The 57,671-nt window shown below is 40.9% G+C and carries 53 protein-coding genes, 4 pseudogenes and 1 other annotated feature (1 of these 58 running past the window's edge); of the genes and pseudogenes, 6 read left to right on the top strand and 51 right to left on the bottom strand.

All coding sequences use genetic code 11. The features are described 5' to 3' along the window. From mtaB to gpr, 17 genes and pseudogenes are all read right to left on the bottom strand, one after another. Positions 1-1,091, bottom strand: partial view of a tRNA (N(6)-L-threonylcarbamoyladenosine(37)-C(2))-methylthiotransferase MtaB gene (gene mtaB, locus AC1D69_RS00285; protein WP_495454165.1) — the 5' portion only. Its footprint begins 253 nt before the window's first position; only the first 1,091 of its 1,344 coding nucleotides appear in the window; the start codon lies at positions 1,089-1,091; its stop codon lies off the left edge, out of view. Between the two features lie 3 nt (positions 1,092-1,094). Further along, the gene (locus AC1D69_RS00280) at positions 1,095-1,859 is read right to left on the bottom strand and encodes an RsmE family RNA methyltransferase (protein WP_495454164.1); all 765 of its coding nucleotides are present in this window, start codon (positions 1,857-1,859) and stop codon (positions 1,095-1,097) included. A gap of 29 nt (positions 1,860-1,888) precedes the next feature. Next, positions 1,889-2,572, bottom strand: a complete 684-nt coding sequence (locus tag AC1D69_RS00275) for a site-2 protease family protein (protein WP_495454163.1) — start codon at positions 2,570-2,572, stop codon at positions 1,889-1,891. A 2-nt stretch (positions 2,573-2,574) separates the two neighbouring features. Beyond that, positions 2,575-3,546, bottom strand: a complete 972-nt coding sequence (gene prmA, locus AC1D69_RS00270) for a 50S ribosomal protein L11 methyltransferase (protein ID WP_495454162.1) — start codon at positions 3,544-3,546, stop codon at positions 2,575-2,577. A 188-nt stretch (positions 3,547-3,734) separates the two neighbouring features. Continuing rightward, positions 3,735-3,923 carry a YfhD family protein gene (locus tag AC1D69_RS00265; protein WP_495454161.1) on the bottom strand — a complete coding sequence of 63 codons (189 nt, stop codon included), beginning with the start codon at positions 3,921-3,923 and terminating at the stop codon, positions 3,735-3,737. Between the two features lie 35 nt (positions 3,924-3,958). Next, on the bottom strand, positions 3,959-4,228 hold the full coding sequence (locus AC1D69_RS00260) for a hypothetical protein (protein ID WP_495454160.1): 270 nt from the start codon (positions 4,226-4,228) through the stop codon (positions 3,959-3,961). 174 nt (positions 4,229-4,402) lie between these two features. Beyond that, positions 4,403-5,527, bottom strand: coding sequence for a molecular chaperone DnaJ (gene dnaJ / locus AC1D69_RS00255; protein ID WP_495454159.1), 1,125 nt, complete (start codon positions 5,525-5,527; stop codon positions 4,403-4,405). Between the two features lie 141 nt (positions 5,528-5,668). Beyond that, positions 5,669-7,507, bottom strand: a complete 1,839-nt coding sequence (dnaK, locus tag AC1D69_RS00250) for a molecular chaperone DnaK (protein ID WP_495454158.1) — start codon at positions 7,505-7,507, stop codon at positions 5,669-5,671. 83 nt (positions 7,508-7,590) lie between these two features. Continuing rightward, complete coding sequence (gene grpE / locus AC1D69_RS00245) at positions 7,591-8,154, bottom strand: nucleotide exchange factor GrpE (RefSeq protein WP_495454157.1); 564 nt, start codon at positions 8,152-8,154, stop codon at positions 7,591-7,593. 87 nt (positions 8,155-8,241) lie between these two features. Continuing rightward, the gene (locus AC1D69_RS00240) at positions 8,242-9,795 is read right to left on the bottom strand and encodes a TCP-1/cpn60 chaperonin family protein (RefSeq protein ID WP_495454156.1); all 1,554 of its coding nucleotides are present in this window, start codon (positions 9,793-9,795) and stop codon (positions 8,242-8,244) included. Between the two features lie 12 nt (positions 9,796-9,807). Continuing rightward, a complete protein-coding gene (gene hrcA, locus AC1D69_RS00235) occupies positions 9,808-10,839 on the bottom strand; it encodes a heat-inducible transcriptional repressor HrcA (protein WP_495454155.1) in 1,032 nt (343 codons plus the stop codon). Between the two features lie 341 nt (positions 10,840-11,180). Then, a pseudogene (locus tag AC1D69_RS00230) lies at positions 11,181-11,662 on the bottom strand (N-acetyltransferase). Positions 11,663-11,715: 53 nt separating this feature from the next. Then, on the bottom strand, positions 11,716-12,912 hold the full coding sequence (gene hemW, locus AC1D69_RS00225; RefSeq protein WP_495454154.1) for a radical SAM family heme chaperone HemW: 1,197 nt from the start codon (positions 12,910-12,912) through the stop codon (positions 11,716-11,718). 129 nt (positions 12,913-13,041) lie between these two features. Beyond that, positions 13,042-14,856, bottom strand: a complete 1,815-nt coding sequence (lepA, locus tag AC1D69_RS00220) for a translation elongation factor 4 (RefSeq protein WP_495454153.1) — start codon at positions 14,854-14,856, stop codon at positions 13,042-13,044. 107 nt (positions 14,857-14,963) lie between these two features. Then, positions 14,964-15,386: a hypothetical protein gene (locus AC1D69_RS00215; RefSeq protein ID WP_495454152.1), complete on the bottom strand. Its 423-nt coding sequence runs from the start codon at positions 15,384-15,386 to the stop codon at positions 14,964-14,966. 32 nt (positions 15,387-15,418) lie between these two features. Continuing rightward, positions 15,419-16,717, bottom strand: a complete 1,299-nt coding sequence (locus tag AC1D69_RS00210) for a stage II sporulation protein P (protein ID WP_495454151.1) — start codon at positions 16,715-16,717, stop codon at positions 15,419-15,421. 119 nt (positions 16,718-16,836) lie between these two features. Continuing rightward, positions 16,837-17,838, bottom strand: a complete 1,002-nt coding sequence (gene gpr, locus AC1D69_RS00205; RefSeq protein WP_495454150.1) for a GPR endopeptidase — start codon at positions 17,836-17,838, stop codon at positions 16,837-16,839. Positions 17,839-17,997: 159 nt separating this feature from the next. Here gpr and rpsT point away from each other — a divergent pair, with 159 nt between their 5' ends. Beyond that, positions 17,998-18,270 (top strand): 30S ribosomal protein S20, encoded by a 273-nt coding sequence (rpsT, locus tag AC1D69_RS00200; protein ID WP_495454149.1) that lies wholly within the window; start codon positions 17,998-18,000, stop codon positions 18,268-18,270. Positions 18,271-18,345: 75 nt separating this feature from the next. Here rpsT and holA read toward each other — a convergent pair whose 3' ends face one another. From holA to AC1D69_RS00170, 6 genes are all read right to left on the bottom strand, one after another. Beyond that, on the bottom strand, positions 18,346-19,365 hold the full coding sequence (gene holA, locus AC1D69_RS00195; RefSeq protein ID WP_495454148.1) for a DNA polymerase III subunit delta: 1,020 nt from the start codon (positions 19,363-19,365) through the stop codon (positions 18,346-18,348). Positions 19,366-19,656: 291 nt separating this feature from the next. Then, complete coding sequence (locus AC1D69_RS00190; protein WP_495454147.1) at positions 19,657-20,913, bottom strand: anti-sigma factor family protein; 1,257 nt, start codon at positions 20,911-20,913, stop codon at positions 19,657-19,659. Then, the gene (locus AC1D69_RS00185) at positions 20,910-21,458 is read right to left on the bottom strand and encodes an RNA polymerase sigma factor (protein WP_495454146.1); all 549 of its coding nucleotides are present in this window, start codon (positions 21,456-21,458) and stop codon (positions 20,910-20,912) included. Before AC1D69_RS00185 ends, AC1D69_RS00190 begins: the two co-directional genes overlap by 4 nt. A gap of 287 nt (positions 21,459-21,745) precedes the next feature. After that, positions 21,746-24,280, bottom strand: coding sequence for a DNA internalization-related competence protein ComEC/Rec2 (locus AC1D69_RS00180; protein WP_495454145.1), 2,535 nt, complete (start codon positions 24,278-24,280; stop codon positions 21,746-21,748). A gap of 143 nt (positions 24,281-24,423) precedes the next feature. Continuing rightward, on the bottom strand, positions 24,424-24,942 hold the full coding sequence (locus AC1D69_RS00175; RefSeq protein WP_495454714.1) for a deoxycytidylate deaminase: 519 nt from the start codon (positions 24,940-24,942) through the stop codon (positions 24,424-24,426). A gap of 34 nt (positions 24,943-24,976) precedes the next feature. Further along, positions 24,977-25,534, bottom strand: a complete 558-nt coding sequence (locus AC1D69_RS00170) for a ComEA family DNA-binding protein (RefSeq protein WP_495454144.1) — start codon at positions 25,532-25,534, stop codon at positions 24,977-24,979. A gap of 181 nt (positions 25,535-25,715) precedes the next feature. Between AC1D69_RS00170 and comER the strand changes: the two genes are divergently transcribed. Next, complete coding sequence (comER, locus tag AC1D69_RS00165) at positions 25,716-26,555, top strand: late competence protein ComER (RefSeq protein ID WP_495454143.1); 840 nt, start codon at positions 25,716-25,718, stop codon at positions 26,553-26,555. On the opposite strand, the gene leuS is transcribed toward comER, so the two are convergent. Then, positions 26,536-28,974 carry a leucine--tRNA ligase gene (gene leuS, locus AC1D69_RS00160; RefSeq protein WP_495454142.1) on the bottom strand — a complete coding sequence of 813 codons (2,439 nt, stop codon included), beginning with the start codon at positions 28,972-28,974 and terminating at the stop codon, positions 26,536-26,538. The genes comER and leuS overlap by 20 nt on opposite strands. Before the next feature lie 110 nt (positions 28,975-29,084). Continuing rightward, positions 29,085-29,360 (bottom strand) — a binding site (T-box leader). A gap of 163 nt (positions 29,361-29,523) precedes the next feature. Here leuS and AC1D69_RS00155 point away from each other — a divergent pair. Then, complete coding sequence (locus AC1D69_RS00155; RefSeq protein ID WP_068659360.1) at positions 29,524-29,682, top strand: asparagine synthase; 159 nt, start codon at positions 29,524-29,526, stop codon at positions 29,680-29,682. 103 nt (positions 29,683-29,785) lie between these two features. Here the strand turns inward: AC1D69_RS00155 and AC1D69_RS00150 are convergent, their stop codons facing one another. The 13 genes from AC1D69_RS00150 to AC1D69_RS00090 all read right to left on the bottom strand — a co-directional run bounded on the left by AC1D69_RS00150 (position 29,786) and on the right by AC1D69_RS00090 (position 41,718). Beyond that, positions 29,786-30,505, bottom strand: coding sequence for a 3-ketoacyl-ACP reductase (locus AC1D69_RS00150; protein ID WP_495454141.1), 720 nt, complete (start codon positions 30,503-30,505; stop codon positions 29,786-29,788). A 128-nt stretch (positions 30,506-30,633) separates the two neighbouring features. After that, positions 30,634-31,404, bottom strand: a complete 771-nt coding sequence (locus tag AC1D69_RS00145; protein WP_495454140.1) for a class I SAM-dependent DNA methyltransferase — start codon at positions 31,402-31,404, stop codon at positions 30,634-30,636. A 124-nt stretch (positions 31,405-31,528) separates the two neighbouring features. Then, on the bottom strand, positions 31,529-32,449 hold the full coding sequence (locus tag AC1D69_RS00140; RefSeq protein WP_495454139.1) for a CvfB family protein: 921 nt from the start codon (positions 32,447-32,449) through the stop codon (positions 31,529-31,531). Further along, positions 32,446-32,802, bottom strand: a complete 357-nt coding sequence (gene rsfS, locus AC1D69_RS00135) for a ribosome silencing factor (protein WP_495454138.1) — start codon at positions 32,800-32,802, stop codon at positions 32,446-32,448. The genes AC1D69_RS00140 and rsfS overlap by 4 nt, the downstream gene beginning before the upstream one ends. Then, positions 32,799-33,377, bottom strand: a complete 579-nt coding sequence (gene yqeK / locus AC1D69_RS00130; protein ID WP_495454137.1) for a bis(5'-nucleosyl)-tetraphosphatase (symmetrical) YqeK — start codon at positions 33,375-33,377, stop codon at positions 32,799-32,801. Before yqeK ends, rsfS begins: the two co-directional genes overlap by 4 nt. After that, positions 33,367-33,951, bottom strand: coding sequence for a nicotinate-nucleotide adenylyltransferase (locus AC1D69_RS00125; protein ID WP_495454136.1), 585 nt, complete (start codon positions 33,949-33,951; stop codon positions 33,367-33,369). The genes yqeK and AC1D69_RS00125 overlap by 11 nt, the downstream gene beginning before the upstream one ends. 17 nt (positions 33,952-33,968) lie before the next feature. Further along, positions 33,969-34,259 (bottom strand): ribosome assembly RNA-binding protein YhbY, encoded by a 291-nt coding sequence (gene yhbY / locus AC1D69_RS00120; RefSeq protein ID WP_495454135.1) that lies wholly within the window; start codon positions 34,257-34,259, stop codon positions 33,969-33,971. 340 nt (positions 34,260-34,599) lie between these two features. After that, positions 34,600-35,469: a shikimate dehydrogenase gene (gene aroE / locus AC1D69_RS00115; protein WP_495454134.1), complete on the bottom strand. Its 870-nt coding sequence runs from the start codon at positions 35,467-35,469 to the stop codon at positions 34,600-34,602. Between the two features lie 78 nt (positions 35,470-35,547). Further along, on the bottom strand, positions 35,548-36,675 hold the full coding sequence (gene yqeH, locus AC1D69_RS00110; RefSeq protein ID WP_495454133.1) for a ribosome biogenesis GTPase YqeH: 1,128 nt from the start codon (positions 36,673-36,675) through the stop codon (positions 35,548-35,550). Beyond that, positions 36,672-37,199 (bottom strand): YqeG family HAD IIIA-type phosphatase, encoded by a 528-nt coding sequence (locus tag AC1D69_RS00105; RefSeq protein ID WP_495454132.1) that lies wholly within the window; start codon positions 37,197-37,199, stop codon positions 36,672-36,674. The genes yqeH and AC1D69_RS00105 overlap by 4 nt, the downstream gene beginning before the upstream one ends. Positions 37,200-37,301: 102 nt before the next feature. After that, entirely contained in the window at positions 37,302-39,512 is a 2,211-nt protein-coding gene (locus tag AC1D69_RS00100; RefSeq protein ID WP_495454131.1) for a DUF4129 domain-containing transglutaminase family protein, read from the bottom strand. Further along, positions 39,509-40,753: a DUF58 domain-containing protein gene (locus tag AC1D69_RS00095; protein ID WP_495454130.1), complete on the bottom strand. Its 1,245-nt coding sequence runs from the start codon at positions 40,751-40,753 to the stop codon at positions 39,509-39,511. Before AC1D69_RS00095 ends, AC1D69_RS00100 begins: the two co-directional genes overlap by 4 nt. Continuing rightward, complete coding sequence (locus AC1D69_RS00090) at positions 40,750-41,718, bottom strand: AAA family ATPase (RefSeq protein ID WP_495454129.1); 969 nt, start codon at positions 41,716-41,718, stop codon at positions 40,750-40,752. Before AC1D69_RS00090 ends, AC1D69_RS00095 begins: the two co-directional genes overlap by 4 nt. 463 nt (positions 41,719-42,181) lie before the next feature. Between AC1D69_RS00090 and AC1D69_RS00085 the strand changes: the two genes are divergently transcribed. Continuing rightward, positions 42,182-43,255, top strand: coding sequence for a M42 family metallopeptidase (locus AC1D69_RS00085; protein ID WP_495454128.1), 1,074 nt, complete (start codon positions 42,182-42,184; stop codon positions 43,253-43,255). 420 nt (positions 43,256-43,675) lie between these two features. Here AC1D69_RS00085 and AC1D69_RS00080 read toward each other — a convergent pair whose 3' ends face one another. From AC1D69_RS00080 to AC1D69_RS00045, 8 genes are all read right to left on the bottom strand, one after another. Continuing rightward, positions 43,676-44,119 (bottom strand): ATPase, encoded by a 444-nt coding sequence (locus AC1D69_RS00080; RefSeq protein ID WP_495454127.1) that lies wholly within the window; start codon positions 44,117-44,119, stop codon positions 43,676-43,678. After that, a complete protein-coding gene (locus AC1D69_RS00075; RefSeq protein ID WP_495454713.1) occupies positions 44,112-44,300 on the bottom strand; it encodes a hypothetical protein in 189 nt (62 codons plus the stop codon). Before AC1D69_RS00075 ends, AC1D69_RS00080 begins: the two co-directional genes overlap by 8 nt. A gap of 159 nt (positions 44,301-44,459) precedes the next feature. Further along, a complete protein-coding gene (locus tag AC1D69_RS00070) occupies positions 44,460-47,630 on the bottom strand; it encodes a coiled-coil domain-containing protein (protein ID WP_495454126.1) in 3,171 nt (1,056 codons plus the stop codon). Between the two features lie 47 nt (positions 47,631-47,677). Then, positions 47,678-48,337 carry a hypothetical protein gene (locus AC1D69_RS00065; protein WP_495454712.1) on the bottom strand — a complete coding sequence of 220 codons (660 nt, stop codon included), beginning with the start codon at positions 48,335-48,337 and terminating at the stop codon, positions 47,678-47,680. Between the two features lies 1 nt (position 48,338). Then, positions 48,339-49,814, bottom strand: coding sequence for a hypothetical protein (locus tag AC1D69_RS00060; protein ID WP_495454125.1), 1,476 nt, complete (start codon positions 49,812-49,814; stop codon positions 48,339-48,341). Next, positions 49,790-51,097, bottom strand: coding sequence for a DUF2399 domain-containing protein (locus tag AC1D69_RS00055; protein ID WP_495454124.1), 1,308 nt, complete (start codon positions 51,095-51,097; stop codon positions 49,790-49,792). Before AC1D69_RS00055 ends, AC1D69_RS00060 begins: the two co-directional genes overlap by 25 nt. A gap of 178 nt (positions 51,098-51,275) precedes the next feature. Further along, positions 51,276-51,977, bottom strand: a complete 702-nt coding sequence (gene sigK / locus AC1D69_RS00050; protein ID WP_495454123.1) for an RNA polymerase sporulation sigma factor SigK — start codon at positions 51,975-51,977, stop codon at positions 51,276-51,278. Between the two features lie 229 nt (positions 51,978-52,206). Then, positions 52,207-52,347 carry a hypothetical protein gene (locus AC1D69_RS00045; RefSeq protein WP_495454122.1) on the bottom strand — a complete coding sequence of 47 codons (141 nt, stop codon included), beginning with the start codon at positions 52,345-52,347 and terminating at the stop codon, positions 52,207-52,209. A gap of 206 nt (positions 52,348-52,553) precedes the next feature. On the opposite strand from AC1D69_RS00045, the pseudogene AC1D69_RS00040 reads away from it, so the two are divergent. Further along, positions 52,554-53,647, top strand: a pseudogene (locus AC1D69_RS00040) (transposase). A 130-nt stretch (positions 53,648-53,777) separates the two neighbouring features. Here AC1D69_RS00040 and AC1D69_RS00035 read toward each other — a convergent pair. The 3 genes from AC1D69_RS00035 to AC1D69_RS00025 all read right to left on the bottom strand — a co-directional run bounded on the left by AC1D69_RS00035 (position 53,778) and on the right by AC1D69_RS00025 (position 54,700). Further along, positions 53,778-53,987: a helix-turn-helix transcriptional regulator gene (locus tag AC1D69_RS00035; RefSeq protein WP_495454121.1), complete on the bottom strand. Its 210-nt coding sequence runs from the start codon at positions 53,985-53,987 to the stop codon at positions 53,778-53,780. A 1-nt stretch (position 53,988) separates the two neighbouring features. Continuing rightward, positions 53,989-54,315 carry a DUF6442 family protein gene (locus tag AC1D69_RS00030; protein WP_495454120.1) on the bottom strand — a complete coding sequence of 109 codons (327 nt, stop codon included), beginning with the start codon at positions 54,313-54,315 and terminating at the stop codon, positions 53,989-53,991. A 199-nt stretch (positions 54,316-54,514) separates the two neighbouring features. Next, positions 54,515-54,700 (bottom strand): hypothetical protein, encoded by a 186-nt coding sequence (locus AC1D69_RS00025; protein WP_495454119.1) that lies wholly within the window; start codon positions 54,698-54,700, stop codon positions 54,515-54,517. 178 nt (positions 54,701-54,878) lie between these two features. On the opposite strand from AC1D69_RS00025, the gene AC1D69_RS00020 reads away from it, so the two are divergent. Further along, positions 54,879-55,040 carry a helix-turn-helix domain-containing protein gene (locus tag AC1D69_RS00020; RefSeq protein ID WP_495454711.1) on the top strand — a complete coding sequence of 54 codons (162 nt, stop codon included), beginning with the start codon at positions 54,879-54,881 and terminating at the stop codon, positions 55,038-55,040. A 465-nt stretch (positions 55,041-55,505) separates the two neighbouring features. On the opposite strand, the pseudogene AC1D69_RS00015 reads toward AC1D69_RS00020, so the two are convergent. The 3 genes and pseudogenes from AC1D69_RS00015 to AC1D69_RS00005 form a co-directional block, all read right to left on the bottom strand. Beyond that, a pseudogene (locus tag AC1D69_RS00015) lies at positions 55,506-55,643 on the bottom strand (RNA polymerase subunit sigma-70); the annotation flags it as partial. Between the two features lie 160 nt (positions 55,644-55,803). Next, on the bottom strand, positions 55,804-57,303 hold the full coding sequence (locus tag AC1D69_RS00010) for an ABC transporter substrate-binding protein (RefSeq protein ID WP_495454118.1): 1,500 nt from the start codon (positions 57,301-57,303) through the stop codon (positions 55,804-55,806). Between the two features lie 86 nt (positions 57,304-57,389). Next, positions 57,390-57,671, bottom strand: a pseudogene (locus tag AC1D69_RS00005) (carbohydrate ABC transporter permease); the annotation flags it as partial.

Below are 57,671 nucleotides of genomic sequence, written 5' to 3'. Positions count from 1 at the left end.
TGTTCCGAAAGATCTATTAGATGATGAACTCGTTCATTCTTAATCTCTTCATCCACCTGGTCTTCCATACGAGCAGCAGGTGTACCTATGCGCTTAGAATAGGGAAACACATGCATTTCAGAGAACTGGATCGCCTTCATGAGATCATAGCCATTGCGGTACATCTCATCACTCTCACCAGGGAACCCAACAATAATATCTGTTGTAATACCAACGTTAGGCATAGCTTGGCGAATCAAACCCATTTTTTGATAAAACTGTTCGGTAGTATATTTACGTCTCATCCGTTTCAATACGGCATCATCGCCAGCTTGAAGTGGAATATGAAGATGTCGACACATCTTCGAAGAACGATTCAACACATCAAGCATCTTCTCATCGATCTGACTTGCTTCAATGGAACTAATTCGAATTCGTTCTAGTCCATCTACCTTGTCTAAATCCATTAATAGATCTGATAAATCGTATTGTTCAAGATCATCTCCATAACCACCCGTATGAATTCCCGTTAAGACCATTTCCTTATAACCGGCTTCAACCAATTGGTGTGCCTGCGTAATAATGCTCTTGGGATCACGACTGCGAGATAATCCACGTGACCATGGAATAATACAGAACGTACAAAAGTTATTACACCCGTCTTGAATCTTCAGGAAAGCACGTGTGCGATCGGTAAAATCCGGAACATCCATTTCTTCGAATACACGATTTTTCATAATATTATGAACCGCGTTGATGGGCGCACGGGATTCTTGAATTTGTTTTACAAAAGGAAGAATCTTATCTCGATCTTGCGTACCAATGACAAGATCAACACCCGGAATATCCATAATCTCTGCAGGTGAAGTCTGTGCATAACATCCAGTAACCGCAATGATCGCGTTCGGATTACGGCGGACGGCACGACGAATGATCTGACGACTCTTTTTATCCCCTGTATTCGTAACGGTGCACGTATTAATTAAATATACATCCGCTGTCTGTTCATAATCTACCTGCTCATAACCTTCGTTCTTAAAAAGTTGCCAAATGGCTTCCGTATCATAAAAATTGACTTTGCATCCTAATGTATAAAATGCGATGGTTGGCATCTCTTAAACTCCTCCCATTTCACCAAAATCGTATAATATGCAAGAAAGGGCAACCATGCCCGCGGTTTCACAGCGTAAAATGCGACGCCCCAATCCAACGCTTGTTGCGCCCGCTTCCTCAGCCTTACGACATTCCTCTTCACTAAATCCACCTTCTGGCCCAACAACGAGAAGTATTGTGGGCGTACTACCCACAGCTACATGTTGGATTAACGGTGTCACTGCATCACGTAACTGTAACCCATGTTCCTTCTCATAACAAAAAAATACGGCATCATACTGCGCAAATGACTTCATCAGTTGAGACCACGTCAATGAAGATTCGACAGTCGGTACAATATTGCGATGACTCTGCTCAGCAGCTTCTTTGCAAATTTTACGCCAACGGTCTAGACGCTTCTCTTCTTTCTTCGAATCATATTGAACTATCGTTCTTTCTGATAGGAAAGGTACAAAAGATACAGCTCCGATCTCTGTACATTTCTGAATCACAGTCTCCATCTTATCGCCTTTGGGAAGACTCTGTGCCACAGTCACTTTTACTTGCGCTTCCTGTAGCATGTCGAGTTGTTCAACAATAGTGGCTGTAACTAACCCTTGTTCTAGCGAATCTAGTTCGACTAATGCTTCACGTGATAGACCATCACTTACGATGATCTTATCTCCAACCTTACCGCGCATCACTTTGGAAATGTGTCGTGCATCTTCTCCATTAATTTCAACTGTATTTTCTTTAAACTGCTCTACAGATACGAAATATCGTTGCATTGAATTATCCCCATCCTATCCCAACATAATTAAGCACCAAACACCACCATGAACATATGTATAAAGTTCCTATACATCCACATTGCGGCATTATATAGTGGTGTTATCGTATAAGCTCGAAGTCCTGGAATGAACAATATCAATAGAAAAATCAACATAGACCATTGTTCAATTTGCTGAAGCTTCACTCTCACTTCACGAGAAACAACATCTTCAAGGATACGGTAACCATCTAATGGAGGCAGCGGTATAAGATTAAATAGAAATAGAAAAAAGTTCATAAAAACAATAAAAAATAAGAGCGTATAGATCGCTTCAACTAATTTCGGATTCGATATTGAATCTAACACACCGAACTGAACTAACCCCGCATAAATAAGACTCCCTACGACACCAAGTAAGAAATTGCTCAACGGACCAGCAAACGATACGATAATACTCATGATTCGAGGACGTTCAAAGTTATCACGATTGACAGGAACAGGTCTAGCCCAACCAAACCCAGCAATGAGTAACAATATAATCCCAAATAAATCAAAATGAACGGCAGGATTTAACGTTACACGACCCAACAACTTCGCTGTAGGATCTCCAAACTTATTTGCAAAGTAAGCATGAGAGAACTCATGCACCGTAAAAGCCAGAACAATGGCAATTAAGAAGAACGGCATTTGATCAATCGGGTAGACCAGTATATCATTTAAAAAATCCATTCTTACCTCTTTCTAGCCACAAAGGCAATCCATTCTTCTTCACGATTCACATCGATGATTTCAAAATTAGCTTCCTTAAGCGCCTCTTGAACAACATGTTCTTTATTTTTGTAGATTCCGGATGTTATAAAAATTCCGTCTGGTTCTAACACTTGGTACACATCATCAATGAGTAATAAAATAACCTCAGCTAAAATGTTGGCAACGACCATATTTACAGGCACGGTCACTCCTAAATTCACACCCTCTAGTTGATGTGTGAACACCGAAAGGAGATCACTTTCTTTCACTGTTATGGTGTCTTGCATCCCGTTAAAGGCCGTATTCTCCTGTGCACTCTGAACTGCCACAGGATCTAAATCAAGAGCCAACACATGTTTCGCTCCTAACAGAATAGATCCGATAGCCAGTATACCCGATCCAGTTCCTACATCGATAATTTCTTCGCCACCCTTGATGACATTCTCTAACGTACGTAGACAAAGAGAAGTCGTCGGATGTGTCCCCGTTCCAAAAGCCATCCCAGGATCCAAATGAATAAGCTTCTCATCCTCAGATTCAGGAGTGTACTCTTCCCAAGTTGGCTTAATCGTTAAGCTCTTCGAAACACGTATCGGCTTGAAGTATTGCTTCCAAGCATTAGTCCAGTCATCTTCATTGACCATTTTATGTTCATACCGCACATCACCTGTATCGATATCATACTGACTCAGCTCCTCAATACGTTGTTTCAACGTTAAGATAATGGAGTCAAGTTCTGTCTCTTCAGCGAAATACCCTTTTATAACTGCCTGACCTTCTGGAATGTCATTGAGTGGTGTATCATACAACTCGCCATATTTCGTATCGCGTTCTTTATTTAGCGTTCCTGATTCTTCAATGGATACACCACCAGCGCCCGCCTCATGTAAGAAATTAGAAATCATTTCAACGGATTCTTCTGTGGTGTGTATCGTAAATTCATGAAATAACATGTTGTAAATATCCCCCTTGTACCTTTGCGTAACTATTATTGTACTATACAAAGAGATCAGTGTACAAAATTTCATTCAACATTTCAAGCCTAGGTATAATAAAAGGCTATGACGTCCTTTCTATAGACGTCATAGCCTTTATACAAACATATTCATATCTTTATCACTCCATAACACAACGGAGGAATTTACTCTTCGGAATTCATCATCTTTATTTGTCTCTTATCTGCTGCTTCACTTCGTCTTAGTGCTTCAACATCTTCTACATCTGATTCAAGTGCTGAGAATTCAACATCCTCTTGTTTCCTCGACATCAGTTCAATAATCTTCTCCGTCTTTGTCAATTTCACATTCTTCTCATGCGTATATTTAGTCATTCTTCTCACCCTTTCTGTATTGAACTCCATCGTTATTAGACCCTTCCACCAGCCTCTTCAATACTTCTTATAGCTTGGTCGAAAGAGCTATCCTCTGCCACAACTGTAAGTAGAATATCATACCCTGTCGTTTCCCCCAGACCTCCATCACTCATTCCGCTAGAAGCAACATCTAATTCTTTACCTTGGAACGCACTGAAGCGATTGATAGACATTTCAACAACTCGTAACGATTCCAGCTTTCGTGATACCTGATCAGCTTCTTCAGGGCTTTTGAAATAAGCCAGAATATTTCTCTCACTCATATTCTCATGTCACCTACACTTTTATCTTATTGGATCTAACAATCACATACCCGTAGCTTACCGCTCTATTCTTCTAATTATGCGTATTTAATAAATGACAAAAAAAAAGAAAGCTCAATCCTTTCGGACGAACTTTCTTTTCACAGCACTTATATAAGATGATTTACTAAAAGATCAATCTCCTCGGAATGCCTTCTTCACGCGATCAAAGAAAGACTGTTCATGCTCATGTGTCTTTTCTCCGTCTAAGGATGCAATCTGACGAAGTAAATCTTTCTGTTCATCGCTCAAATTACTTGGTGTAACAACCACAACTTTAACATGTTGATCACCTTGACCGATGCCACGAAGACGAGGGACACCCTTACCTCTAAGACGGAAGAATGTACCCGTCTGCGTACCTGCTGGTATTTTAAGTTTCACTTTTTCCGTTAACGTCGGAATTTCAACCTCATCACCCAATGCTGCTTGAGCAAAAGTCAATGGGACCTCACAATAGATATCGTCGCCCTCACGTTCAAAGAAGTCATGAGATTTCACACGGATAACAATATATAGATCACCCGATGGTCCACCACGTAATCCACTTTCGCCTTCACCCGTCATGCGTAGTTGAGCTCCATCATCAACACCTGCAGGGATCTTGACATGTATTTTACGTTGTTTCTTGACTTTCCCTTGGCCTTGGCAACTTGTGCAGCGTTCTTTAATGATTTTACCGCTACCACTACATGTTGAACATGCACGACGATTGACCATACGGCCAAATGGCGTATTCTGTACCACTTCTTCTTGTCCACTACCATGACACACTTGGCAAGTCTGAGGTTTCGTACCTGCTTTCGCACCAGATCCATGACATGTATCACAAGTTTCCGTACGTGGAATAGTAATATCACTCTCTTTTCCAAATACAGCTTCTTTAAATTCAACCGTCATCGTGTACTGTAGATCATTCCCACGTTGTGGTGCGTTCGGGTCACGCCGTCCGCCACCACCGCCGAAGAACATATCGAATATATCACCCATACCACCGAAATCGCCGCCGGAGAAACCTCCTCCGCCCATTCCTTGGTTAGGATCTACATGTCCATATTGGTCGTACCCAGCTCTCTTCTGTCCATCACTTAGAACGTCATAGGCTTCTTTGACTTCTTTAAACTTGGATTCAGCATCATCCGCTTTATTCACATCTGGATGATATTGTCGTGCAAGTTTACGATAGGATTTCTTGATCTCTTCATCTGATGCGTTCTTACTAACGCCCAGCACATCATAATAATCGCGCTTTTCAGCCACTCTTCCACCCCACAACATCTTATTTATCTTATAAGTAGATATGATAACATTGTAACAAAGGGAAAGCCAAAGCACGGGATGCCCCCGGCTTTGACCTTCCCTTTTCTCCTTCTATACCTTATGAAGGAAACTTTCTATAGGTTACTCTTGTTTCTTATCTTCGTCAACAACCTCGTAATCAGCATCTACTACATTATCCTTCTTAGCAGCGCCTGTTGCTTCACCTTCAGCACCTTGTTCTGCTTCAGCTGCTTGCTCATATAGCTTCATAGACAATTGTTGAACAATTTCTGTTAACTCTTCCGCAGCCTTGTTAATATCTTCAAGGTTATCCGTTTCAAGAGCAGACTTCACTTTTTCTTTTGCTGCTTCTGCTTTCTCAACTTCAGATGCATCGATCTTCTCACCTAAGTCTTTAATCACTTTATCAGTTGAATATACAAGTTGGTCAGCATTGTTCTTCGCTTCAATCAACTCTTTACGTAGACGATCTTCTTCCGCATGCTCTTCAGCATCCTTCATCATACGTTCAACTTCTTCATCACTCAAACCACTTGAAGATGTAATGGTAATCTTCTGAGTTTTGTTAGTTCCTTTATCTGTAGCAGACACGTTAACAATACCGTTAGCATCAATATCAAATGAAACTTCAATTTGAGGAACACCACGTTGTGCTGGTGGAATGTCACCTAACATAAAGCGTCCTAGTGTCTTGTTGCCAGCAGCCATTTGGCGCTCACCTTGCAATACATGAATCTCAACACTTGGTTGATTATCTGCATAAGTTGAGAATACTTGTGATTTACTTGTAGGGATCGTTGTATTACGTTCGATCATCTTCGTAAATACACCACCTGCAGTTTCAATACCTAGGGACAATGGTGTTACGTCAAGAAGAACTACGTCTTTCACGTCACCAGTCAATACGCCCGCTTGAACAGCCGCACCTAGAGCAACAACTTCATCAGGGTTAACACCTTTATGAGGATCTTTACCTGTCAATTTCTTAATTGCTTCTTGAACTGCAGGAATACGTGTAGAACCACCAACAAGAACGATTCTGTCAATATCAGTAGCAGTCATACCTGCATCACTAAGTGCTTGACGAGTAGGTCCTAGTGTACGCTCAACCAATGAAGCTGTTAATTCGTCGAATTTAGCACGAGTTAAGTTCACTTCTAAATGTTGTGGCACGCCATCAACTACAGTAATAAATGGCAAGGAGATTGTTGTAGTCATTACACCCGACAATTCCTTTTTAGCTTTTTCAGCAGCATCTTTCAAACGTTGTACCGCTGCTTTATCTTTACTTAGATCAATACCTTGATCTTTTTTGAATTCACTTACTAGATAATCAATAACGAGTTGGTCAAAGTCATCTCCACCAAGACGGTTATCTCCACTTGTAGCTTTTACTTCAAAGAAGCCATCGCCAAGTTCAAGGATCGATACGTCAAACGTACCCCCACCAAGGTCATAGACAAGAATTGTGTGATCTTCTGTTTTTTCCATACCATATGCTAATGCTGCAGCTGTAGGCTCATTGACAATACGTAAAACTTCAAGACCTGCAATTTTACCAGCATCTTTTGTTGCTTGACGTTGACTATCGTTGAAATAAGCTGGAACCGTGATTACAGCCTGTGTAACAGTCTGTCCAAGGTAAGCTTCAGCATCTGATTTTAGCTTTTGCAAGATAATAGCTGAAATCTCTTGAGCTGTATAATCTTTATCGTCAATTTTTTCTTTATAATCTGTACCGATATGACGTTTGATAGACATGATCGTACGATCAGGGTTAGTGATGGATTGACGTTTTGCAGTTTCACCAACAATACGTTCGCCGTCTTTCTTGAAACCTACAACCGATGGTGTTGTACGTGCGCCTTCTGGGTTAGGAATAACTACGGCTTCGCCGCCTTCCATAACTGCAACACATGAATTCGTTGTACCTAAGTCAATCCCGATAACTTTACTCATTATAAAATTCCTCCTTCAAATAGTAGACATCATTTTTATTGTAGTTTATAAAAACTGACTTATTTATGGATGTAATTAAACATCTATTGACTTACTTTAACCATAGCAGGACGGAGTACTTTATCCTTCAACAGATAGCCCTTTTGAATTTCTTCAACAACAGTGCCTTCTGGATAATCTTCACTTTCAACTTGCATAATTGCCTGATGGAATTCAGGGTTAAAGGGTTGCCCAACACTTTCCATAGAAGCCAATCCTTCAGCCTGTAGCACGGCTTCTAGTTGGCGAAAAACCATATTCATTCCTTTGCTGAAGGACTCATTCAAATCCTCAACGCCGGTGCTAAAAGCTCGTTCAAAGTTATCCATTACCGGTAGAAGCTCAGTAATTAGCTTAGTCGATGCATATTTAGCGAATTCTTCTTTCTCTTTCTGCGTACGCTTGCGATAATTATCGAAATCGGCTTGTGTACGTAAAACACGTTGCTGATTCTCATCCGCGATGGCTTGTAGTCGTTCTATCTCAGCTGTATGATTCGATTCTTGTTCTAGCGAAGACGTTTGTTCTTCGTTTACTTCTTCGACGATTTCCGTATCTACATCTGTATTTTCCGGTACCGCATTTATATCCTGTTGTTCTTCTTTCATGATGTCTTCACCTCCTTAAAAAAACTTTAAATGAAATGATTGATTTTGATTATGTTATACGAGTTCAATGAGAACGACGGTATTACATTACATATTTGACCGTCCATCCTCTTCCCTCATCTTAATCACATTGTGAATACGAAGCACTGCGGTTGCCACTTCTCCAGCAGCCTTTAGACCATGGGATTTGACGAGGGCAGGGTCAATAATTCCTTCAGTTTCATAATTAATAACAAGCCCTGTATCACAATCGATTCCCATGCTATCGCAATCTTCAGCAATTTGAGCTGCTCGTGCTTCTTCTAATTTCTCAAGAGGATTGTAACCAGCATTCAGCATAATTTGGGACATTGGTTTCCTTAGAGCTGCTGAAACGGCTTCAATACCGTAAGCTTCCATACCTGTAACCATTTCCCGGTGGCGCTCCAATTCATAGGAAACAGCCAACTCCGTTGTACCTCCACCAGGTAGCACGCCTCCTGATACAGCAGCCTGTATGGCAGATGCTGCATCTCCTGCGATCCGTGCTGATTCTCCCACAATTTCAGCCGTGCTTGCCCCTACAATCACAGTAACAAAAGCTTCTCGAACGCTTTCTTCTGCTTCCATGCGAACACGTTGAAGATCTTCATCATAGGACACTCGCGGTGATATCCCTAGTACACGTTGCAATTGATCTAAATCTTTATGTAAAGCAGTACGTCGTATAGGAACGGCACCTGTCATCTCACATACACGATTTAGATCAAGACGACTTACGCGTTGAATGACAAGTATACCATGATCGAGACAAAACTGTTCAGCATCAGGATGAATTCCACGTTCAAGCAAAATCACACCCACACCTAGTTTAGTCAACTTCAGTAATTCTCTACCGAACTGTTCTCGGAATTCCATATATCGGGTAAATCCCGCTTCGGTTGTTAATACTTCTTCATCTAAAACTTCGGGTTCTAACGCATCCTGAAGGACTAATACACGTGTATCTTCAAAAACCTTATTCCCAAAAAAGTGAATAGGTTTTTGACGCAATAACAACCCTTCAAATACTTCATAGTTAGCTTTTTCAATTGCGATCACACAACCAGCAAAGTTAAATGTGGGATCCATTAATCTGTCCATACCTATCTTAACAGCAGCTTCCATGATTAACTTCACAATGTTCTTTCGTTCTCGACCTGCAACATAGGCAGTTTTCTCTACCAAAGGGTCCATTAATCCAGTAATCATTCTCTTTCGACGATCCATGGACTGGATTGCGAATTCAATGCCTTGTTGCATGCCTGAGACAACTTTGGAAGCTGGAACACCTCTCATAATCTGAGCGACACCCTCTTGTACTAATGCACCTGCAAGTACTGTTGCCGAGGTTGTACCGTCTCCCACTTTTCTTTGTTGAGATCTTGCCACTTGAATAAGCAAGCTTGCAGCAGGATGACTTACATCTATTCTGTCCAAAATAGTGACGCCATCATTGGTAATGATTACTTCCCCTCTGGCACCGACAAGCATCACATCAAGTCCCTTAGGACCCAGTGTACCTTCAACTGCAGAAGTAATGGCACGGACCGCATTGCTGTTGTTCAGTAAGGTTGCGTATCGCTCCTCACCTTCACGAGCGGGTTGCTGTCCTTGGCTCATCTTTACCACTCCCTATTTGTACCAATGTGACAATAGTGTTGTCAAATCTTTGGAGATAATCTCCATAATACTCATCACTCTGGCATATTCCATTCGAGTAGGTCCTAATATACCCAGGGTACCTAAGGACTCTCCTTCTAAGGAATAAGTTGCCGTAATTAAACTACAATTAGCGAAAGCCTGGTGATTATTCTCCGTACCAATTCTTACTTGAATTCCACTTTCTCCAGCCGTGGGCGCCATCATTTTCATGAGTGTAGGCGTTTCTCCAAGTAAATCAAGGATACCTTTAACTTTATCAACGTCTTTAAATTCGGGTTGCGTGAGCATATTCGTTGTACCACTTAGATACACTTGATGATCATGTTCACTATCTAATACAGAATCCAGTACGATCAGAAGTTCCTCATAATGGGTGGTGTATCTCTCAAGTTCTTCAGCAAGTTCAGAATACAAGCGTGACTTCAACTTATACAATGGAACATTAACCAATTTACTATTAAGTAGATTTACCACTTTCTCCATTTCGGAAACAGATACTCCTGGAGGAATTGCAACTGTCTTATTCTCAACCTGTCCCGTACTCGTCACGATAATCGCTACAGCTGTCGTCTCATTAAGAGGAAGCAACTGAAAGTGACGTAGTGAAGTGTGAAAGACTTCGGGTCCAAGCAGGATGGATGTGTAGTTCGTCATGTGCGAAAGGATCGTAGCTGACTCCTGGATAACTTGCTCCATGGCATTCAACTTCTCCGCAAAAAAGGTTCGTATCGTATTTAGCTCAGCTGGCTGGATTGAATTCCAAGGTGTCATATGATCAACGTAATATCGATACCCCTTATGTGAAGGTATTCTACCCGCAGATGTATGGGGTTGTTCAAGAAATCCCAATTCCTCTAAATCAGCCATTTCGTTACGAATTGTTGCTGGGCTATATCCAACATCAGCTCTCTTGGAGATGCTGCGAGAACCGACTGGTTCGGCAGAACGGATATAATCGTCAACAATCACATTTAAAATCATTCTTTGGCGTTCAGTTAACAACTCTTTCTCCTCCTCGCAGCAATCTTATTCCGCTATCGTTAGCACTCGCATGCAATGAGTGCTAACTGCTAATACAAAAATACCAAACTGACCTAATTGTTGTCAAGTCAGTTCAATATCTTAAATACTCTTTTATGACGCTAATATGTTATTTATTCATTTTACATGGTTATAAAAAACAAAAAAACCACTCATCATTAGTCATATTCATTCCTAACGACATTGTGGTCTAGAATAATAAAGGTCATTTCCCAACCTAGTTATCTATATATAAAAAACCAAAAAAATTAGTGTTTATTCATGCTTTGAAGTTGATTTCTGTTCACGATGAATGATCTGAATCAACCCAGAATCTTAAGAACGGCTATCTCATCACAGCAATGTTGCTTGCTACAGAAGACGCAGTCCGTCCATACTTTTTCCGGAAAAATCTCTTTCTCCACGACATCGAACCCATTCTTCACAAAAAAGGAAACTTCGTATGTTAAAGCCATCACTTTAGGAATCTGTTGCTGTCTCGCCTCTTCTAGTAAGGTGTCTACCAGCATGGAACCGATCCCTCGGCCTTTGTATTCTTCCAATATACCTAGTGAACGGATCTCTACTAAATCATCCCCAAGTCGGCATAGTGAACCACATCCGATGACTTCACCTAGTATTTCTGCTACAACAAATTGGTCCAACTGTTGCTCCAATACCTTACGTGATCTAGGCAGCATGATTCCTCTTTCAGCATAACCCTGAATCATTATAAAAAGATGTTCAACATCTTCAGGTACTGCTCTCCTGCATAACACCGACATACCTCTTCCCCCTTACACATGCTGCTCATCATTATGAATAAATATACAACAGCACGTATAAAAGTTCAAGACGTTAATTTGTCACGATTGACCCTACAAATTCAGCAAATACATCATTTCCGAATAATATTCCTTGTTCACTTAGTCGATAACCCACAGGTGTCGTCTCAAGTAGACCTGCATTCAACATTTTTTCTAGCTGTGGTGCAAATATGACGTCCATCTGATCTTGGAATTGCTCCTCAAAATGGGCTTTGGATACCCCTTGCATCACTCGTAATCCCACCATTAAGAAATCTTCCATAGCTTCTTCTTTCGATATAGGAAAACTATCTAAACGGGGTAGTCCTTGCTTCACAGCTTCTATATAGGGATTTACACCTTTGATATTCATATGGCGCTGACGTCCCACATATCCATGTGCACCTGCACCAAGACCATAATAATCCTCGTTCAACCAGTAGGTTATATTATGACGACTCTCAAACCCTGGTTTAGCAAAGTTACTAATCTCATATTGACTATAACCTGCTTGTTTCATCCGATCCATCAACAAAAGATACATCTGAAGCTCTTCATCTTCATGAGGTAAAGGTAATTGATTCTTCTGATACATCGTATGGAAGAGTGTGTTCTCCTCAACCTTCAGACTATATATAGAATAATGATTCAGATTAAGTTCTAAAGCCTTCGTTACACTCTCCGACAACATCTCAAGCGTCTGGTTAGGAAGACCAAACATGAGGTCAATCGACATGTTATCAAAACCTGCTTTACGAGCATTCTCGAGACTATGATAGACATCATCTGTATTATGAATTCTTCCAATTCCTGAAAGGAGTTCATTCTGAAAAGCTTGTACGCCGAAGCTGACACGGTTTACACCGCCTTGTCTCATCACCGTTAGCTTCTCTAGATCCGTTGTTCCTGGATTGGCTTCCATCGAGAATTCGATATCATCTGACCAATCAGGGAAATGTGTACGGACCGATTTCAAAAAATAGGCCATCTCATCGGGCTTAAGAACGGTAGGTGTTCCCCCGCCAACAAAGATACTCTTGATCTGACCTGGAGGCGTTTGCTGCACCGTTAGTTCCATTTCTCGATCTAATGCTACCAAATAATCCATGACGGGCTGATCTTTTAGAACATACGAATTAAAGTCGCAATAAAAACATTTATTGGTGCAAAAAGGAATGTGCAAATAAACCGCTTGAGGTTTACGGCTTAACATTTGTCCATTTTGCTTGTCGTGCTGATGTTCGGCCATATTCATTCACTCCACTAATTTAGTTTCAAACACAATACTCATTTTCCCTATTTATTGTTAGAAAAGGGGAGCCGCAGCGGCTCCCCTGTGTTAGATTACTCTACATTCATACGCACTTACCTTAGCTGATCAATCGTCAATTTTCAATACCGCCATAAATGCTTCCTGCGGCACTTCAACACTTCCGACTTGCTTCATGCGCTTCTTACCTTCTTTTTGCTTCTCAAGCAATTTCCGTTTACGGGAAATATCTCCCCCATAACACTTAGCTAATACGTTTTTACGCATCGCTTTTACCGTTTCACGAGCAACTACCTTCGTACCCACTGTAGCCTGAATCGGAACCTCAAACATTTGGCGAGGGATAATCTCACGTAGCTTCTCACAAATAATACGTCCACGATTGAAAGAACGATCACGGTGTACAATGAATGATAGAGCATCGACTTGTTCATTGTTAAGCAGAATATCCATTTTGACTAGATTAGACGTGCGATAGCCAGATATGACATAGTCAAACGATGCATACCCCTTCGTACCGGATTTCAACTTATCAAAGAAATCGTAGACAATCTCAGACAGTGGAACTTCGTAGATGATCGTAACACGTTTATCATCCAAGTATTCCATGTTGATGAATTCACCACGTTTGTTCTGACAAAGTTCCATAACCATACCCACATAATCATTCGGCACAATTATTGAAGCTTTAACATACGGCTCTTCCACATGGTCGATCTTACCGATCTCCGGATAATTAGATGGGTTATCAATCGTAATGATGTCGCCATTCGTCATCGCAATCCGATAGATTACACTTGGTGCAGTCGTGATCAACGGAATATTAAATTCACGCTCAATACGTTCCTGAATGATCTCCATATGAAGCAATCCTAAGAATCCACAACGGAATCCAAAGCCAAGCGCACTAGAAGACTCCGGCTCAAAACTTAGAGATGCATCATTTAACTGAAGCTTTTCTAGCGCTTCACGTAAATCAACATATTCTGAAGTCTCAATTGGATATAGCCCACAATATACCATCGGATTGATTGTCCGATATCCTGGCAATGCTTCTGGTGTTGGATTCTTCGCATTGGTTACTGTATCCCCAACTCGCGTATCTCCAACATGCTTAATCCCAGCAACAATAAAGCCAACATCTCCAACTTTCAATTCATCTACGATGGTCATGCTAGGCATGAAAGCACCGACTTCGATAACTTCAAACGTTTTATCGGTTGCCATCATTTTAATCTTGGTTCCTGCCTTAATACTTCCATCCACTACTCGTATATAGACGATAACGCCCTTATATGCATCATAATGAGAATCGAAGATCAAAGCTTTAAGTGGTTGTTCTGGATCGCCCGTGGGGGATGGAACTTGCATTACGATCTGTTCCAATATTTCCTTGATCCCAATACCTGCTTTAGCTGAAGCTAATACAGCATCACTCGCATCCAACCCGATGACATCCTCAATCTCTTGTCTTACTCGTTCCGGATCCGCACTAGGCAGATCGATCTTGTTAATAACCGGCAGTATCTCCAGGTTATTCTCCAATGCTAGATAGACATTGGCAAGCGTCTGGGCTTCGATACCCTGAGCAGCATCAACTACGAGTAAGGCACCTTCACAGGCTGCAAGACTACGCGACACTTCATACGTAAAGTCTACATGTCCTGGTGTATCAATTAAATTCAGAATATACTCTTCACCATCGTCGGCACGATATATTAAATTCACGGCCTGTAACTTAATGGTGATTCCACGCTCGCGTTCGAGGTCCATCTTATCGAGCACTTGCTCCTGCATTTCCCGAGAAGTCAGTGCACCTGTGTATTCTAGAATACGGTCAGCCAAAGTAGATTTACCATGGTCTATATGTGCAATGATACTAAAATTACGAATTTTCTTTTGTCTTTCGAATACGTCCGTCATGCCTTACCCCCACAACTAGCCTGATGTATCAATCACCTCATTATAACAGTATTGGGTTAGAGCGGCAATCCCACACACATTCTTAAAAATAGGTGCCTTTTATTTTGTTATTCAGTCGCAGAACTGAACAGAGATACGACGAAACGAATGCTCTCTTGAGAGGCTTTTTGAAGAAGGTTGCCTGTTTTATCTGCTAAAACATCTACTGTAGGTTTCGATCTATCGGGTATTAAGATCTCCTGAGGTGTTTTATCAGAATAGGCGGGAACCTCCACTTGTTCTTGTTCTTGTTGCTGTTCCTGTCCAGGATTAGCCTGAACCGTAATCGTATAAGAACCTGCACCCAAGTTCTGATCGATCTGCGGCAATGGTACCGTAATCTCCTGTAGTGCATTAGAAGTCGCCTTACTAATGTTCTGTTGAGGTAGGGGTGACGAATCCTTATTAGGATTGGCTAACTGCATACCAAGCAGGAGTCCTAGTCCCGTCCAAATGATTATAATCCACATTTTTTTAGCAAAACGAGACATATACAAACCTCCCTTGGTCATCCAATCTATATTTATCCACCACTTTTAGTACTTATGCCAGATTTCACGGTACTCGCCTTCTTCGCCTTTTGATCTTCAAAATACACATCGGATACGATATCCGCTAACACACGAGCTGTACGCTGAAGCTCCTCCTTCGTACTATCCACTCCACCCATCTCAATCACCAGACTGTTTGGTGAAAGTGACTGATTATATTCTCCGTTACCTTGCTCTGCTGTTTTCGCCCATACCCCTCTTGATATACCTGGATATGACTTTTCTAAACGTGTATTTATAGCATTCGCATAGGCATCATTTTGCCGCCAGTTCTTATTCTCATGACCTATAATGAAGTACAATTGGGCATAACTCACACCATTTATTACAGTCGTTGTTTGCTTATGCCGCGCAGAATCACGATGTATGTCTAGTAAATAGGTTATTTTAGAATTTTGTGCAAGTACCTTTTTCACGGATTGACGGGAATATTTATATGAGAATTTATGACTATAGTCCTTTACATAAGATGGGAAATCATCTTGTAGATGTATCGCAGCAACCCCTTTTGCCTTCAATTCTGTGGAAATAAATTCCCCCACTTTCATCACATTTTTGGAAGGGACTGCTGAGTTCGGGTTACTACTAATCGTTCCTAGTAATGGATTAAAAGCTTCTCGAGGATGAGAATGATAGATTAGTACCTGACTGTCACTATTAACGGGTGTATTTTTAGTATTTCCGTTATCTACAGGACCTTTGTCAACATCATTAGGTTTCGTACTTGGCTCTGGCGTAACAGGGACCGAAGGTTCGATTGGTTCTATAGGTTCGATTATTCCTTCTTGGGATTTGGCACTAGCCACAACCTTAGCAGAATCAGGATGGTAATCTTCTGGGGCTATCATATCTTTATTCCCTGATGCACTACGGAGAAGGACAGGATCTTGACTATTCATTCCCGGTATCTCGCGTGCCAACAGGCTTTTAGGATCTTTTGGATTCACACTTGTTAGTAATTGGAACACAAATGTCGTCATTTTTTCACCAGATAGGGTTGATGAGGATTCTTTTCCACTACTTAAGTGGGGGATCTCCATTCCTAACATATCCTGAAAAAAGCCACTAGAAAGCGATGCTGCAAATCCCTTCATGGATGACACGGGCGATGAATTAAACTGTTTCTCAGCCATGCCTCCGATGCCTAACACCACGAAAAATACCATAGAACTTAACGTCAGCAGTAAAAAGGTGCGTCCCATCGTTAGAATAGACATCCATTTGACTCTCATTTCGTGTATATTCCAAATTTGAAACCATTTTCTTTTCATTTCTGATGTCCTCCTGAACTCTCTTATACTTCAAATCTATGAACTATAGAGATTCACTAGAACCAAAACACAAAAAAAAGAAGTTCCGATAGATTCCGGAACTTCTTAGTTATTTAAATTTAATGGGTATATGCTCCGACATTGGATGGATCAATAGCATCGTGTAGAGCAGCATTTAACCCCGATGCAACGATGTTCGCCATATCTTCAATAAACTCATCAATTTCCTTTGGCGTCACAATGAGATCATGACCAAGGGGTTCAAGCACTTCCTTAACTAACCCTAATCTCTCATTTTCAGGCATATCATCCAGCATCCCCATAATTTCCTTTGTATGATTTGTTTCTTGATCTAAATGTTTCTTCATCATATCAATGGCATTGTTCACAATAGTAGATGCATAACAAACGGTAGGTACACCGATTGCAATACAAGGTACCCCCAACACTTCCTTCGTTATTCCGCGCCGTTTATTACCAATACCAGAGCCCGGATGAATACCGATGTCAGCAATCTGGATCGTAGTATTTACTCGTTCCAAGGATCTCGATGCAAGAGCATCTACTGCAATAATCAAATCAGGCTTCGTACGATCCACAATCCCTTGTACAATTTCACTGGATTCAATTCCGGTGACACCTAGTACTCCAGGGGCTATGGCACTCAATTGTCGGTAGCCTGGAGCAACCTGGTCAGGTACCAATTCGAAATAATGCCGCGTAACTAATATATTTTCTACGACAAGTGGTCCAAGGGAATCGGGAGTTACATTCCAATTCCCAAGACCCACAACGAGTACTGACCTAGTCTTATTAATTCCTATTAGTGTTAGAAAGTCTTCAAATTCACGAGCAAAGGTTTCAGCAACTCTTTCTTGTAATCCAGTATCTCCACCCCGGAGTCCAGGTACTTCAATCGTTACATAATGCCCTTTCACGCGACCGATCATCTTCGATCCTTCATCATTAAGTACGTTTAATCGAGTAACCTTGATTCCATCCTGTTCGGAAATTTCTTCATCTACACCTGAAAGAGGTGCATTGTATTTTTTTTCAGCCATCTCTTTAGCATCTACTGCAAGATCTGTACGAACGGTATATTTTTGCAAATCTATTGTCATCCGAATTTGGCCTCCTTCTTCTTCTCACGATAGTGTGCGAGAGTAAGGGGAAGTTTATACAAAGCCTTTTAAGTATTGCTTTTTAGAGTGCCTCATGCTAAACTATTTTAAGTTGTGAATCATTTCGATCTATCGAATGTCTTTCAGGAGGTGAATGCAATGCCAAATATTAAATCCGCTATCAAACGCGTAAAAACGAACGACAAACGCCGTGCGCTCAACGCTTCCCAAAAATCCGCTCTACGTACAGCTGTTAAAACTGCTGACAATGCGCTGGCAAATAATGAAGTTGAAGCTGCAAATGCTGCCATTCAAACGGCTTCCCAAAAGCTGGATAAAGCTGTAACTAAAGGTTTAATCCACAAGAATGCGGCTGCTCGTAAGAAATCTCGCTTGGCGAAAAAACTTAACGCCCTTAATGCTCAAGCTTAAGATGCGCTATTCATACGACAAACGCAAAAGTCCTGAACAGCAACGCTGATCAGGACTTTTTAGCATTTTATTTTTTTAAAGTCCAAGTCGTAATAGGAACAGCTCTAACCCAAGCACTTTATCAATTCGCCCCGTCTTCATATGGTAGTCTAAATCAGCCAGTCGATTCAGTATTCCCCTAAGATTATCTGAGTTGAACTTCCGCGCTTGTTCCCCCGCTATTTTAACTGCATAAGGATGAAGTCCCAATTGTGAAGCGATTTGTTGCTGGGAGTAACTTTGGCTCGCCAATTCCTTCACTTGTAGCATGATCCGAAATTGTCTTGTAATCAGTGCCGCTATCTTAATCGGCTCCTCACGTTGCTTAAGAAGCTCATAAAAGATACCCAATGCATGTTCTAATCTCAGGTTCGCAATATCCTCAATAAGAGCAAAGACGTTCTGCTCCGTACTCCTAGCTACTAACTGCTCCACCGTATCGCAGTCTATCGTTCCACCGTTACCCGCATATAAACATAGCTTATCGAGCTCAGCAGTTAATGTCTGAAGTTGTGTACCCGCATTTTTAATAAGAGCCTCTGCTGTCCCTGGTGCTAACATACAGCCTCTCTGCTTCGTCTCCTTAGCTACCCAACTAAGTAATTCCTCTCCACCCATTGGAGTGAAGGCAAGGACTACCCCAGCAGATTTTAACGCTTTGACTACTTTCTTCCGTTCATCTAACTTCTCATGGTGTACCAGAAATATAAGGATGCTGTATTCAGCCGGATTCTTCATATATTCCAAAAGTACTTCTATACGATGCTCAATCTTCCCGTTTTCTTTGCCTGCCGTAAAGACAGAAGCATCACGAACAAAGATTAACTTACGTGGTACCATAAAAGGCACGGTTTCTGCTTCTTCAATGACAACCTGTAATGGAGTATCTCCTAAATCATAGTTCACAATCGCAAAATCGCGATCTTCCTTTTGAAGCAATTGCTCCTCTAACAAGGTAGTAAACTTTTTTATTTGGTACTTCTCCGATCCATATAGCAGGTACACAGGAGATACGTCTCCATGTTTTATCGCTTTTGTTGCTGTTTTAATATCCATGGTAGCTCCCTCTCTTATACTTCTACGCATAACCCCTTTTATGATTCTACCAAAAAAAAGACTTTCCAACCAGAACAAAGGAACCCCGAGCTTTCGCCCAAGATTCCTTGTTCCAGCACATCTATATAAACACCGACAACAAAAAGCTCTAGAAACTTTTCTGCCAGTGGTCATAATGACTAGGACTTTCACATTTATATGGATGGCTGATTATCTGAGTGATTCTGCGAATTGTTCCATAACACAACATATTCCACAGCTACACAAACGGTGCATCATTTCTAACGAATATTAAGGTGTAGGAGCTTCCGGCACATAATTATAGGTGTGATCAGTTACTTTATCATCCACGGATGTCTGATACGTAAATACTTTGCCATCTGAAGACCATCCTCCAGTCACCCAAGTACCCACTATTTTAATACTCTGAATAACTGACTTTTCAACTTCCCCTTCAATGGGTAATTGATATATAACTAGCTTCTCATTTTCAAGAACTGCAGTCACTTTTCCATCCGGCGAATCCCATAACTGGGGTGTCACTGTTGCACTAAATGAAGTGATCCCCGACATAATGTTATCTTTAGTTGGAATCGGATCAATCCCATCTGTTATCTTCTTAGAGCTATCCTCCTTAGGTGGGTCAACGTTCACTTTACTCATTGGAGCATCCTCTGGGTTCGACTCTGCTATTTGCGAGGTATCTGCTATTTGCGAGGTATCCGCTACTCGTGAGGTATCTGCTACTCTTGTGGTATCTGCTCCACTAGCTTTAGCTTTATCTTCTCCAACTTTAGCTGATGGATTAGAATTCTCTAACGCCTGCTGACTTGGATCATCCACCTTCACTGAACTTGAATCTGGAACCTCTGCAACAGTAGATGGTGAAATTGGTTCTATGGATTCTGTAGGTGCTTCTAATTCATTTCCTTGTGTTGAATTTGAATCTGGCGTGTTCTTATCCTGATTAGATATACCCTCAGGTTCTGACGATCCTGTATCCTCCACAGTATCATAAGAAGTTGGCGCTACACCCTTTACATTATTAGATGCATTCTTCGTAACTTTATCATTCGTTACATCTCCAGTATCAGTACTTGTAGTAGCTTCCTCTTTGTACTGAATCTCGGCTTCCGATACCTCTTCCGGAGAATAGGTAAAGATAGCTACACCTATGATCCCCACGGCTGCGACGGCTCCGATCATTGTTCTAGCAGCCGTACTTGAAAGGAACCGTTTCCTAGGGTCGCTTGCACGTGGTAATGGTACTGGGACCATTTCATCAGCCGAACGTTCCTGAGCGGCACTCTTCTCAAGACGTGCACGATCTATAGCATCTAGCTGAGGCATAATAGCATCTACCAAGCTATACCTAGGTATAACATGAGGAAGCTCTTCTAATTCATGGGACAACGACTTTAAGATACGAAAGGTTTCTGAACATTGTGAACAATGCGTTATATGTTCCATCATTTCAGAGGTATTCACTTCATTAAGGTCGTTATCTAAATAACGGTGCATCCATTCCACCACCTCTGGACATTTCATCCTGACACACCTCCTTTCTGATACTCTTGTAGCATAGTCTGTAATTGCTGTCTTGCCCTAAAAAGATATGATTTAACCGTATTCAGAGGCAAACTCAAACATTCAGCGATTTCGTTGTATGAGAAATCCTGTATATACCTTAATACAATAACGGTCTTATGATGTTCCGGCAGTTGATTAATCGCATCCTGAATATCTTGTGCCATATAAGATGACAGAACAAGTTGCTCAACATCCTGTTTATCTTGAAAACCAAAATCATGCTCATCCATCGATACAGTTGGCTTATTACGCCGAAATTTATCAATACATATATTAGTAACAATCCGTTGAACCCATGTCTTGAACTTCGCCTTCTCCTCATAAGAGTCAATTCGAGTGTAAATACGAATTAATGATTCCTGAGCAGCATCCAGCGCATCCTGTTCATTGTTCAGAATATAAAAGGCTGTACGATATACGTGTTGTTCAATATCTCGTAATAGGGTAATTAGAGCGTCGCGATCGCCCGATTGAGCCGCTCTAATGAGTCCGAGCTCTACCACAAAGGATCCCCCTCTCCCTGCAATCTTATTGACGTGTAAGACCATCAAATTGTTGCAAATTGTAACCATTTTTTAAAAAGTATTTCATAGTATTATGTACCAAAAATATACATGATCTAATCACACAAAACTCAACCTCCCTAACCCAATGGAGATTGATGATGAAAAGTTCTATAAAAACTCTCTCTATGGGAATCTTACAAGAGTACGCGATGAAGTTCAAGTCCCCTGCCTATATTGATAGAACCAAAGAAGCACCTTCCATGCAAAAATTTAGTTCAATCCATCTATTTTAGCTTATTCCTGACCCACACCTTTTTATGATGAAGCTTCATTTGTATCTCTCCTTGTTGGTCCGTTCTAAATATGCCTAAGCCCTGATCTATAATTCGGTTAACCACATCAGGATGAGGATGGCCATATGAATTATTTACGCCTGCAGATATAACAGCAACTGTAGCTTTCACACGTGCCAGCCATTCTTTAGACGTTGATGTCTTGCTTCCGTGGTGTGCAATCTTTATAATATCTATACCTTTAGAGACCCTTGTTGAATTCGTTGCGTCTTCTAAAATATATTCCTCACTAGCCACATCCATATCCCCTGTTAATAAAACACGTACATCATTCATCTCAACTATAAACACTAGGGAGGAATGATTCTGTTCCTCTACAATAGGCAACTTTATCTGTTCATCTTGTGTCATAGTTGGAGCTAAGAAGATCATGTTTGTAAATGAATCGGGGTGCATCTCCATATCATCATGAACAGCATATATTGGAATATTTTTGGCTATAGCCGTTGATAATAATTTCTCTAATGTCGCCGTTCCTGTTAATGTTCCATTAAATAACAATGCCCGAACTGGGATCTGATCTAACACGGCTTGCAATCCACCAACATGGTCTTGATCACCATGCGTAAGTATCACAGCATCTAGATGATGAATACCACGCTTTTTCAACAAAGGCACTAACACTTTTGCTCCTACTTCAAAAGGTTCCTTACGCATCTTCCACTGGTCGTTCTGCTTGCTGAAATTCAGTGTCCCACCGCCATCCACAAGAATATTCTTACCTTCAGGAGTCGTTAATAGAATGCTATCCCCTTGTCCAACATCTAGAAATTGTACCAATCCAGCACCCTTCAATGACTGTGGTCGATACCCTATAACCAGTAAGATAATAAACGAAATCATCAGTGGAGCTACCATAAATTGCTTCCAAGAAAGCTTATTGGCCTCACCCTCTAATGGGCTTTTTTTCAAAAAAGACACTTCTAATGGAACGGTATCGTCAGTATTGATGGGTAACGGTTGCACGTGATCGACCCATATATTACCTAATTTCAGGAGTACGTATACCAAAATATAGTAGGTAACTATCCATAATAGAGAAGGTGATCGCCATATAGTTATAAAAGCTGGATAATTATTCATCCATTCGATCACCGTAAAGGTAATGTTATCAAGACACTCCGTAATCCATGCTATGCATCGACCCAGAGGCAACCATATAGAACCTAATGCTAATGAAATCATCCCTAGTGGCATAACTAGCATGGAGATTAAAGGAACCAGTAAAAAGTTAGCCACTAAAGAGAGCAATGAGAATTGATTGAAATAATAGATCGTTAGTGGAAATGACGTCAATTGAGCAATAACGGTCACACCTAATGCACCTGATAGTTTACGGGGCAATCGTCCCAATAATGGCATGGTTAAGGGTACATATACGATTAGGCCTACAGTAACGATAAAAGAAAGCTGAAAACTTACATTTACTAATAAATAAGGATCCCATACCAGCATCATGAGAGCTGCAGCACTAATAATATGAAGTCCATCCTTTAATAACCCTTGTCTTGCTGCATAAAGTGTAATCATACTCATGATTCCGGAGCGAACAACCGAGGGGCTAAATCCGGTCAAAAGAACATAACAAGGGACTAGCAGAATAACAATCGTAAGTTTCGTCTCACGAGAAAGTCTGAACACCTTAAGTAAGATCATCATACATGCTACAAAAACAGCTACATGGGAGCCCGATACTGCCAATATATGTGTCAATCCAAGTTGAGAGAATTCGCTATACGTATCAGGATCTACATCATCTTGCATTCCGATAATCAGACCCTTCATGTATCCAGCATGAGGTTCTTGAAATATTTGTTCAATCTTGGATGCCATCTTCTCTCTCAGTCTATCATTCACACGAAATAGAGAGATTCTATTCCATGAAGTAGGAGGTACGACTACCGTATTCTCAAGTCCTGTGACCTTCATGACCCAATGAATTTCTTTCGTACGCAAATAGTTTCGATAGTCGAAACCACCAAAATTGCGAGCACTTGCCGGAATCTCAAGAGTACCACTTAGCTTAACCATGTCTCCACGTTGCCATTTCTCAGCCTCTCGTTGCTGATCCTTTGTCTGTAACTTCACTTGCACAATCACCTTCTCAGATACAGAATGTGAATTCAATCCAGAGAGTGACACATTCATATCTGCTCGATTTCCATCTACATTCACCGTGGTTACAACCATACCTTCTACATCTACAGTAAGCCCTGTAAGCTTAGCTATGTCTTGATTCACAGCTTGAGGTAACGAAGTAACATTAGCGTGATCATGCCACTCCCAGTATCCACATGAAACCGTGAGTGCTAGCCACAACACCATAATCGTTACCCGTCTTATTTTCATAAATATCAAAGCTACTAGAAGTGCAACCGATATCCCAACCATTAATAAACCTAACGCAATGCCTGAGTATAGACATGCTGTACTGCTTCCAATAACCCAACAGAGAGTAAATAACAACAGTGGCCTACCTTGCATTCGTTATCACGATCCCTTTTATATAGAATAAAAAGAACCTCTCTTGCGACTAACTCGCAAAAGAGGTTCTTCCTCTATCAAACTTCACTATAAGATTGAAAAGTCCTACAGGTTACATTATTTAGTTAGTTCGAAACGGACGTTAATGTGTCTTTCGGTGGTTCATAAGATTGTAAGTGGCGAAAATTAATACCTTTACTATTCATCATCTCTGTCACTTTGTCGGTATCTTTAGGATAGGATCTATGAAATACAATTTCTACAATTCCGCTATTCGCCAACATATTCGCACATGTCCAACACGGTTCGTCTGTTACATATACGGTACTTCCTTCTCGATCAATCCGGTCTGTGAAAAGCAGTAAATTCTGTTCCGCATGAATGGTGCGGATGCAGCGTTGCTTCGTAACCATCTGTTGTTCTCCATTTACTTCAATCAAGGATACTTCCTCTGTAATCATACAGCCCGCTTCTGAACAATCAGGCATCCCCATTGGAGCACCATTATAAGCTGTGCCGAGTAGCTTCTTACCTTGCACAAGTAAAGCTCCTACATGTCGGCGAGCACAACGAGAACGGGTAGATACCATGTATGCAATGTCCATGAAATACGTGTCCCAGTCTTTTCGTGTATCTATCATGATATTCTCCTCCCCTCTATATTTCTTTATTATAATCCTATAATGCTACATATGGCGCTATTTTCTCCATCATTTTCGTTCCAATCCCTTTCACATGATTAAGATCGGCTACTTTTTGAAAGGGACCATTCTGTGTACGATAATCTATGATAGCCTGTGCCTTTTTCTCTCCAATCCCCGGAAGTTCCATTAAATCTTTGGCATCCGCGGTGTTCACGTTTATTTTATGAATATTCGATTGATCTGCTGAAGTTTCCTTAGAGTCCGTCTTTGCGTCAACTTTAACTTGCTCTCCGTTCTGTTCGACAATCGTCGTCGCCGATTTATTCTCCGCAACGGGCGGATTTACCTCATTAACATTGTTCTTCGACACAGAAGCCTTCGAATCCGTAGTTGAACTCAACACTGTCTTTGTGGGCGCTACTTGTTCCTCTTGTTTTGGATCAGAAGAAGATATCTCTTCTCCTAACGCTTGTGCTACTTGTAAATTTAATGGTTCCCAATCCTCAATTTCTTCGCTACCCCCTAGACCGGATAAAAGAATACACCCACTGCCTAACAGAGCAATCATAATACCTACCCCTTTACGTTTCACTACACTACACCTCTATCACATTGGAATGAATAGAATCACGAAATTTGACTGCAACATCTTAATACAAATAAATATAATTACTTGTCTAATCTGTAAATTCGTCATGTTGTAAAGGTTCTAATGCATATGTTAAGAAGAAGGACTATGTGATTACCGTAATTATGAAAGGAGGGAATATCCCATGAGGATTGGACTAATTGGAACCGGAAGTATGGGAAGCCTCTTAATCGACGCTTTCATCAATTTTGGTGCAATAGAGCCTCAGCAGTTATTTATAAGTAATCGATCTATAGAAAAGCCACTATTACTCTCTGAACGCCACAAGGGTCTAAATGTGTGCAGCAACAACATCGAGACAGTAACCAATTGTGACGTGTTATTCGTTTGTGTCAAACCTCTTCAATTCGTTAGTTTAATTCAAGAAATTAAGGATCATGTTCGAAATGACCAAATATTCGTGTCGATCACTAGTCCTGTACAGTTACAGCATTTAGAGGAGCATCTTCCCTGTAAGATTGCTAAGGTGATTCCAAGTGTAACTCATAAGGTAGGAAGTGGTGCTTCATTAGTTATGTATGGTAGCCGAATTCAAGAGAAAGATAAGCAACTCCTGCATAATCTACTCTCTTTCATCAGCAAGCCGATAGAAATAAAAGAATCGCAGGCACGCATTAACTCTGACTTCACAAGTTGCGGGCCTGCTTTTATGAGTTTCTTCTTAGTAAAATGGATCCATGCTGCTGTGGAAATGACAGGCATTTCCCAAGAGGAAATAACCTGTCTTGCAAGTGAGATGATGATGGGTACGGGCAAGCTGTTAACCCAAGGAGGGTTAACCCCTCTACAACTTCAAGAACTGGTAGCCGTTCCTGGTGGTATTACCGCCCAAGCCTTATCTCAATTAGACCGCAGCTTAGATGGTATATTTCACAATCTTATTACCACAACTCACAATAAATATGATGAAGATGTAGATAAGCTAAATGAATATTTCAGTGAAATTAACCGACCACAATATTAACTAATTTACCTGGAACAGCAATCATTTTACGAATACTTTTACCCGCAATAGCTTGCTGAACACTAGGAAGAGCCAAAGCATACTCTTGCATGGCATCTTTATCCATATCCTTCGCAATCATGGTACGCTCTACAATCTTACCATTCACTTGTACGACGATCTCAATCTCTGAATCCACTGTCCAAGATTCATCATATGTTGGCCATTCAGCATACGTGATGCTGTCTTCATGCCCAAGGCGCTGCCACAATTCCTCGGAAATGTGCGGTGCCAGTGGTGACAGAAGTTGTACAAAGTTCTCCACAGCGACACGTGGCAACTCTTCAACCTTGTATGCTTCATTTACGAAGATCATCATCTGACTAATCGCTGTATTAAAGCGTAAGTTCTCCAAATCTTCCGTTACCTTTTTAATACTCTTATGCCAAGTACGTTTAAATTCATCACTGCCTTCACCATCGACAATTTTACTATTTAAAGTGCCTTCGTCATTGATGATTAAACGCCATACACGAGAAAGGAAACGATGGCTTCCTTCTACACCATTCATACTCCAAGGCTTAGTCGCTTCTAGTGGTCCCATGAACATTTCGTATATACGAAGTGTGTCCGCACCGTGACTTTGGACAATTTCATCTGGATTAACGACATTACCACGCGATTTACTCATCTTCTCATTGTTAGTACCTAGAATCATCCCTTGATTCACAAGTTTATGGAATGGTTCTTTCGTATCTACGATGCCAAGATCGTATAACACCTTATGCCAGAAACGTGCATATAACAAGTGAAGTACAGCATGTTCTGCACCACCGATATACAAATCTACTGGAAGCCATTGTTGTTGCTTATCCTTAGAACATAACTCTTTATCATTGTGTGGATCAATAAAGCGTAAGTAATACCAGCAACTACCTGCCCATTGAGGCATGGTATTGGTCTCACGACGAGCCTTCATTCCCGTCTCAGGATCGATTGTTTCCACCCATTCAAGAACGTTAGCTAATGGTGATTCTCCTGTGCCAGATGGCTTGATATGTTCAACGTCAGGTAGAACGAGTGGTAATTGGTCCTCAGGAACCGTCTTCATTGTCCCATCTTCTAGATGAAGGATTGGAATAGGCTCTCCCCAGTATCTTTGACGACTAAATAACCAGTCACGCAAACGATAGGTGATTTTACCTTGACCTTTGCCATTCCCTTCTAGCCAAGTGATCATCTTCGCCATAGCATCGACATTGTTTAGACCGTTAAGCCAATCGGAATTGACATGTTCACCGTCACCGCTGTATGCTTCTTCCTCAACATTACCGCCTTTAATCACTTCCACGATGTCGATCCCAAATTGTTTGGCAAATTCCCAGTCACGTGAATCATGTCCTGGTACGGCCATAATAGCTCCCGTACCATATCCAGCAAGAACATAATCTGCAACCCAGATTGGCATAGTAGCGCCATTTACTGGGTTAACAGCATAAGCCCCTGTGAATACCCCTGATTTGTCTTTAGCCAAATCTGTACGTTCAAGATCACTTTTGTGTGAAGCTTGGATCTTATAAGCTTCTACAGCTGCCTTTTGTTCTTCTGTCGTAATTTGATCTACTAACTCTTGTTCTGGAGCTAGAACGCAATACGTTGCACCGAACAACGTGTCTGGACGAGTTGTAAATACCACGAGTTGCTTTTCGTGACCTTGAATATCAAATGTCACTTCAGCCCCTTTGGATTTACCAATCCAGTTACGTTGCATATCTTTGATACTCTCAGCCCAATCCAATTCCTCTAGATCGTCCAACAAGCGATCTGCATATTCCGTAATCTTCAACATCCACTGTCTCATTGGTTTGCGGACAACAGGATGGCTTCCACGTTCACTTAATCCATCAATGACTTCTTCATTCGCAAGTACAGTACCCAATGCTTCACACCAATTGACTGGCACTTCAGCTACATAAGCAAGTCCTTTATTATACAACTGTATAAATATCCACTGTGTCCATTTATAATATTCAGGATCTGTCGTACTGATCTCTCTATCCCAATCATATGAGAAACCTAGAGATTTGATCTGACGGCGGAAAGTATTAATATTCTGAACTGTGAATCCCTTTGGATGTTCTCCTGTGTCAATAGCATGTTGCTCCGCTGGTAGACCAAATGCATCCCATCCCATAGGATGAAGCACATTGTATCCACGCATACGTTTATAACGAGAGACAATATCCGTCGCTGTATAACCTTCAGGATGGCCTACATGAAGACCTGCACCCGAAGGGTATGGGAACATATCCAAAGCATAGAACTTCGGTTTAGCTGGATCTTCCCCTGTTTTAAATGTGTTATGCTCTTCCCAATATTGTTGCCATTTCGGCTCAATCGCTTGTGGTTGATAACCTTGACCTTGTTGCTGTTCACTCATGATTATTTGTCCTCCTTCAAAATTCGTGCAGTGTAATATGTAATTTGTCTGAAAAGCAGACCTCTTACATTTGCCCATCAAAAAAACCTCTTCATCCTTAGCGTTTGATCGCTAGGGACGAGAGGTCTGAATTCCCGTGGTACCACCCTAGTTAGTGGAATACATTCTTTGTTCTCCACTCACTTTGAACCCTTAACGCGGGCAAGACGACGATATTTTAGATATAGAAACTCTTGACGATCTACATCGTAGAACGTTTAAGCTCTTCCATAATCATATCATGACTCCAAGGTAAGTTCGTTTCGGATCATCAACCGGCTTCCAGCAAACCACCGGCTCTCTGAGTGATATTTCTCGAAATTAATACTCCTCATCAACGTTTAAAATATGCATTTTGATGAACCATATTATACAGAATTAAGGAAGATAAGTCAACAAATGACCCTCGACAAATATATAGGTTACTGATCATGTCTCAAGCGTATAGTTCATTATATTTTGACAAAGACTACTATACGTCTTTCCAAACCAATCTAAGGGAGTGTTCATATGCGCGAAGGGATGATTCCTACTGTTCTTGGAACTGTTGTATCAGCATCTGGTGCTGCGTTACTTGGAAGTAAGTATAAGCTTGCTGCGTATGGCGTACTAGGCTTCGGTCTAGCACATATTATCCTTGGAAGTATTGACCTTGTAGAACATCGTTAAATTGGAGAGACAATAAGGACATTAGATCTGATCTCATGCTCCTTAGTAACACACGCAAAAGCAAGCCTTGGATCAAAGGATCCAAGGCTTGTTTGATGATCCATTATTGCGGATTTGTTGTCCAAAGTCCAGCCGTTTTTACAAACACGCGCTGTGGAAGTTTCAGGGTAGCCAGAGCTAACTCTGCCACATCCTCAGGTTGCATCATGCGATCTTCATCACCTATTTTTAAGCCCGCATTCTTAGCAAGATCTGTATTCACTGTACTTGGAGTCAGTGCAACAACACGAATGTTGAATTTGCGAACTTCTTGCAGAACGGATTCCGTTAATCCTAATACCGCGAACTTAGAAGCACAATACGCTGAACCTGTTGCAAATCCTTTCTCACCTGCAGTGGATGAGATATTAATAATGTTACCACTATTCTGTTCTACCATCGTAGGAAGTACCGCACGAGTTACATAATAAGTTCCCATTAGGTTAACGCGCATCATTCTCTCCCATACTTCAGGATCCATCTCTAACAATGTTCCGAATTCTGCAAATCCAGCATTATTAATCAGAATATCAATTGAACCTAGTTGTTCTTTTAAACTGTCCACTGCTTTGTCCACTTCATCCTTTACAGAAACATCCGCTGTAGCAATACTAACCTTGACGCCATAAGTTTCAGTCAAAGTGTTACGAAGTCCTTCTAGATCTGACGTTGTTCTAGCGATTAGCCCTAGATTAACACCTTCTTTAGCAAGGGTTGTAGCTATAGCTAGACCAATTCCTTTTCCTGCTCCAGTAATAATGGCTGTACTATTCTTCAATTCCATTTCATTCACTCCTTCATATGTGTTATATCGATAGTCTTCAATCAAACTCACTTCTCAAGTATATACTAAAAAGGATCTATATTAAAAAAATGAAGCCCTGATATCTATCCAAGGCTTCATACACATACTTATTTGATCGCAACATAGAATAATCTCTGCGCATCATCTTCAGCTTCGACCCATTCAAAGTCAGCGTATATTTTGATATCACGGAATCCAGCTTTGGTAAGCTCCACTCTCATCCACTCTGGATCGTAAGCCCGCTGAACATGAATCTCATCGAAACGTCGATACTGATCGCTACCTTGTTCATCACGTACGAAAATTCGCAAATGATGTTCAATAGCATAGCTCTGTACATCCAAATCGCAAGTCCAAATATATGAAACTGAACGTTCATCCAGCACAAATGGTTGTTCATCATCGTAACGTTTCATCGTGTTGGGGTGGTGTACATCAAAAAGAAATGATCCACCTGGTTTTAGACCCTCATATGTACGTGCAAACATAGATATGACATCCGCTTCCTCAACGAGATAATTAATACAATCACAAAAAGATATCACAGAATCCACTGGTTCTGGCAGTTCCCACTCTTTCATATCCTGGTTTACCCAACGTATACTACCTTCACGATAAAGGCGGCTACCTTGTGGAGTCATATCCATTTTGCCACGTGCAACGGATAACATATCTGATGAAAGATCTATACCTGTTACTTCAAATCCAGAATTCACTAGTGGTATGGTGATGCTACCCGTTCCACAGCCAAGCTCAGCTACAGTATGAGGCATCCCATGTTTCTCCCAAGCTGTTCGCGCAAAACGTATCCAGTCAGGGTATGGCATGTCTTCCATTAACTCATCGTAGACATATGCAAATTTCCGGTAGGATGACATGATGACACCACACTTTCTTTGGAATACTATGAATCCATTATAGAGGTTGTTCAAAAAGTCATCTTTTGATCACGAAGTACTCTTGGTGCTGAAAATCCGACTTTTTGAACACGTACTTATAGGATTAAGACTGTATATCTTCATTCGAATCCGATTCTGAATTCGATTCAGGATTCACTAAGTACGTCCAATTTTCTTTTTGCGTAATTAGGCCATCTTTCAGCAACTTACCTATAGCCCGTTTAAATGCAGATTTACTAATGCCGAATCGATCTTTAATGATATCCGGAGGAGTAGCATCGGAATAAGGCATTCCACCACCTGGACGATCCTTGAGGAATTCTAGCAAACGCTCTGCATCTAGATCTCTTCCAACCTCTTTCAATGGTGCCATGGAAAGATTGACTCTGCCATCTTCACGAATATGGCTAATACGTGCCTTCACTTCTTCGCCAAGACGAAGCATGCGAGTGCGTTCCGTAGCGTGAATTAGACCAATGACCCCGAATCCAACTACACCACCATCAACAAGCACAAATGTGCCCATTTGGAGCGATTTATACACGGTTGCAGTCACCCACTGATTCATCCATGAGGTAGGGGCAGCAAAAGTCAGTGTCTCTAACTCATACTCCCCAGCTAACTTGGCAAGTAGACGCCCTTGCTTATCATGTTCCATGGTAACAAACACAGAATCACCGACACGTGGATGTAGTTCTTTAATCTCAGGTAACTCGCGTATAGGAAGTAACAATTGACGACCAAGGCCCATTTCAAGGAAGCACCCTAGACGTGGATTGATATCAGCTACTACCAATTTGGCTATTCCACCCAGTGTCAACAGTGGCTTTTTCATCGTTGCAGCCAAGCGACTTTCGGTATCAAAGAAAATGAATACTTCTACGATATCACCTGGTTTTATTTCTTCTGTAATCTCCGTGTAATGAAGTAACACATCGAAATCATCCCCATATAGAAAGAATCCGTATGGAGACACTTCACGGGCCACTTCTAGTGAGACAACTGTACCCGCAACTAAACTCATACCATTTCCACTACCTTAGCATCAGACCATAATCTTTCAAGATTATAGAATTCACGCTCATCGCGGTGGAAGACATGAACAATAACGTCCCCTAAATCCATTAGTACCCAACGAGCAGCGTTCATACCTTCGATCCCACGAATTGTTGTACCTGCTTCCATAGCCGACTTACGAATTTCTGTAGCGATGGATTGCACTTGTACATCAGAGTTACCGTGACAAATCACAAAATAATCAGCAACCATTGAAACTCCTCTTAAATCCAGTGCAACGATGTTCATTGCCTTTTTATCTTGTGCACCAGTTACTGCCAAATCCAACAACTTCTCAGGACTAACAAACTTTTGATTCATGAATTCGCCTCCATTTGCTTTATTAAATCATTACGTGCTAATACTGTTAACGGATAAATAATTTGCGTACGTGACATCAAGACATGAATTGTAGAGTCTAATCCAGCAACTAGGCTTCCTTCTAAACTATGGTTGGCTAGTTCTCGAATATTATTCACACCCGGAAAGTCTCTACCCGGTTCAATATAATCGGCTAGACATACCACTTTGTCCAATAAAGTCATACCTATTCTGCCAGAAGTATGATAACGAATAGCATCTAATACTTCGATATCGTCTATTCCATAATCATGACTTGCTACATATGCACCTACTTCAGCATGCCATAGTTGTTTATTATATAATAACAAATCATCAGATAACTGATTGTCGGTTAGAATCGCTCTTAGCTTCTCTACGGGCCAATATTTAGCCACATCATGCAGAATCGCAGCTAAATCAGCTTTTACAGGATCTGCTCCATATTGTTCTGCCAACTTTACAGCTGTCTCCATAACGCCCTGTGTATGTTTCCAGCGCATCTCAGGCATCTGAGAGGATACAACTCTAATAAGATCATCACGGCTATATTCCATAGATCCCGCTCCTTAGTATATATTCATATACACGATCAGGCACCATATAACGGATGGAATGCCCGGTCTCTGCCCTCTCCCTAATCTCAGTTGAGGATATGTCTACAAGTGGCATGTCAGCTAACAAAACTTTATCCTGTAAGTAACATGGTAATGCACTCAGGTCTATAGGAGAACCTGGGCGCCCAACACCAATAAAGGTTATGATCTTCGACAAGTCTTCAATCCGATCCCATTTAGGTAAATAGTTAACCATATCCGCTCCAATAATAAAATAGAAGTCAACTCCTGGATGGATCTCATGAAGCTCTTCGATCGTATCTATGGTGTAGGATACACCGCCCCGTTTCACCTCGATATCCAGAGTTCGAAAGGAAGGATGGTCCTTAATTGCTTCGGTTACCATCGCTAGCCTCTCTTCACCCGTTGCTCCTGCCTTTTCTTTGTGAGGAGGAATATGACTTGGCATGAACCAGACTTCATCCAACTGATAAGAATCCCTTGCAGATTCTGCTGCGAGCAAGTGTCCGATATGAAGTGGATCAAAGGTCCCTCCCATGATACCTATCTTCATGCTGAATCCTCCCCTACTTATGGCAGTTGAATTTGTTTATTATCTTTTGATTCTTTATACAATACGATTACTTTTCCGATGACCTGAACTAATTCAGAACCAGACTCTTTAGCCAATTCGGCTCCGATTTCGTTCCGATCTTCAAGACATGTGTTAAGAACTGTTACTTTCATCAGTTCTCTCTTCTCAATAGCTTCTTCAATATGACGAATCAAATGATCGTTCGTTCCATTCTTACCCACTTGGAACACAGGATCTAAATGATGCGCTAATGAACGTAGATAACGTTTTTGTTTTCCGGTTAACATGTAATATCCAAACTCCTTCAATTCAATTAATTAATCTTTTGGTGGCTCAAAACATTTCTAGTGTTTGAAAACAAAGCTATAGCTGACCGCTACGGTGGCGGATTGTACTTACGATCGCTGTTGCCATCAGATTTCTTGATTGTATACCGCTTATAGCGGTAGAAATCAGAGGATAAGTATATGCTTTCGAAGTAGCTTTCCTATGGAAAGCTTGTAGGCGAACGCTAACGCTTCTTCAGTACAATTCCGCCACCTTCGCTACCCTCTATCATTAACACATTATTTTCAAGGACTAGTTAGATTTGGAGCCTATTTTCCTACTACTTACTACTCATTCAGTTCAGTTCTGAAGACTCTTCAAGACCGCAGTTCGCATACTCTCAATCGGTGCAGGCATTCCTGTCCAATACTCAAGGGCATAGGCACCTTGATTGACAAACATCCCGAGACCACCATGTATGATACAGCCTCTCTCCTGACTTTTCTTCAAAAGTTCAGTTGTGAGCGGATTATAGATTAGATCACTCACGATAATTCCTGCTGGTATTATCTCTGGATCAATAACCGATTGTGACACATGAGGATGCATCCCAATGGATGTTGTATTAATGACAACATCCATTGCAGGCATTAGGGAATGGACTTTGTCCATGGCGAGTGCGGTGATATTCACAATTGACTTCCATTCCTCTACCATCTGCAGGGCTTTATCTTCAGATCGATTTACAATCACTATATTCTTGGGTTCTTCCTGCGCAAGTGCGTAGACAATGCCCCGAGCGGCTCCACCTGCTCCTAAGACCATGATGGACTTGCCACGTAAATCAATTTGGGTCTCATCTTTCAGCGACCGGACATAACCAATCCCATCCGTATTGTATCCCGTAAGAATACCGTTCTCATTCACAATCGTATTTACAGCACCTATTCGGGCTGCGGATTCGTCGATTTGATCAATATAATTCATAACCTCAACTTTATGTGGAATGGTCACATTGATCCCTCTAAATCCAAGTTCTTTCATGCGAGTAATCGCACTGCCGAGATCCTCACGACTAACGTGTACAGGAACGTATTCACCCTCGATTCCAAGCTCAACTAAAGCAGCGTTATGCATCAATGGGGATTTAGAATGTGCGATAGGATCTCCTATGACCGCAAGATGCATCGTCATCTTGTTAGGTTGTGAAGGCAAGTCTCTCCATAACATACTCCCATTTCACCCGCTTTTATATTGATTTATCTAGATCATGCTTGGCCCAACCCTATTGCAAATTGGTGACTTTCACTATATCAAAGAAGGCCTAGATAGAACTTTTACACCACGTGGCACGTGAACTGCTATGATAGCACCCTGATCACTATTAATTTTGACCCATCCTAATCCTGAGATAAATATATCGGAATGAGCCCCTCTTTTAATACTGAATTCGTGTCTTGTCCACTCGGGAAGTTTCGTTAGGTTCTCCTTGTTAGGAGGTGAGAGCATCTCTCCTGCATGATCTGCATACAAAGAGTCTGCACGCTCTAACTTCGTACGGTGAATTCCAATCTGCGGACTAAGGAAGCAAGTGAATGATTGTCGCTCACCTTGTACGAAATCGAATCGAGCCATAGCCCCGAAGAATAACGTCTGTCCTTCGTTGAGTTGATACACCATTGGTTTAAGTGGATTCTCTGGCATGGTAGCTCCAAGATCCTCACGACTCACAAGCTCACTGAAACGCCAAGGGTATACGATTCCTGGTGTGTCAATAATGTGGTGACCATCATCAAGCGGTATATTAACCATATCCAGTGTAGTACCTGGATAGCGTGATGTCGTCAATTCCTGTTCAAGGTCACTGTAATCGCGGATGAGACGATTAATCAAGGTTGATTTGCCTACGTTTGTTGCACCCACAACATATACATCCCGGTCTCCACGGAACGTAGCGATGGTCTCAAGCAAACGATCAAATCCCTGATTTTTCTTGGCACTACATAATACGATTTCTTCCGTTTTCAGACCATTCTCTTTAGCCTGATGCTGAACCCAATTCTTAATCTTGTTCCAATTCGTAACTTTCGGAAGTAGATCAATCTTGTTTACCGCAAGAATAACAGGGTTATTCCCAACAAAGCGTTGTAATCCAGAAATCATACTTCCCTGGAAATCGAACAAATCTACAATATGAATAACAAGTGCATTCTTATTGCCGATCTGGCTCAACAGCTTCAAGAATTCATCTTGATCCACGGTAACAGATGAGGATTCATTGTAATTCTTAATACGGAAACAGCGCTGACAGATAATCCGTTCTTGTTCTAGCGCTTTGGATGGTACATATCCTGGTAAATCAGTTTGCTCCGTCTGCAATGTAATACCACATCCACTACAGTGCCTGGCTTCTTGCTCGCCAATTGTTTCTTTCATTCTTTGTGTTCCTCCTCAAGCCATAATCCTTTTTTGCGAAGATTTGTAAGCGCAATACGCTCCACTCTTCGATTGATTCTTGTTGTCCATCCTTCGTCCTGAATCGAGATGGGTAGCACTAATACTGTAAGTAGTCCGAGCCGATTCCCACCGAACACATCGGTCATCATTTGGTCGCCTACCATGATCGTCTCTGTATTCGAAAGTCCCATCATCTTCATAGCCTTTTTAAAAGGCTTAAGGGAAGGTTTGCGGGCTTCATGTACATATTGAATGTCCAATGGAGTAGCAAAAGAGGATACTCGCTCCAAATGGTTATTAGATACAATGATTAGTTGAAACCCTGTCTTTTTCACCAATTCAAACCAAGCAATTAATTCCGGATGGGCAAGCGGTGCTTTTGCACCTACAAGCGTATTGTCCAAATCCGTAATAATCCCTCGGTAACCCTTTGCATATAAATCTTCCAAGTCAATATCGAATACTGTATTCACCCGTAATTTAGGCATCAGCATTTCAAACAAGTCAAGTCACCTCAGTTTCATACGACAAACTATACCATAATATCATGAGTTATTACAAAAGAAACCGTCCCTTTTGCATAGGCAAAAAGGACGAGGGTATGGCTAAGTATTATTTTTCGCCCTAAGAGCGACTTTTAACTGTTCCGCAACCTTCTGAACTACATGCCATTCATCACTTGCAATTGCCTCTGGACTATACCGAGCTTTTTCAAAATGTTCCAGAAGGACGTCCAGAGATTCTCCTAGTGCTGGTACACTACTGTGCCATTTCGCCACGGACTCACGTAACGTCTCATTCTTCCCGCGAGTTAAGCCATGTCTGTGTACAGACCGCAACCAACGTTCCGTTTCCGCAACCACTTTCTCAGCAGGGGATAGTTCTTTTCCCATTCGAAGACGAAGCCACAAAAAGTGTAGTGAATGACGGGATTTCCATCCCTTATACCCCAACCACGAAAGAATCAAAAGGATTGATGCTACGGATATCCCTTTTATCCAAATAGATTTCACACCTTTATCTGTGGATTCAACTGGCGTCTTATCCTCATTCTCTTCTTTTTCTTGCGGATCTACCTCTTGAGTATTAGCAGTATTGTCCATTTCCTTAAGGAGTGGCATATCAAACCCTGGTGTTGCTTCAACTGGTACCCAACCATATGGGCCAAAATAAACTTCCACCCAAGAATGAGCATCGGCATTGGTCACGATATACGTTCCTGAATCAGACTGTCCCTGTTGCATCATGCGGAGATCGTCCAATTGAGGTTGTCGCCCTGGAGCATATCCTTTGACCCAACGAGCTGGAATATCTAGAGATCTTGCTAACATGACCATCGAAGTAGAGAAATAATCACAATATCCTTCACGTATTTCAAATAGAAAACTGTCTACGAAATCATCACTAATCTTACGAGAGACATCAGGCGTGTTGGTATATTCATATGTCTCTCCTAAATAGGTCTGCAATAAAGCGATTTTTTCAAGCGGTGTCTCGGCTGATTCTGTGACTTTAGCAGCTAATTCTCCAACTCGTTTGGGAAAACCTTTGGGAATCTGTAAATAATCTTTTTCGGTGAAATTGTCATATAAATCATCGAAAGATTTCATTCTTAATTCTTCTACGGGAATAATAGGAATCTCTGAAGTGACAAGATAGTTCTGTGGATACTTTTGCTCAGCATCCCAATGGAGTTCTGCCTGTGGGGCATTCCACTGAATGCCTTTCATATCCTTCTCACTGTTTAACGTCTGAACAGAAGACATCGCAAATGCTCCAAATAATACCGGATATTCTTTACCATCTGAGATCGTTATATGCTGTTGCACTTTCTCTGTCTGTATAATAGCGGACGACGATTCCCGTTCCAATTCTTCTTCTGCCGTCACATCATCCAGAGAGCTTTCTTTGCGAGTCTCATTCTTCCAGCCCGTACCTGAATAGACACTTCGTGTCTCTCCACGCCAATAATTACGCTGGGACGATTTAACTGTCATTACTAATGAATAGTCGAAGTCAAACCCAGCCCCGAGCTGATTATCTTCCATACTATATCCAGAAGTAGATGGCTGTGCATTAGCTATTTTAACTTCCACATGCTTACTATTTACATCGGTAGAATCGCTATTTCGCTCTGTCCATGCTGTGTATGGGTCCGTAAGTATAGGAGACACCTTCGGCATATTAACACCCAGTAAAAAGATTACAGCAAAAATCAGTACGATATGCGCTATCATCTCAAAAGGTGAACGAAGTAAATTTCTCCAACCTACAGGATATCTACTTTTAAAACGTTGAAAATGATGACTCACCAACCATCCCATCATAGCAAATACCATCCATGCAGCTTTATCCCAAAGTATGGTCTCTGTGAAGGAGTCGAGTATGGCCATTGCGATAACATTTAGACCCATAAATAGAAGGATCCAACGTTGACTTCTTATAAATTTAGCTATGAATAGACATAATATTGCTGCGCTAAATGCAAACCACACATAAGGCTGCATAGCAGATATAAAGTTATTCATCCCACTTTGTAGTTCTTCCGTCGGATTATATACCTTATAATCAATAAGTGTGGACCACAAGGTCAGTAATATCAATGCACATTCAATAATAAGGCGATACCCCCTCTTTAATGGGAGTAAAACTTCTATAACGATAATAATTACAATGGTTCTGCTGACTAAAGAAGTTGTCTCTTCAAACCATAATTCTTCCGTAAAGGATACCCATTGTTTGGCAACTATCCATATCCACAAGAAAGAGATTGAGGTTAACCAATCATATTTGAAAATAGCTTTACGCTTGGTCATACCGATCCCCTTCCTATTGCGTTAGGTAACTCCTCTAATGAGGAAACAGCACACCCACGAATACCACGTGCTCTTAGCACGGATGACCAATCCTTTGCGGGATTCCCATTTGTATGAAGAATGTGCACGTGAGATGGACTCATCCCACGCGTATCCGTCCATCGGAACAACTCCATCACAGTTTGTCCACTGGTTGGACTGACTAGAACAAAATAGGCGCCTCGTGGAAAGAGACTTGACGCCGATTCTAACATAGGTAGTAATTTGCCGACTCCATCAGCATTCAAATCTACTAAATGGTGTTGCATTTTCTGCCGCTCTAACGAGCTCTCCGATGGAGTAAACACTTGAGACCGACTTGCAAGAGTACATAACCCAATACCTATTCGTTCACGAATGCCGTATTCTAAGAGTGAAGATACCGTAGAAACAGCAAGTTCAAATTGTTCATCTGAACTATAATTCGCTTTTAAAGAATCCAGAACGATCATTGTTTTGGGAACCGATTCATGTTCGAATTCTTTGGACTTCCAAGTTCCAGTCCTCGCTGTCGCGTTCCAATGAATTCGTGTAATACGATCACCGTAAACATAATCACGAACCCCGTTAATTTGTGTCGTCTCTCTGCGTGAAGAAGATAATGCCGTCTGAGGCCCAGCGAAGCGAGAATGACGATCGAACAGTTCCCAATATGGAATAAAGACCTTTCGTGGAAGGACGATAAATTGCCCGGGAGCGTGAATTGCCCCTTTATGTTCCAATAATCCAAAAATATCCTCACTCACACATTCTGAATCCAAGAAATCATATCGACCACGTTCCAATTCGGGCGTTTTAAACACGAGTTGAGCCTTCCCACGGAAGCTAGGGATCACGCTCTCTTCAAAAGACCACGACTGACCATTATGTCTTTTCAATACTTCTCTTACGATAATATAAGGAAAAGGAAGAAACCCTGGAATATGAATATTGAGTTTCACATTGATCTTTTCTCCAGTATGAACTACATCCAATCGTTCATCATATAACGTGAGTTCACGTCTCCCCACTGCTCGGCTAACCCCACTATATCCACCAAGTAGCAAATACACTAATACTAAGCTACACATTGCGAACAGCATGGAAGATGTCTTTCCGCCTTGAAATAATAAATACATCAGACTGACTCCCCATACTAAAAGAACCGCCCACAATCTAGGCTTACGTAACCCTTTTCTAATGGACGTCAGAATAGCATTCATCCCCGATCGCCCGTCATCATGGTTACAGGTATCTTAACCTGTTGGATGATGTTCTGAAGAACAGATTCTGTATGCATACTTTCAAGACGTGATTCTGGACGGAGTAAAATCCGGTGGGATAAAATATATGGAGCTAGATTCTTAACATCGTCAGGAAGTACATAATCTCGATTATGAAGAAAAGCAAAAGCCTTACATGCCAACATAAAAGATAATGAGCCTCTGGGACTTGCACCAAGTAGAACGGCTTGATGTTCACGAGTTCTCCGAACTAATGCAAGCATATAATCAACAACTACATCACTCATATGTATATTCCGTATTTCTTGCTGTATCGTAGCAATGTGCTCCATGTCTGTGACAGACTCTAATCGATTCACAGGTTGTCCCATCTGATGTTGCAACAACAGACTTTTCTCAACCGAAGCCTCTGGATATCCAAGATTAATCTTCATCATAAACCGATCAAGCTGAGCTTCCGGAAGAATATATGTACCTTCGAAATCAATTGGATTCTGAGTGGCTATCATCATAAATGGATGGGGTAGATCATGTGTCTCTCCGTCCACGGTAACGTTACGCTCTTCCATAACTTCAAGCAATGCGGATTGAGACTTCGTCGTTGCTCGGTTAATCTCATCAACAAGTAATATGTTAGTCATTACTGGGCCAGGGCGGAAATAGAATTGTTGATCGCGAGGATGAAATATAGACACCCCTGTGATATCACTAGGTAGAATATCAGGATTACACTGAATACGACGATAATCGCCACTTATTGATTTAGCGAGAGCTTTAACTAATTGAGTCTTACCCGTTCCCGGCACATCTTCAATAAGAACATGTCCCCCCGCAAGAAGCGCAGTGAGTAATAATTGTATTTCTAGAGACTTCCCTAAGATACAAGATTCAAGATTAGATTGAAGATCATTAACGATTTGAATGGATTCTTTACGGATCGGCATAAGTTATTTAAATCCTCCTGTTTCTTACATTTATTACATTGTACATGATGCATAGTTTTAAGTATATTGGGCATAATTCCTAAATTGATCGTCATCTCATCTTAATGTAAGAATACAACGGTAAAAAAAGAAATCAAATGAAACGTAATAACTGTACATGACAGATGAGCGACTTCGACTTTATAACGATGTCGCTCACAGAATTTTTCTTAAACCTCATTTAAAAAAGCCAAATCAAAATAATGATCAACAAAATAAACAACACATAAATCAGAATACGTTTCCTCAACGTCAAGTTCATGATATGTGCCCCCTTCTCAATAGCTACTACAGAACATTCACCCATTGACATGTTATGCCTATCAAGCATGAAAAGTGCAAGGTCAATTCTAATGTGGACAATCGACAAGACAAAGTTCATACTTATCAATGAAAATCACACATGAAAAGGAGTTTTCTTTCAATGAATCAAAAAACGATGGAATTGTTCCGCCAACTTACTGAGTTTCCAGCTGCATCAGGATTTGAAAGAGAATTGCGTGCATGGGTCAAAGATGCCATGTCATCATATACGGAAGAGTTTGTACAAGACCGACTAGGAAGTCTCTTTGGTGTTGTTCGGGGAGATGAGAATGGTCCTAAGGTAATGGTTGCTGGGCATTTCGATGAGGTTGGATTTATGGTAACAGGGATTACCCCTACAGGTATGATTCGTTTTCAACCTCTTGGAGGATGGTGGAGTCAGGCCGTACTTTCACAACGCCTTCGGATTATCACAGAAAATGGGCCTATTATTGGCGTAGTTGGTTCCACTCCAACTCATCTATTAGATGAAGCACAACGTAGTAAACCAGTCGACATCAAGTCTATGTATCTGGATATTGGTGCTGACAACCAAGAAGAAGCTGAATCTTTCGGTATTCATCCCGGACAGCAGATCGTACCGATCTGTGATTTCACACCTCTTGCTAATCCTAAGAAAATTATGGCGAAGGCATGGGATAATCGCTACGGTCTAGGTCTTGCCATTGAAGCTCTAGAAGCACTACACAAAGAGAAACTTCCAAATACATTGTACATCGGTGCAACGGTTCAAGAAGAACTAGGATTAAGAGGTGCTCGCACAGCAGCTAACCTTATCCAACCAGACATTTTCTTTGCCTTAGATGCTAGTGCAGCCAACGATATGACTGGTGACAAACAGGCATTCGGACATATTGGTAATGGTGCATTATTACGTATATTTGACCCAACTATGCTAACCCATCGTGGACTGGTAGAGTATGTTCAAGATACAGCAGACACACATAAAATTAAATACCAGTACTTTGTATCTCCTGGTGGCACAGATGCAGGTCAAGTTCATCTTAGTGGGATCGGTGTTCCTTCAACAGTGATTGGGATCTGTTCTCGCTACATCCATACATCGTCTTCCATCATACATACAGACGATTATGAAGCTGCTAAGGAGCTCTTGATTACCTTAGTAAAAGGCTTAGACCGTACGACGTTGAATACAATTCTTGAACGAAGTTAAGAACTGGGCCGTTTAGATAATAGGACCCTTGTTATTGTGATTGAATGCTGGCTGAGTTCTCGAGTTTCATTAACGGGAAATCTTCCTGTTAAATTAAGCCTATTCTCTTCAAATGGCTTCTTATCGATGAATTAGATGGAAGTAATCCAGCTAACTCTTCTACTATGCCGTATGCAAGTTACATTAGCTGGAGGATTTCCTGTTAATTATTTTTTTGGCACATCATTCAGCACTTAAGAACATATACATTTTATCCGTCGTAAGCCTAATCGCTTTCGGCGGATTTTTTTCAATGAAAGAGTGACTGGACAAGTTCGGTTGATAACTTTCAATAACTTTAATCAGACCAAACAAAAGCTTGCGAACACGATATGATGTAAAAAAGTAAACCAATTGCGATCACTCCCGATTCGAATTGGTTTACTTTTTTGTTTTGTTCCTGATCTGTAATTGTCTATCAATCATTTGTACCCATTCAGGCATGTGATGACCACCATTGTTCACACGCGTAGCAACACGTTCAATATTAAGTCGAACATCCCCTAATCCTACGTAAAACATAATGATTTCAAAGCCTTGTTGCTTTGCGTCTCGCATCTGTCGAATAACGTTACCACCCGCTAAAGTAGTTTCCACAGTGAAATCCCACTTATTTCGGATACATTCTCTGGCTATTCTTATGGCTGCCTTTCCAGCAGATACTTTACTCTTTTCAGGATGTTGAGTATCAATTTTGCGAGCTAGTGCATCCGGATCAATATTCACACTTACCCCAAGTCGGTCAACAATCAAATTGCGGATTGTGCTCTTACTACTTCCATTATTACCAGCAAACACAAACATGGTTGCAACGGTCTCAGTCATGGTTAAGTTCCTGTTCATTCATTTCCTTGATCTCACCTGTGCAATATTCTTTAACAATCTTCCCCTCAGTTGTTTTATATACGACATACGTCCCATTAGCTTTAGCTTTAGCTTTAGCTTCCAATTTCGCACGATCACCCGTTAATCGAATCAATTTAGCAAGTTCCTGCGTAAGATTCATCATTTATTAAACACCTCATTTTTTATTATAGCTTGAGTATACTACAGCACATTACATTTTATATTAGCTTAAGTCTGTATACATCATAAACCCAATTAGCCCGTAAGAATGAACAGTGCATATTTCACTACAACAGGCTAATTCATTTCTACCACTTCATCATATATGTTTCATAATTAACCCCATCACTTTACTCTGTGGTACAGTAGGATCATGTTGCACAATGTACGCTTTCGAGAATCGATCTAGATAAGAGTTCTCATGCGACTTTGGTGACAGAATAATCAATTTACGTTGTAATTCACCAGCATAAAGATCAAATACTTTTAATTTCCTCTGCTCATCTAACGCGCTATCAAATTCATCCATAACTATAAATCCAGGTGATGTTTGTAGATTCTGCAATAAAGCCAGAGCAAACAGTAGTGAACTGAGCGATTCTTCGCCTCCAGAAACACCCTTGCCAACTCTTCCTCCCCGAGCCTTCACACTAACATCCTCTAATGATCCTCGATGCCCTTCCTTTCGAGCCTTAATGAATAAATGGAAAAGCACTCGACCTCGACGATCTTCTTGCCGACTCCAATCGATCTGTCCCTCGAATTGAAAAATGCTCATGTAGTTCTTAAAACGTTGTTGAATTTCAAGGACTCGCATATTGATTGTCGTCTCTAGCTGATCCTTCAAATTCTCAGCTCGTTCTTGGTTCTCTTCAAATAATAAGCTTGTCCTTTTAAATTCATCCTTCAATCGATGAACCTCTTCTTTTATTACTTTATAATTCTCAGATGCTGCAGGATCAATTCCCGACTCATTTCTAGCGCTGTTAAATATTACTTTTCCAGACTCATGCTCTTGGCGGAGCTTTGAAAGCGATTGTTGTTTCTTGGTATTATTAGGCTCATGTTCAAACTCATTTGTCACCTCATCATAAATAAACCGTGCAATCCGTTTGAAATTTTCAATTTCTTCGGTTACTGTAAGTAGATTTACTTTAGATGTATCAAGTGACTCTTTTGTATCTTTGTTTTGATTATCAATTTGACTAAGAGTACGCATAGCTTTTTGAATTTCGTCTTCAGTATCCGAAAGACTGCGTTTTTGTCGACGTTCATCTCCATCTATTTGTTCAGCCAGCTCTTCCAATGTATCATTTTGCTGCTTCAACGCGTCCTGCTGTAAGGTTAAGTAGTTGTGCTGATGAGTCTTCCGTTGTAACATTTCAAACTGTTCCTTCTGCTGACCTAATCTCACATAAAAGTCTGCTTCACGTTGTAGTATAACTTGTATATGCTCCAATCTGATCCGTTTCTCAATGAACTTTATGTGCGTAGTCTTAAGTTCCTGACTATGCTCCTTCTGTTCCTGAAGATGCTGTATCTCTACTTCATACTTCAGGATCCGGCCTTCACGTTCATGTTTCATTGTTAGAAAGGCTTCCGATTCACGTACAGATTGGATAATGGCATGTAGTTCTTGCATAGTTAACGTATTATTCTTAATCGAGTCATCGAAATTCGCAAGTAAAGTACTCAATTCGCTTATTTTCTTTTGAATCTCCTCTTTACGTTTCTGCATAGCTTTCTGGCTTAATATATAACTCCTCTTCTCTTGTGCACCTCGAATCCCCATTGAGTCGATAAGCATATCATTCTCTATTCTTGTCTCACCTGCTAGAAAAAATTGTTCAACCCACCATAAAGCCTTGACCGCATGTGGGAATACATCATCTTCTATTCCATTCTTCACACGAATTTGGAGTGTCTGAATTTCAGTAACAGAACGATCTGGTATTATACTTCGTAAAGGCACATGATACAGATCATTAGGGGCTTGTACATGCGTGCCATCAAAAAATATCGCATACTTTATCGTCTCAAACTGCTCCTCCGCTGTAAGTCGAGCTGACTCATTTAATTCAAGTAATTCATTTAATGCATAGGCACGCACACCCCTCACTTTAAACAAAGATAGTGTTTCCTTTTGACGAGTTGACCATAATTGATTGTGCTCAAGCATCTGTTCCTCATCGGATAACTCCTCTAGTAGTTTATTCTTATCTTTTTGTTCCTGCATGGAATGTTGAATGGAATGATCTAAGCGGTTAATTTCCATCTGTACATCATGACTGCTGTGATATTGCCGTAACCGTTCTTGGTGCATATGATCCAAGCCTTTATCCTGTTGAATCAGCGCCTTCAAGTAAGAACTTGAATCTATTAATTGGGCTATAACATCATCAGTTTCTTGAAGACTAGCTTCCGCCTTCTCAATCTCGATATTCGATTCGTTGAGCTGCTTATTTATTGCTGATAATTGTTGATGTACCTCTTCTTCAGTATTTGTAATTCTAGATTTTTCTTGACTAAGTTCCTTTAGCTGAACATCTAATTCACCAATTATTATTGAAGTTTCTTCAATTTCCTTTTTCACAGTAGCTAATTGCTCCTGCAATAAAGTGATTCTCGTATCAAGCTGTTCTTTTTCTTCTTGTATTTGCTTTATTTCAATATTCAATCGATCGCCTTGCTTTTGCAATGTCACCAGTCTATCACTTGCGATATCATGATCCACGAGCAATTGTTCTTCCTTGGCTACTAGATGTATTTGTTCTTGTTTGTAGTTAATTTCTAATTTCAGCAAAGCTCCAGCGTACAGCTTCCCGCCTTCTATAAGACGTTTACGATTATCTTCATACCGGTCTAGCGCTGATCGTGCCATCCCGAGATATTGCTTTTTATTTTCTACATTTAGTTCAGCCGTTCTTAAACTCTCCTGCACATCCTTTAACTGCTCCATACTTTCTTCCCAGTTACGTTGTACCTGATCTATACCATGCATTTCAGCAAAAATACGAAACCGCTCCTGCGGATCCATAACAGCAAACTGATTTACCTCCTGCTGGTACCAAATCAAATAGAACAAATCTGGATCAATTTTATATTTGTACTGGAGATCCTTCTTGTAGGTGGTGAAATTGTATTGCCGATCACCCGATGTATATTTAATTGTTTCATCCCACTGTTCTGGATCATCCCCTGAATGGATGATAAATTCCTTCTTAGTCGGTTGTCCAGGTTCCTGTAGGATATAAACTGCAAATTCAATATAAGTAGGGGCATCAATACGCATACGTCCCTCATTCTTAAACTGAAGTCGAATATGCGCCTTCCACGTCTCATTCGGAAGGAGATTACGGGATTTCAGACCTTCTAAATCAACCTTGGAAGAATATAGAACACTTCCCATACAATATGTTACAGTAGATTTCCCTGCTCCATTGGGACCAGTTATCAGTATATGCGAATCTTTTCCTGACAAATCCATCATAGTAGGCTGATAATCTCTGATTCCAGTAAACCACATTTTCCAAGGTATCATTCTATTTTACCAGTTCCTTCCTGATACAAATTATATCGTTTGAAGAATTTCAGTACTTCTTCTTTATTTAATTGATTGGATTGACTAAATTCAACAGTACGCCGCAAAAATGAATCCGAGAACATATTTACACCAATTGCAGTGACTGCATAAGCCTTCTCATTTGAATTAGTATCATATTCTTCAAGTGCACCGATTTTTTTCAGTTGGTCTATATTCAGGTTCAAACGTTGATTTGCCTTCGTTGTCTCATGTCCAAGGGCATTTAACAGCTGATCAAATAATGTGAACTCATGCTGTAAAACTTCTTGTTGGTAAAACATAAACAGAAGAATCGCTAAACTTTCTTTAGACAATGTACTACGTGCAGCTTTAGCAGGAACTCTCATCATGACGACGATTTGATCCTTTTTCTCATCATAGATCACTTTAAAGTACCGACTTACTGCTTGATTAACCCGCTTCAGAAAAGAATCGAACTTCTCATGATCATCAGAGATCTTTAATTGCTTCTCCACCTCACGCCTGGATAATCCGAAATTGCCCACACGTATTGTTGCAGAGGATGAAAATAAGAGATTCATAAAAACGATCTCTTCGACTTCGGTTAACATTCCTTTGATAGATTGCATGATATTAAGAGGATTTACATTCATTTCATCCGTCACGCTCATCATCACTCCTCTCATGCATATTTTCTGTGGCCCTATTCTTGATAGTGCGATTTTTTTTATTCTTAACCACTTGATTCATATCATAACGATCCATCCAATCCCATTCCTTGTCATAGAGAGAGGTTTGTACTTTTAAATCATCCGTAGCTTCCTCCAATGTTAGCTTCTTACTGCCTACCAACGCAGATACCGCAGTAAGAGCATTAATCGCATCCCCCCATGCCGTAGAAGTTGCTTCAATCATTACGGTCTCTATAGGAGCAGCCTCCACTTCCTTCATGAATACTTCAATCACTTCTGTTTCAATCATCGATTTAGTAAGCAACCATTGCGAATCTCCCATCATATCTTCTAGTTGAGCTATATAAATTTCCTCATTTTCATATTCGATTTCCTGAACATCTTCTTGCATTGAGTCAACAATTGGCTCATAGTTTTCCAGATATTCTATGGCCTCACCAATTGCTTCTCCTGATAGAGGCGCAGCGAATTTAACCGGAATCCATATACCATCCATGGACTCACCCTCGTATTCATTTTGCTCCATAAAACTCATAATTTGATGAGCATTAGGAATGTCAGATTCTTGAGGTGGATCATACATTTGTGTAATAAAGATCCTTACTTTTTCTGGATTTATCGAGGACAATAGCATCGTTTGCTTCATCATTGTAAATTTAAGATATTTTTTGATCATTCCCATGCTCAAATTCGTCCCATCTGCAAGCGCAGAGGTTCCCAATTGCATTAAATTACTGAGTACCAGACTGTCCTCTAACGTATGAAATTGACGGAAACGCTCCGATAGTTTAATTTCTAATTCCTGCATCAACTGATGTATGATCTCTAGTTGAGGTAACGCATTACGGTCAGCTAACATCTCTAATTCTCGTTCTTTCATCAATTGAATTGCATTCTCAACATTGCGGATCATACTAGCAATTTTATTACCACCGGAAATGCCATGATCGTCATATGCTTCGCTAAGCTCAGCATCCCGTCTAGCTTGGAATAACGATCTGCCAATTTCATCATGCATATAATAGGCTAATGAATCATTTGCAAGACGTATGAGCGTATCCATCATCCGTTTACCTACATCACGCATTTTTAGCTGTCTTGTTTGTTTGGATATCCAGTTATACTTCACAAGAACATTTACAATTTGTTCGACCTTTTTCCTACTTGGTGGTTCAAGGTCATCAAAACGGTTACGATAACGAAAATATAGCGTATCTGCATTTTCAATCGGTTCATCGAGTCCCAAAGCTTCTTCATTAATCAATTGAATAATCCGAAGAAATCGTAAAATTTCGATAGGTGTCTGAAGGAAATTTTGTGAGTTGAGATCATTAAGAACCCCAGATAACAATGCAATGTCCCTTAATGCCTGATACATTTCCGGTTTGGATTCGTTGGTTTGAAATATTGAAATTAATGGTTGATCCAGTTTCTCCAATCATCTGCCTCCCCTAACACGATCTCTTGTTCTGATTTCGTATCTTGTAGTAACCTCTCCATGCTCTGTTGGTACTCCGACCAATTGGTTATTATCGAGTGATCCAGACAGATCCATTTATGCCTTACAGCGTGTCCCATGAGCGTTTGAAACATCTCTCCTGCAATTTGCAGTCCAGCTTCATCATAATCGCTCCAAAAAATCGTTTGGTCGACACTACTATTCAGCAACAATTGTCTGATGAAATGTTTATGCGCACTTCGAAGATGACCATCTACACAAACAATCAATGAATTTGTCTCCTGTAAGAAATGAGGTTCTGCTGACATCCGAGTCAAAATGGCTCGATTCTCAACTAACCAAAGTATTGTTGCCCTAGTTGAATAATGGTCTTGTGCAACCGAAATATTTGTTAAGGCATGTACGGGGCCTGCTCGAAAATTCGACCATGTTCCTTCCAGCCCCCCAGCAAAATAGATTGGCGTAATTTGTCCACCACTAATCATCCCTAACGTTTCCAGCGACTGACCACTTATCGTCTCCAAAATGTTAAGAAACTCAATCTTATACGCATCAAATGCCTTAGAGCCTCCAATACCCGGATAATAATGTGCGCCAATTTCTTTCCAATCAAATATCTCTTTGCTACTAGAAATCAAGAGAAATGCTAATAAAAAGTTTAAACCGTTGATTCGATTAGATATACTCCAATTCGCTGGGAAAATATACTGATCCTCTAGATCATTAGGGATCCATTGTAAACTACCTGACAAGTATAATGCCAAATCTTCCAACTGAAGTAATCGTTCGTCATGTAAATACGTGATTTCTTCCATTTTCTGCGTAGCCTTCGACTGATATTGCGTAAATTGATTTAAAAAATCCACATGCTCATCCGTTTGCTTATTTAATAAATATACATATAATAAATAGCCCATGCGGTACTGAATTCGTTCTACAGATTTCCCATCACGTTTAAAACGAACTTCTTTCAAAATCCATCCTTTTTGAAGCCAATCAAAAGTTTGTTGATTATCGTTTAATGAGGCACGTTTTCCCACTGTCCAGCGTAAAAGTTGCTGATCCGGAAGGTCTTTAACAATTAAGGAAAACTCTTTAGCAACTGTAATGATCCCTACTCTTCTTATCGTACGTGCTGTTCTTTTTACAATATCTATATCTATAAGTGAAGCTTCACCTATTGTCCTTGGCAGCTCAAGCTGCTCATCTTTTTTCAAAAGAGATTGGCTAATAAACAAAATCAGATCTTCGAAATTTTGCACTGAAGCCTCCTACACTAAATGTCATTTTGTATTTTTCAAGCTACTTGTACAGTATACAAGAAAGCAAGAATCCCTACGATGATATCCTACGTTTGTTTATGTTGCAGAAACAAAAATAGCCAGTAAGATTGAGACATTAGTATCTCTTCCCTACTGGCTATTATCCTACGTTTTCAAGTTACCGCTTTGCCTTATAGAACTCATGATATAACTTCATCAGTGCTCTCTTCTCAATACGGGACACATAACTCCGGCTAATTCCTAACTCCTTCGCGATTTCCCGTTGAGTCCGTTCCTCTCCGCCCTGTTCCAGTCCGAATCGACCTTTGATGACTTCCTGTTCCCGGGGGTCCAAAATATCCAAGTTACGATAAATTTTACTCTTTTCAATCTTCAACTGAACCAAGTCAGCCACATCATCTGCTTCACTACCTAATATATCGATAAGTGTAATTTCATTACCTTCTTTATCCGTACCAATGGGATCATGGAGAGATACATCTTTACGTGTTTTTTTAAGTGACCGGAGATGCATCAGAATTTCATTCTCTATACACCGTGCTGCAAAAGTCGCTAATTTCGTACCTTTGTTCGGTTGATAACTTTCAATAGCTTTAATCAGACCAATCGTACCAATAGAGATCAGATCTTCGAGATCTTCTCCTGTGTTGTCAAACTTCTTGACGATGTGCGCCACCAGGCGCAAGTTATGTTCAATAAGCATATTACGCGCGTAGCCGTCTCCTTCGGCCATCAACTTTAAGTACTTGCTCTCATCCTTCTCAGATAGTGGCTGGGGAAAAGCATTATTCTTAACGTACGAGACTAGGAGCGATAGTTCTTTGATAAATAAAGCAATGACGCTAATCAGTCCGGACAAAGATGACACCTCCTACTGAATACAACAAACTACTTCGTTAACGATCATTTTATTCTATGAGGGCAGATGCCTATCTGTGCATGTACGGTGTAAATATCTATCTTGGAAAAGCAAAAACGGCCAGTTCATGTTGAATTCTGACCGTTACATTTCGTAAAAGTAATTATTCACTTTTGTAAATGTTGTTCGATGACTTCCACCCACGCTGGGATAGAATCTATCCTATATTTTATCTTATTGCAATCCGCTTCTTACAGAATGTACACAGATAGAGTGCGACATCCTGCGCGATCATAACGGTAACCATACGATAATTCAATCCACGCATCACATAGAGTGCGACCAAATTCAATAATAAGCGTGTATCCAAGGGCGATCTTCAGCTGTTGATAATATACATCAGGCTAGCTATACATTACTTGTTGGATCTTTCTTTTTTATTATTTGAATTAATTTCATAAATCCAAAGCCTTACTGTGCTTAAGTTTTTAGAACATGAAAAAAGGAGTACCTCCCCAAATCTCGAAGTGTTTAGTACCCCTACCAAACACCGAGAGAGAGAAGGTTGAACTCCCAATGTATAGTATTCGACAAGAAAGTTTGTTTTCCTTGGAGGATTTACTGGAAATGTCCCCCAAAGATACGTACGGTTATCTCTTTGAGACGCTAGATATTAATCCATTCTTACGCGTTGTTTCAAAGAAGGCATTTCTAGGGGCACCAACACAACTCAACTATGCAGCTATGCTACACTCGCTGTTCATTCGGATCGTCGAACGTATCCCAACGATTAAAGATCTAAGAAAGCGCCTGAATAGAAGTATTGAATTTAGTACGGACTGTGGGTTTACCGGTTCCGATCGAATTCCAAGTGAAGCTTCATATACGCGGCTAATCCAAAAGCTTCAAAAATCCCAAGTTCTTCAGCAGTCCAATGAAAAATTAGTTCAACAAGCCTTTCAAGAAGGGTTTATTGATGCATCCGAGGTCGCCATGGATGCCACTCATATTGAAGCTAGAGATCGCCAACCGGATAAGAAGAAAGACGAACCGAACCAACTAGTAACTGAACCTCCCAAGAAAAAACGTGGTCTCAAATCTAAGGATGAGCGAGAGCAATGGCTAAAGGAACAGTTAGAACTTGAAGAGAATCGTCCCTTGTTCGAGAAGAAGGGATTTACAAACAGGTGGAGAAAATGGGAGCCAGAGCACTCATGGATTACAACCGTCGTAACGAACAACAAGATAAAGATGTGGACAAGTATTTTCGTCCGGTATGTAAAGAGGGTCATTCTTATCGATACGACAGCTATGACACGAGATACAAAACCAACAAATACACGCAACCCAAAGAGTGCAAAGAGTGCAAAGAGTGTCCTTTTAACGATGGAGAATGCCAGAAGGTCTTCAAGAAAAGGATTGATGATCATCCAAGAAGATACACCGTTCCTGCTCGGGGTAGTGACCGTTATTATGAACTGTATAAGAAAAGAACCGCAGTCGAACGAGTAAATGCCTATCTAAAAGAATACTTTCAACTGAACAACCTTCGTCATTGTGGAGCATTGGCCAAAGTCGATTTTGAACTAGCTTGTCTGACGTATAACGCTTGTAAACTTACCGTTGACCGTTTGAACCAAAGTATTAAAGCAAATAAATTAACTGCGTAGCCCTATTTTAAAAAAATGAGGGTGTTAATATTCGGTTAATCTAATTAATGAGAGAACGATTTATGAAATTGATTCACTTAAATATATTTGAAATTTTATTTGTTAACTTATAGTGATAAATATATATTTGTTAATCAAAATAAAACAGTTCTTCAAATTTTTTATCCAACGCAATACAAAAAATCAAAGCCAATTTTGCAGTAGGATTAAACTGCCCCGTTTCAATAGAACTTATTGTATTTCTTGAAACGCCCACCATTTCTGCCAATTGTGCTTGAGATAATTTTTGTTCTGTTCTTGCTTCACGCAGTTTATTTTTTAAAACCAATTGTTCACTCATACTAATTACTCATCCCATTAATGTAAATACATAAAAAAGAAACACTTATAATAAATCCTAAAATGAATTTAAATAAATCCATTTTCTTCTTAGTGATATAATACATCCCAAGACCTTCACAGCCCAGATATCCAAAAAACATGGCTAACATAGCTTTTAATGCGAAATTAGTTTCCTGGCGATGATTATACAAATTAAAAATACCCAGTATGCAAAATATAATCAACATACCAATGAATCCGCTTTTTCTGCCTTTTTCAAAAACAAATTCCTTTCCTTCGTCTCTATTTTCTTTTCTGCTTTTTTCTAATATCTCTTCCTTTTCCATAAAAATTCTCCTCTCAGATCGATAATGATTTTGACAATAAAACTTGTCAAAATCATTATAGCATGACAAGTTTTATTGTCAACGTGTTTCGCAAAGTTTTCTGTGCAAAATCAAAGATAAGTATCATTCTGCCGGTTTTCAAATCCCAATTGTTGAACGAACCGACTTCTTTTGTGCGGAGCTGGCCTGCTCTCTATTTTCACTTACATGCCGAGTATAGACTAGACCTGTACCTAATTGCGCAAGGAAAGTTACTTATATCATCAATAACATCTTCAAACCGTGAGGAAAAAGGAAGTTCTTCCTCAAATACTCCGGCGGCAGCAAGTTCTATCATTTCTTCAATATCAGTACCACTTTGTAAATATTCAGTGGTAGGCTCCATTTTTCTTGGATAAAGGCACGATCTCATTAATCTGAGATTACATATTTGACCGGCGACATTTCCGCCAAATTCTTTTTTAACAAAGTAGAACCCGGCATAAATGCTGCTGAGTAATTTTTCAATTGCAACATGACAATGTAGTTACCGAAAAGGGGGGCATCATGGACGTTTATTCACTATCCGTGAGGTCATCGATATTCTACAGCTTTCGTACACAACGGTTTATGGCATATGCCATAACGGACAGCTATCAAGTTGTAAAGTTGGGGGCAGTCTCAGAATCCCCCAAGAGTCACTACGCAACTTCATTCTCAATACCACTACAGGTGGACAGTACTAATGGAAGACATAAAAAGTCATTAAATACATCACGACATTTCAATCCCTTGTCCTTGTGAAGTATATACCGTCCAGCAGTATTTTTATCCGTGTTTGTCCCGTCATAAACATGGAGTAAACAAGCGGAGAATAAATAACATCAATGGAACACCAAACAAAAGATACTCAGTTTTTTGATGCAGATTCCATCGCTATTGTGAGCGAAATCCGTTCTACCCACAAATCAGGCCAAAAGCTAGGTGTGCTTCGCCCTAAAATCTTTTCGGAAATTCAGTAAGAGACATTCGTGGCAATTTTGGTGGATTAATCGAAATTGCCACGTTATATGTTTAAAGCAAAAGCTCCCTTATACTGGGCGCTCTCCTTATATTATTCAACAAAAATCTTCTCACCACGATACCCCACTTTGGTCACCAAACCTTGATTTTTAATCATTACGTTTGACGTTGGTTCGTGTTCACAACGTCTTGACGATGTGCGCCACCAACCGCAAGTTATGTTCAATAAGCATATTACGTGCGTAGCTGTCTCCTTCGGCCATCAACTTTAAGTACTTGCTCTCATCCTTCTCAGATAGTGGCTGGGGAAAAGCATTATTCTTAACGTCTCATAGCAACACTAATCCTTTCTTCAAGAATCTGAAGGTTATTTCCCAAAATAAGCGTGGACATGGGGATAAAAATATCGGAACCTTATGCCAGAAACCCCGAACGGCAGAAGAGTTCACCGTTCGGGGTTTGGGGATACCCACCCGCGTTTAAGGCTTATTTGAAATAGTTATCGATTTGTTCTTGAGCTGCTTTCATAATCGTATCCATGCCGGCTGCTTTCAATTCCGCAACGACCTTCGGTACCATTACCTCCGGATCGGAAGCACCATTAATCAGTTCATAGCGATATTTGTCCCATACGGCCTTCGTATTGGCTATCTCCGTGGTCAGTTTGGAGATGTCCAAGGCAAAGCCCAGGCTGGTTGAGGAGATTGCTTGATCGTTCAGCTTGCGAACCTGATCCCACTGATCTTCCGGAGCGCCTTTCGTAACGGCCATGTTGAAGAACGTACCTTGGGTATAGGCGGCCAGCGGCCACGTATCCGATTTGCGCTCGATGACCTTTTCGTCGCTCACGTTGTCATAGTCGACGCCCAACTGGCCGAAGGCCAGCATATTGCGTAGCTTCGGATCGGTGTTGACCAGTTGCAAATATTTCAGAGCTTCCTCTTTATACTCGGAGTTGGCGGAGATTGCGTTCAAGGAGCCTTGAATCGTGCTTGTCGTGTAAATCGGGCCAAAGATTTGGAACATGTCGTACTTCTGAACACCTTCCGTAACTTGCCAGTTTATTTCCGCGCCAGGGAATGCTTGAGCGCTAAAGAACGGGCGGGCTTTGTCCGCTTCGGTTTTGGTCGGTGCATCCGGGTTGATGATTCCGTCTTTGTACCATTGATGTAGAAGATTCAAGCCCTCCATGATATCGGGTTGTTCCAGAACGGAGACGACTTTGTGGGAAGCGTCGTCGACCTTGACGCCCATGGGTGCCAAACCGCCCGTCATATCGTCGTATCCATTGAAGAATCCGTTAAATCCTTCGCCCTGGGTGAGCCTCAGCGGATAAAAGCTTTTGCCCTCGCCAGCCTTCATATCATGGAACGGTTTGTCGAGGTCTTTCAACGTCTTGATACTGTTTATGTCTATACTGTACTTCTGCACATACGTATCGTCGAACACCCAGTATTGGGTCAAGGACGAGTCTTTATAAGTAGGCACGGAGTAGATTTTTCCATCAATGTTCGTTCCGTCCCAGACCTTCTGGGGGATGAATTTGTAAAGGTTGGGCGATTCGCTTTGCATCAAGTCGGTAATGTCGGCAAATGCACCCATCGTAACTTGCTGGTTGTACTTGCTGCTGTTCGTAAACATGATGTCGAAAGCCTCGCCAGTGTTCACAATCGTATTGATCTTCGTATCCCAGTCTCCCCAGCCTGCTACCTTAATGTCGATCTTCACGCCAATCTTCTCGGCCGTGTAGTCATTCATTTGCTCGATGGCTTTGTCGAAATTGCCGGGAACTTGACCGCCGATCGTCCACCATACCAACGTAGGCACATTGCCGGAATCGGCAGGCTTGCTCGTATCCGTCTGGGCCGGCTTATTGCTGGAAGGTACGGGCGTCGAGCCGGAATTTGAAGATCCGCAGGCCACAAGGCCGGAGGTCAGGAGTGCCGCAGTAGTGATGGCGAGCAGTTGCTTCTTCATCTTTTTCATAAATATATCCCCCTATAGTAATGTATTCCACCATCTGCATCGCGCGGTGAATATAATAAACCCAGCGAATCAGGTCTATTTTTAGATCATCCTTTAACGGCGCCCACCGTCAAACCAGATATAAAATATTTCTGGAAGAACGGGTAGGCAGCGGCCACAGGCAGGACAATGATGATGGCCACGGCCATGCGGGCAGATTCCTTAGGCATAGTGGCAACAAGTGTCGCATAACTGATACCCATAGTGGAAGCGTTCTTCGCCAGCGCATCCACATTGCTCATTAAACTGTTCAGTAAAGCCTGCAAAGAATACAGGTCCTGATTGTTGATATACAGCATGGATTGGAACCAATCGTTCCAGTAACCAAA

The sequence above is a fragment of the Paenibacillus sp. Y301 genome (assembly GCF_059445505.1).
Note: the sequence above shows the minus strand (reverse complement) of the source record. Positions and strands in the feature narration are given on the sequence as shown.

Excerpts from the sequence above, each read along its gene's own strand:
- AC1D69_RS00280 (WP_495454164.1), bottom strand. The coding sequence starts at position 1,859 with ATGCAACGATATTTCGTATCTGTAGAGCAGTTTAAAGAAAATACAGTT.
- AC1D69_RS00275 (WP_495454163.1), bottom strand. The coding sequence starts at position 2,572 with ATGGATTTTTTAAATGATATACTGGTCTACCCGATTGATCAAATGCCG.
- prmA (WP_495454162.1), bottom strand. The coding sequence starts at position 3,546 with ATGTTATTTCATGAATTTACGATACACACCACAGAAGAATCCGTTGAA.
- AC1D69_RS00265 (WP_495454161.1), bottom strand. The coding sequence starts at position 3,923 with ATGACTAAATATACGCATGAGAAGAATGTGAAATTGACAAAGACGGAG.
- AC1D69_RS00260 (WP_495454160.1), bottom strand. The coding sequence starts at position 4,228 with ATGAGTGAGAGAAATATTCTGGCTTATTTCAAAAGCCCTGAAGAAGCT.
- dnaK (WP_495454158.1), bottom strand. The coding sequence starts at position 7,507 with ATGAGTAAAGTTATCGGGATTGACTTAGGTACAACGAATTCATGTGTT.
- grpE (WP_495454157.1), bottom strand. The coding sequence starts at position 8,154 with ATGAAAGAAGAACAACAGGATATAAATGCGGTACCGGAAAATACAGAT.
- AC1D69_RS00240 (WP_495454156.1), bottom strand. The coding sequence starts at position 9,795 with ATGAGCCAAGGACAGCAACCCGCTCGTGAAGGTGAGGAGCGATACGCA.
- hemW (WP_495454154.1), bottom strand. The coding sequence starts at position 12,912 with ATGGCCGAACATCAGCACGACAAGCAAAATGGACAAATGTTAAGCCGT.
- lepA (WP_495454153.1), bottom strand. The coding sequence starts at position 14,856 with ATGACGGACGTATTCGAAAGACAAAAGAAAATTCGTAATTTTAGTATC.
- AC1D69_RS00215 (WP_495454152.1), bottom strand. The coding sequence starts at position 15,386 with ATGTCTCGTTTTGCTAAAAAAATGTGGATTATAATCATTTGGACGGGA.
- AC1D69_RS00210 (WP_495454151.1), bottom strand. The coding sequence starts at position 16,717 with ATGAAAAGAAAATGGTTTCAAATTTGGAATATACACGAAATGAGAGTC.
- gpr (WP_495454150.1), bottom strand. The coding sequence starts at position 17,838 with ATGACAATAGATTTGCAAAAATATACCGTTCGTACAGATCTTGCAGTA.
- rpsT (WP_495454149.1), top strand. The coding sequence starts at position 17,998 with ATGCCAAATATTAAATCCGCTATCAAACGCGTAAAAACGAACGACAAA.
- holA (WP_495454148.1), bottom strand. The coding sequence starts at position 19,365 with ATGGATATTAAAACAGCAACAAAAGCGATAAAACATGGAGACGTATCT.
- AC1D69_RS00190 (WP_495454147.1), bottom strand. The coding sequence starts at position 20,913 with ATGAAATGTCCAGAGGTGGTGGAATGGATGCACCGTTATTTAGATAAC.
- comER (WP_495454143.1), top strand. The coding sequence starts at position 25,716 with ATGAGGATTGGACTAATTGGAACCGGAAGTATGGGAAGCCTCTTAATC.
- leuS (WP_495454142.1), bottom strand. The coding sequence starts at position 28,974 with ATGAGTGAACAGCAACAAGGTCAAGGTTATCAACCACAAGCGATTGAG.
- AC1D69_RS00155 (WP_068659360.1), top strand. The coding sequence starts at position 29,524 with ATGCGCGAAGGGATGATTCCTACTGTTCTTGGAACTGTTGTATCAGCA.
- AC1D69_RS00150 (WP_495454141.1), bottom strand. The coding sequence starts at position 30,505 with ATGGAATTGAAGAATAGTACAGCCATTATTACTGGAGCAGGAAAAGGA.
- AC1D69_RS00145 (WP_495454140.1), bottom strand. The coding sequence starts at position 31,404 with ATGTCATCCTACCGGAAATTTGCATATGTCTACGATGAGTTAATGGAA.
- AC1D69_RS00140 (WP_495454139.1), bottom strand. The coding sequence starts at position 32,449 with ATGAGTTTAGTTGCGGGTACAGTTGTCTCACTAGAAGTGGCCCGTGAA.
- rsfS (WP_495454138.1), bottom strand. The coding sequence starts at position 32,802 with ATGAATCAAAAGTTTGTTAGTCCTGAGAAGTTGTTGGATTTGGCAGTA.
- yqeK (WP_495454137.1), bottom strand. The coding sequence starts at position 33,377 with ATGGAATATAGCCGTGATGATCTTATTAGAGTTGTATCCTCTCAGATG.
- AC1D69_RS00125 (WP_495454136.1), bottom strand. The coding sequence starts at position 33,951 with ATGAAGATAGGTATCATGGGAGGGACCTTTGATCCACTTCATATCGGA.
- yhbY (WP_495454135.1), bottom strand. The coding sequence starts at position 34,259 with ATGTTAACCGGAAAACAAAAACGTTATCTACGTTCATTAGCGCATCAT.
- aroE (WP_495454134.1), bottom strand. The coding sequence starts at position 35,469 with ATGTTATGGAGAGACTTGCCTTCACAACCTAACAAGATGACGATGCAT.
- yqeH (WP_495454133.1), bottom strand. The coding sequence starts at position 36,675 with ATGAAAGAAACAATTGGCGAGCAAGAAGCCAGGCACTGTAGTGGATGT.
- AC1D69_RS00100 (WP_495454131.1), bottom strand. The coding sequence starts at position 39,512 with ATGACCAAGCGTAAAGCTATTTTCAAATATGATTGGTTAACCTCAATC.
- AC1D69_RS00095 (WP_495454130.1), bottom strand. The coding sequence starts at position 40,753 with ATGAATGCTATTCTGACGTCCATTAGAAAAGGGTTACGTAAGCCTAGA.
- AC1D69_RS00090 (WP_495454129.1), bottom strand. The coding sequence starts at position 41,718 with ATGCCGATCCGTAAAGAATCCATTCAAATCGTTAATGATCTTCAATCT.
- AC1D69_RS00085 (WP_495454128.1), top strand. The coding sequence starts at position 42,182 with ATGAATCAAAAAACGATGGAATTGTTCCGCCAACTTACTGAGTTTCCA.
- AC1D69_RS00080 (WP_495454127.1), bottom strand. The coding sequence starts at position 44,119 with ATGACTGAGACCGTTGCAACCATGTTTGTGTTTGCTGGTAATAATGGA.
- AC1D69_RS00075 (WP_495454713.1), bottom strand. The coding sequence starts at position 44,300 with ATGAATCTTACGCAGGAACTTGCTAAATTGATTCGATTAACGGGTGAT.
- AC1D69_RS00070 (WP_495454126.1), bottom strand. The coding sequence starts at position 47,630 with ATGATGGATTTGTCAGGAAAAGATTCGCATATACTGATAACTGGTCCC.
- AC1D69_RS00065 (WP_495454712.1), bottom strand. The coding sequence starts at position 48,337 with ATGAATGTAAATCCTCTTAATATCATGCAATCTATCAAAGGAATGTTA.
- AC1D69_RS00035 (WP_495454121.1), bottom strand. The coding sequence starts at position 53,987 with ATGAGTGAACAATTGGTTTTAAAAAATAAACTGCGTGAAGCAAGAACA.
- AC1D69_RS00030 (WP_495454120.1), bottom strand. The coding sequence starts at position 54,315 with ATGGAAAAGGAAGAGATATTAGAAAAAAGCAGAAAAGAAAATAGAGAC.
- AC1D69_RS00025 (WP_495454119.1), bottom strand. The coding sequence starts at position 54,700 with ATGGAGCCTACCACTGAATATTTACAAAGTGGTACTGATATTGAAGAA.
- AC1D69_RS00010 (WP_495454118.1), bottom strand. The coding sequence starts at position 57,303 with ATGAAAAAGATGAAGAAGCAACTGCTCGCCATCACTACTGCGGCACTC.